Source organism: Aequorivita echinoideorum, assembly GCF_018476645.1.
Classification (GTDB): domain Bacteria; phylum Bacteroidota; class Bacteroidia; order Flavobacteriales; family Flavobacteriaceae; genus Aequorivita; species Aequorivita echinoideorum.
Map to the genome: position 1 here is coordinate 115,344 of NZ_JAHCTB010000001.1, position 57,671 is coordinate 173,014.

Annotated in this window: 48 protein-coding genes and 1 riboswitch (2 of these 49 cut by a window edge); of the genes, 14 read left to right on the forward strand and 34 right to left on the reverse strand. The window is 38.9% G+C overall.

Features of this window, described 5'->3' with window-relative positions; all coding sequences use genetic code 11:
- The 5 genes from KIV10_RS00590 to KIV10_RS00610 form a co-directional block, all read right to left on the reverse strand.
- Positions 1-732: the 5' portion of a vitamin B12 dependent-methionine synthase activation domain-containing protein gene (locus tag KIV10_RS00590; protein WP_214111544.1), read on the reverse strand. Its footprint begins 2,424 nt before the window's first position; the window shows 732 of its 3,156 coding nt (coding positions 1-732); it begins with the start codon at positions 730-732; its stop codon lies beyond the left edge, outside the window.
- The gene (locus KIV10_RS00595; protein WP_214111545.1) at positions 732-1,085 is read right to left on the reverse strand and encodes a four helix bundle protein; all 354 of its coding nucleotides are present in this window, start codon (positions 1,083-1,085) and stop codon (positions 732-734) included. The genes KIV10_RS00590 and KIV10_RS00595 overlap by 1 nt, the downstream gene beginning before the upstream one ends.
- Positions 1,086-1,250: 165 nt before the next feature.
- Positions 1,251-2,195: a pyridoxal-phosphate dependent enzyme gene (locus KIV10_RS00600; RefSeq protein ID WP_214111546.1), complete on the reverse strand. Its 945-nt coding sequence runs from the start codon at positions 2,193-2,195 to the stop codon at positions 1,251-1,253.
- Positions 2,192-3,205 (reverse strand): homocysteine S-methyltransferase family protein, encoded by a 1,014-nt coding sequence (locus KIV10_RS00605; protein ID WP_214111547.1) that lies wholly within the window; start codon positions 3,203-3,205, stop codon positions 2,192-2,194. The genes KIV10_RS00600 and KIV10_RS00605 overlap by 4 nt, the downstream gene beginning before the upstream one ends.
- A 164-nt stretch (positions 3,206-3,369) precedes the next feature.
- A riboswitch (SAM riboswitch) is annotated at positions 3,370-3,474 on the reverse strand.
- Between the two features lie 201 nt (positions 3,475-3,675).
- On the reverse strand, positions 3,676-4,098 hold the full coding sequence (locus tag KIV10_RS00610) for an OsmC family protein (protein ID WP_214111548.1): 423 nt from the start codon (positions 4,096-4,098) through the stop codon (positions 3,676-3,678).
- Positions 4,099-4,422: 324 nt separating this feature from the next.
- Between KIV10_RS00610 and metK the strand changes: the two genes are divergently transcribed.
- Together metK and KIV10_RS00620 are read left to right on the forward strand one after the other, a co-directional pair.
- Entirely contained in the window at positions 4,423-5,676 is a 1,254-nt protein-coding gene (gene metK / locus KIV10_RS00615) for a methionine adenosyltransferase (RefSeq protein WP_214111549.1), read from the forward strand.
- A gap of 273 nt (positions 5,677-5,949) precedes the next feature.
- Positions 5,950-7,458 (forward strand): MORN repeat-containing protein, encoded by a 1,509-nt coding sequence (locus KIV10_RS00620; RefSeq protein WP_214111550.1) that lies wholly within the window; start codon positions 5,950-5,952, stop codon positions 7,456-7,458.
- A gap of 251 nt (positions 7,459-7,709) precedes the next feature.
- Here KIV10_RS00620 and KIV10_RS00625 read toward each other — a convergent pair whose 3' ends face one another.
- The 10 genes from KIV10_RS00625 to alaS form a co-directional block, all read right to left on the reverse strand.
- A complete protein-coding gene (locus KIV10_RS00625) occupies positions 7,710-9,260 on the reverse strand; it encodes a M20/M25/M40 family metallo-hydrolase (RefSeq protein WP_214111551.1) in 1,551 nt (516 codons plus the stop codon).
- 152 nt (positions 9,261-9,412) lie between these two features.
- A complete protein-coding gene (locus KIV10_RS00630; protein ID WP_214111552.1) occupies positions 9,413-10,321 on the reverse strand; it encodes a DUF302 domain-containing protein in 909 nt (302 codons plus the stop codon).
- Positions 10,322-10,470: 149 nt separating this feature from the next.
- The gene (locus tag KIV10_RS00635; protein ID WP_214111553.1) at positions 10,471-11,118 is read right to left on the reverse strand and encodes a response regulator; all 648 of its coding nucleotides are present in this window, start codon (positions 11,116-11,118) and stop codon (positions 10,471-10,473) included.
- Between the two features lie 74 nt (positions 11,119-11,192).
- Positions 11,193-12,965 (reverse strand): tetratricopeptide repeat-containing sensor histidine kinase, encoded by a 1,773-nt coding sequence (locus KIV10_RS00640; RefSeq protein ID WP_214111554.1) that lies wholly within the window; start codon positions 12,963-12,965, stop codon positions 11,193-11,195.
- A 4-nt stretch (positions 12,966-12,969) separates the two neighbouring features.
- Positions 12,970-13,218, reverse strand: coding sequence for a hypothetical protein (locus KIV10_RS00645; RefSeq protein ID WP_214111555.1), 249 nt, complete (start codon positions 13,216-13,218; stop codon positions 12,970-12,972).
- A gap of 162 nt (positions 13,219-13,380) precedes the next feature.
- Positions 13,381-15,255, reverse strand: coding sequence for an outer membrane protein assembly factor BamB family protein (locus KIV10_RS00650; RefSeq protein WP_214111556.1), 1,875 nt, complete (start codon positions 15,253-15,255; stop codon positions 13,381-13,383).
- 79 nt (positions 15,256-15,334) lie between these two features.
- Positions 15,335-16,834 (reverse strand): T9SS type A sorting domain-containing protein, encoded by a 1,500-nt coding sequence (locus tag KIV10_RS00655; protein ID WP_214111557.1) that lies wholly within the window; start codon positions 16,832-16,834, stop codon positions 15,335-15,337.
- Positions 16,835-17,101: 267 nt separating this feature from the next.
- The gene (locus tag KIV10_RS00660) at positions 17,102-17,728 is read right to left on the reverse strand and encodes a DUF6252 family protein (protein ID WP_214111558.1); all 627 of its coding nucleotides are present in this window, start codon (positions 17,726-17,728) and stop codon (positions 17,102-17,104) included.
- A 44-nt stretch (positions 17,729-17,772) separates the two neighbouring features.
- Complete coding sequence (locus tag KIV10_RS00665) at positions 17,773-18,732, reverse strand: GSCFA domain-containing protein (protein WP_214111559.1); 960 nt, start codon at positions 18,730-18,732, stop codon at positions 17,773-17,775.
- A 60-nt stretch (positions 18,733-18,792) separates the two neighbouring features.
- Positions 18,793-21,405 (reverse strand): alanine--tRNA ligase, encoded by a 2,613-nt coding sequence (gene alaS, locus KIV10_RS00670; protein ID WP_214111560.1) that lies wholly within the window; start codon positions 21,403-21,405, stop codon positions 18,793-18,795.
- Positions 21,406-21,530: 125 nt separating this feature from the next.
- Here alaS and KIV10_RS00675 point away from each other — a divergent pair, with 125 nt between their 5' ends.
- The 6 genes from KIV10_RS00675 to KIV10_RS00700 all read left to right on the forward strand — a co-directional run bounded on the left by KIV10_RS00675 (position 21,531) and on the right by KIV10_RS00700 (position 25,324).
- Positions 21,531-22,508, forward strand: coding sequence for a M23 family metallopeptidase (locus tag KIV10_RS00675; RefSeq protein ID WP_214111561.1), 978 nt, complete (start codon positions 21,531-21,533; stop codon positions 22,506-22,508).
- Between the two features lie 75 nt (positions 22,509-22,583).
- On the forward strand, positions 22,584-22,913 hold the full coding sequence (locus KIV10_RS00680; RefSeq protein WP_214111562.1) for a MerR family transcriptional regulator: 330 nt from the start codon (positions 22,584-22,586) through the stop codon (positions 22,911-22,913).
- A 26-nt stretch (positions 22,914-22,939) separates the two neighbouring features.
- Positions 22,940-23,542, forward strand: coding sequence for a LemA family protein (locus KIV10_RS00685; RefSeq protein WP_214111563.1), 603 nt, complete (start codon positions 22,940-22,942; stop codon positions 23,540-23,542).
- Between the two features lie 90 nt (positions 23,543-23,632).
- Positions 23,633-24,091: a TPM domain-containing protein gene (locus KIV10_RS00690; RefSeq protein WP_214111564.1), complete on the forward strand. Its 459-nt coding sequence runs from the start codon at positions 23,633-23,635 to the stop codon at positions 24,089-24,091.
- A gap of 143 nt (positions 24,092-24,234) precedes the next feature.
- Entirely contained in the window at positions 24,235-24,975 is a 741-nt protein-coding gene (locus tag KIV10_RS00695; RefSeq protein WP_246516147.1) for a TPM domain-containing protein, read from the forward strand.
- 178 nt (positions 24,976-25,153) lie between these two features.
- Positions 25,154-25,324 (forward strand): TPM domain-containing protein, encoded by a 171-nt coding sequence (locus KIV10_RS00700; protein WP_214111565.1) that lies wholly within the window; start codon positions 25,154-25,156, stop codon positions 25,322-25,324.
- 33 nt (positions 25,325-25,357) lie between these two features.
- Here the strand turns inward: KIV10_RS00700 and KIV10_RS00705 are convergent, their stop codons facing one another.
- From KIV10_RS00705 to KIV10_RS00725, 5 genes are all read right to left on the reverse strand, one after another.
- Entirely contained in the window at positions 25,358-28,129 is a 2,772-nt protein-coding gene (locus KIV10_RS00705) for an outer membrane beta-barrel protein (RefSeq protein WP_214111566.1), read from the reverse strand.
- 111 nt (positions 28,130-28,240) lie between these two features.
- On the reverse strand, positions 28,241-29,545 hold the full coding sequence (der, locus tag KIV10_RS00710) for a ribosome biogenesis GTPase Der (RefSeq protein ID WP_214111567.1): 1,305 nt from the start codon (positions 29,543-29,545) through the stop codon (positions 28,241-28,243).
- Positions 29,546-29,676: 131 nt separating this feature from the next.
- Positions 29,677-30,477: a M90 family metallopeptidase gene (locus KIV10_RS00715; RefSeq protein ID WP_214111568.1), complete on the reverse strand. Its 801-nt coding sequence runs from the start codon at positions 30,475-30,477 to the stop codon at positions 29,677-29,679.
- The gene (gene era, locus KIV10_RS00720) at positions 30,477-31,361 is read right to left on the reverse strand and encodes a GTPase Era (RefSeq protein WP_214111569.1); all 885 of its coding nucleotides are present in this window, start codon (positions 31,359-31,361) and stop codon (positions 30,477-30,479) included. The genes KIV10_RS00715 and era overlap by 1 nt, the downstream gene beginning before the upstream one ends.
- A 48-nt stretch (positions 31,362-31,409) precedes the next feature.
- The gene (locus KIV10_RS00725; protein ID WP_214111570.1) at positions 31,410-31,997 is read right to left on the reverse strand and encodes a helix-turn-helix domain-containing protein; all 588 of its coding nucleotides are present in this window, start codon (positions 31,995-31,997) and stop codon (positions 31,410-31,412) included.
- Between the two features lie 339 nt (positions 31,998-32,336).
- On the opposite strand from KIV10_RS00725, the gene KIV10_RS00730 reads away from it, so the two are divergent.
- From KIV10_RS00730 to KIV10_RS00745, 4 genes are all read left to right on the forward strand, one after another.
- Positions 32,337-36,011 (forward strand): Ig-like domain-containing protein, encoded by a 3,675-nt coding sequence (locus KIV10_RS00730; protein ID WP_214111571.1) that lies wholly within the window; start codon positions 32,337-32,339, stop codon positions 36,009-36,011.
- 49 nt (positions 36,012-36,060) lie between these two features.
- A complete protein-coding gene (locus KIV10_RS00735; protein WP_214111572.1) occupies positions 36,061-36,996 on the forward strand; it encodes a PorP/SprF family type IX secretion system membrane protein in 936 nt (311 codons plus the stop codon).
- Between the two features lie 12 nt (positions 36,997-37,008).
- On the forward strand, positions 37,009-38,940 hold the full coding sequence (locus KIV10_RS00740; protein ID WP_214111573.1) for an OmpA family protein: 1,932 nt from the start codon (positions 37,009-37,011) through the stop codon (positions 38,938-38,940).
- A 153-nt stretch (positions 38,941-39,093) separates the two neighbouring features.
- Complete coding sequence (locus tag KIV10_RS00745; protein WP_214111574.1) at positions 39,094-39,792, forward strand: pirin family protein; 699 nt, start codon at positions 39,094-39,096, stop codon at positions 39,790-39,792.
- A gap of 60 nt (positions 39,793-39,852) precedes the next feature.
- Here the strand turns inward: KIV10_RS00745 and KIV10_RS00750 are convergent, their stop codons facing one another.
- The 10 genes from KIV10_RS00750 to KIV10_RS00795 form a co-directional block, all read right to left on the reverse strand.
- Positions 39,853-40,260 carry a BLUF domain-containing protein gene (locus KIV10_RS00750; RefSeq protein ID WP_214111575.1) on the reverse strand — a complete coding sequence of 136 codons (408 nt, stop codon included), beginning with the start codon at positions 40,258-40,260 and terminating at the stop codon, positions 39,853-39,855.
- A 479-nt stretch (positions 40,261-40,739) separates the two neighbouring features.
- On the reverse strand, positions 40,740-41,555 hold the full coding sequence (locus tag KIV10_RS00755; protein ID WP_214111576.1) for a DUF1206 domain-containing protein: 816 nt from the start codon (positions 41,553-41,555) through the stop codon (positions 40,740-40,742).
- A 124-nt stretch (positions 41,556-41,679) separates the two neighbouring features.
- Positions 41,680-42,078 carry a response regulator gene (locus tag KIV10_RS00760; RefSeq protein WP_214111577.1) on the reverse strand — a complete coding sequence of 133 codons (399 nt, stop codon included), beginning with the start codon at positions 42,076-42,078 and terminating at the stop codon, positions 41,680-41,682.
- Positions 42,079-43,968: a PAS domain-containing sensor histidine kinase gene (locus tag KIV10_RS00765; protein ID WP_214111578.1), complete on the reverse strand. Its 1,890-nt coding sequence runs from the start codon at positions 43,966-43,968 to the stop codon at positions 42,079-42,081.
- A 151-nt stretch (positions 43,969-44,119) separates the two neighbouring features.
- Positions 44,120-44,350, reverse strand: a complete 231-nt coding sequence (gene ligD, locus KIV10_RS14050) for a non-homologous end-joining DNA ligase LigD (protein WP_407650145.1) — start codon at positions 44,348-44,350, stop codon at positions 44,120-44,122.
- A 90-nt stretch (positions 44,351-44,440) separates the two neighbouring features.
- On the reverse strand, positions 44,441-46,177 hold the full coding sequence (locus KIV10_RS00775; protein WP_214111580.1) for a M56 family metallopeptidase: 1,737 nt from the start codon (positions 46,175-46,177) through the stop codon (positions 44,441-44,443).
- Position 46,178: 1 nt separating this feature from the next.
- Complete coding sequence (locus KIV10_RS00780; RefSeq protein ID WP_214111581.1) at positions 46,179-46,538, reverse strand: BlaI/MecI/CopY family transcriptional regulator; 360 nt, start codon at positions 46,536-46,538, stop codon at positions 46,179-46,181.
- A 153-nt stretch (positions 46,539-46,691) separates the two neighbouring features.
- The gene (locus KIV10_RS00785) at positions 46,692-47,240 is read right to left on the reverse strand and encodes a hypothetical protein (RefSeq protein WP_214111582.1); all 549 of its coding nucleotides are present in this window, start codon (positions 47,238-47,240) and stop codon (positions 46,692-46,694) included.
- Positions 47,241-47,258: 18 nt separating this feature from the next.
- A complete protein-coding gene (locus KIV10_RS00790; protein WP_214111583.1) occupies positions 47,259-47,750 on the reverse strand; it encodes an outer membrane protein in 492 nt (163 codons plus the stop codon).
- A 21-nt stretch (positions 47,751-47,771) separates the two neighbouring features.
- A complete protein-coding gene (locus KIV10_RS00795; protein ID WP_214111584.1) occupies positions 47,772-48,545 on the reverse strand; it encodes a hypothetical protein in 774 nt (257 codons plus the stop codon).
- 266 nt (positions 48,546-48,811) lie between these two features.
- On the opposite strand from KIV10_RS00795, the gene KIV10_RS00800 reads away from it, so the two are divergent.
- Together KIV10_RS00800 and KIV10_RS00805 are read left to right on the forward strand one after the other, a co-directional pair.
- On the forward strand, positions 48,812-49,534 hold the full coding sequence (locus KIV10_RS00800) for a LytR/AlgR family response regulator transcription factor (RefSeq protein ID WP_214111585.1): 723 nt from the start codon (positions 48,812-48,814) through the stop codon (positions 49,532-49,534).
- 3 nt (positions 49,535-49,537) lie between these two features.
- Positions 49,538-51,004, forward strand: a complete 1,467-nt coding sequence (locus tag KIV10_RS00805; RefSeq protein WP_214111586.1) for a histidine kinase — start codon at positions 49,538-49,540, stop codon at positions 51,002-51,004.
- 61 nt (positions 51,005-51,065) lie between these two features.
- Here KIV10_RS00805 and KIV10_RS00810 read toward each other — a convergent pair whose 3' ends face one another.
- From KIV10_RS00810 to KIV10_RS00825, 4 genes are all read right to left on the reverse strand, one after another.
- A complete protein-coding gene (locus tag KIV10_RS00810) occupies positions 51,066-53,375 on the reverse strand; it encodes a T9SS type A sorting domain-containing protein (protein ID WP_214111587.1) in 2,310 nt (769 codons plus the stop codon).
- Positions 53,376-53,481: 106 nt separating this feature from the next.
- A complete protein-coding gene (locus KIV10_RS00815) occupies positions 53,482-55,119 on the reverse strand; it encodes a tetratricopeptide repeat protein (protein WP_214111588.1) in 1,638 nt (545 codons plus the stop codon).
- Positions 55,120-55,202: 83 nt separating this feature from the next.
- Positions 55,203-57,050, reverse strand: coding sequence for a tetratricopeptide repeat protein (locus tag KIV10_RS00820; protein ID WP_214111589.1), 1,848 nt, complete (start codon positions 57,048-57,050; stop codon positions 55,203-55,205).
- A gap of 142 nt (positions 57,051-57,192) precedes the next feature.
- Positions 57,193-57,671: the final stretch of a PepSY domain-containing protein gene (locus KIV10_RS00825; RefSeq protein WP_214111590.1), read on the reverse strand. 1,714 nt of this gene lie beyond the right edge of the window; 479 of the gene's 2,193 nt are visible here — the last part of the coding sequence; its start codon lies off the right edge, out of view; it ends in the stop codon at positions 57,193-57,195.

A 57,671-nucleotide genomic window follows, 5' to 3' on the forward strand; every position in this document is an offset into this window, starting at 1 on the left:
ACTGAAAGAAACATTGCTCACGCCCCCGCTCACGCTCACGTGTGGCAGATTTTCCCGAACCCAGCGCGTGGCTTCAATAAAATCGATTGCGTTTCGGCGGTGCTCGTCCATTCCCGTGGCGACGGGAAAAATGTTAAGATCGAAAATGATGTCTTCGGGAGCGAATTTTACTTGATTCACCAAAATATCATAGGAGCGTTTGGCGATTTCAATTCGTCTTTCGTAATTGTCAGCTTGGCCCACTTCATCAAAAGCCATTACGATTACCGCGGCACCGTAGCGTTTTATGCGTTTTGCGTGATGGATAAATTCGGCCTCGCCTTCCTTTAAACTGATGGAATTCACCACACATTTGCCCTGCACCACTTGCAAACCGGCTTCGATAATTTCCCACTTACTGCTGTCAATCATAATGGGAACGCGTGAAATATCGGGCTCTGCGACAACAAGATTTAAGAATTTCACCATCGCCTCTTTGCCATCGATCAAACCATCATCCATATTCACGTCGATGATCTGCGCGCCATTTTCCACTTGCTCGCGGGCCACGGAAAGCGCTTCCTCAAAATTCCCTTCTTTTATCAATCGAAGAAATTTCTTTGAACCTGCCACATTGGTGCGTTCCCCCACGTTTATAAAATTGCTTTCGGGGGTTATTATAAGCGGTTCTAAGCCAGATAATTTTAAATATCTTGGTTGTTGGTTGATAGTTGATGGTTGATCGGCTTTCATTATAATTTTTTGTAATATTTAATAAATCCGTTCAACAATTTTTTACAACTTTCAATTTGAGTATTGATTTCATTTAATTGACTTTTATTTATGAAATCTTGATCCAATGCTAAAAATAATTGTGTTTCCAATTCATATAAAGAACCTCGTGAGATATATAGAAATTGAATTGTGTCTTTGGAAGTTCTTCTCCCACAACCTTCTGCAATATTTGATGGAATAGAAACAGCGCACCTTCTTATTTGGTTTGTCAGACCATATAATTCCTCTTTCGGAAAACTTTTCGTCAATTCATAAGTTGAGTTGACCAATTCCCGAGAAAATTTCCATACATCCAAATCCCTATATTCCATTATTTGGTTATTTGTTTTTTGTTGAAGGTTGATGGATTTTCATTTTGATATTTATTAAACCGTTTATATTTCTAATCTAATTTTACTAATCTATATTGCTATTAATATGTTGGTTCCTAGAATATTTCCATCAACCAACAACTATCAACTATCAACCAACAACAATCAACTAAAAGGCAGATTTTTTAAATCCACATTTCCCCCAGAAATGATAATTCCTATTTTTCTATTTTTAAAGCATTCCTTTTCCCGGAGTAATGCCGCCAAAGGAACCGCACAGCTCGGTTCCACGATTATTTTCATCCGTTCCCAAATCAGTTTCATTGCGGCAATGATTTCGGTTTCTTCAACTCTAATTATTTCAGAAACCAATTCTTTAATGATTGGGAAGTTGATATCGCCCAGAAACGTTTTCAGTCCATCGGCAATGGTGTTTGTGGTCTCGTTGAATTCTATTTTTCCAGATTGAAGGCTTCGGAATGCGTCGTCAACCGCAAACGGTTCGCCACCGATTGTTTTACAGTTTTTTCCAAAATAATACGCCGAAAGTGATGTTCCGGCAATCAATCCGCCACCGCCAACGGGTGCGAAAACATAATCCAAATCGGGGTGTGATTGCAACAGTTCCGCGGCCGAAGTTGCATTGCCCAGAATCACATTTTTATCGTTTGACGGATGGATAAACGTCGCACCCGTTTCTTTTTGAATCCGTTCAGCCTCAGTTTCCCTAGCAATGGGTGTTGATTCCGATTCGGTGATAATTCCGCCGTAACCTTTAACCGCTTCCTTTTTCACTTGCGGCGCGTTTTCAGGCATTACGATATACGCTTTTACGCCAAGATTTTTTGCGGCCAACGAAAGTGCCTGCGCAAAATTTCCGGAGGAATGCGTCACAACACCCGCTTTTTTCTGTGCTTCGGAAAGTTGCAAAATGGCATTGGTTGCACCTCGCATTTTAAATGCACCCATCTTTTGGAAATTTTCACATTTGAAAAAAACCTGGGCGCCGGAAAGTTCATTCATATAGGAAGATTTCAAAACAGGCGTGTTGTGAACGTATGGCTTTACGCGCGCGCAGGCCGCTTCAACTTCTTGTTTTGTGGGTATCATACAGCAAGATTTTCAGATTGCAAAATGGGTCGCGGTTTGTATTGTGAAGCGATTTCGGCAATCGCTTTAATATGTTCAGGTGTGGTGCCGCAACAACCGCCTATGATATTTACCAACTGCTTGTCCAAATATTCCTTAACCTGCGAAGCCATTTGTGACGGACTTTCATCATATTCGCCGAACGCGTTTGGCAATCCCGCATTTGGGTAGGCGCTCACGGCAAGATTGGTGCGGTTTGCGATCACTTCCAAATGGGGCGTGAGCTGTTTGGCGCCCAAGGCACAATTGAAACCCACGCTCATTAATGGAATGTGCGAAATGGAAATCAAGAATGCCTCTGCGGTTTGGCCGGAAAGCGTGCGTCCGGAAGCGTCCGTTATTGTTCCGCTTATCATTATGGGAATGTCGAGATTTCGTTCTTCTTTTATTTCATCGATGGCAAAAAGCGCTGCTTTCGCATTCAATGTATCAAAAATGGTTTCCACCAAAAGAATATCCACGCCGCCGTCAATCAAGGCTTCGCTTTGTTGTTTGTAAGCAACGCGCAATTCTTCAAAAGTAATGGCTCGGAAACCGGGATCGTTTACATCGGGGCTCATACTCGCGGTCTTGTTTGTGGGGCCAATGGCGCCGGCCACAAATCGTGGTTTGTGCGGTTCTTTGGAAGTGAAATCCTCAGCGACTTTTTTTGCGATTTTGGCAGATTCAAAATTGAGTTCATACACCAAATCCTGCATATCATAATCGGCCATTGCGATTGTGGTGCTGGAAAAAGTATTTGTTTCCACAATATCGGCACCCGCGGCGAAATATTTTGAATGGATTTCGGCAATTGCCTGCGGTTGGGTAATTGAAAGCAAATCGTTATTTCCCTGCACCGATTTATGAAAATCCTTAAAACGTTCTCCACGAAAATCTTCCTCGGAAAATTTATAGCGCTGGAGCATTGTGCCCATTGCGCCATCGAGGATCAATATTCGGTTTTGCAGTGCTTGTTGTATGTTATTCATTTCTTGATTTTTGATTGAAGTTCACATTTGCGTGAGGGATTGAGGCATTGTTTGAGCTCTTTATTTTTTTGAAAATAAAAATAAAAGCGAGTGCCGAAAGCCCGACCCGAAGGGGCACGCCACAAAAAAATTATCTCAAGAAAAGGTGATGGAAAACCTATGTGTTGTTATCTATTCCGCAAAAACGGATAGAATGTAGCACCTTCATTCTGGCGAAAGGGTTGCTAAGGCGTCAAAGGGTCTATTCCCTCGGCCTTTCTTGATAACTTTTCAGTATGGTTATGAACTGGAACAAAGTAACAGTATAAAATTTAGAATACAAAATTTACTTTTTGAAAGGACCGCTACGCTGAAAGACAAATGACCGCTTCGCTGAAAGAAAAAAAATGACGAATGGACATAAAGGAATTTTTTTCCATTTTATCTTTAATCTTTTTGTCCTTTCATCTTTTTATCTTTTTTGTCCTAAGTCATTCTAATAATTTTCCGTTCAAAACAATGCTGTACGTAATCTTCACCGAAGCCTCGAGCGTGATGGAAACCGAGCAGTATTTTTCAAAACTGAGTTGGGCGGCGCGTAGGGCTTTTGCCGCATCGATCTTGCCTTCCAGAAAAATGGTGACGTGCATTGACTCGAAAGGCTTGGCATCCCGCACTTCCTTTCGCTGGCCTTCCACTTCCATTTTATAGGAGGTGATTTCCTGCCGTTGTTTCTTCAGAATCATTACGATATCTATCGCGCTGCAACCGCCAACCCCCATCAGCAAAAGCTCCATTGGGCTGGCACCTTTTGAGGGTTCATCGGTTTTATTGTCGATTAAAACTGGAACTTCGGAAGCACCTTTTGCCTCAAAAAGGTAATTGCCGTTTATTCTGTTCAGTGAAACTTTCATACTTTCAAATCGTTTATGGAATAGTCTGCAAATTAGGTTTTTTGCGAAATATATTAATCTTTTGAAATTTGGTTTTAATATGTACATTTGCATCCATCACGAGGAAAGATTTGACTGATTGCAACCTCACTAAAAAATGCTAAAGGCAGTGAAAACCTACCTTCGGCGCACTCGTCAAATCTTTAAAAATAACATAGGACTTTTGGAGATAAGACCTAAGACTATTATATATTTAAAGGAAATTGAGAAATAATTATAGTCATATGCCTTAAGTCATTGTGTCCTACGTCGTTTTAAGTTTTTATAAAATTTTAAATTCAATTTATGGCCTATTTATTTACTTCGGAAAGTGTTTCTGAAGGACACCCAGACAAAGTTGCGGACCAAATAAGCGATGCGCTTTTGGATAATTTTTTGGCTTTTGACCCAGAAAGCAAAGTTGCTTGCGAAACCTTGGTAACTACCGGACAGGTAGTTTTGGCGGGTGAAGTGAAGAGCAATACCTACCTTGACGTTCAAACCATTGCGCGGGACGTGATCAATAAAATTGGCTACACCAAAGGTGAATATAAATTTAGTGGCGATTCCTGCGGGGTAATTTCGTTAATTCACGAGCAATCACAAGACATTAACCAAGGTGTGGATCGCGAAAACAAAGAGGAACAGGGCGCGGGAGACCAAGGAATGATGTTCGGTTATGCCACAAAGGAAACCGAAAACTACATGCCGCTGGCGCTGGATATTTCACATAAAATTTTGATTGAATTGGCTGCGCTTCGCCGTGAAGATTCTGAAATCAATTATTTGCGCCCCGATGCAAAAAGCCAAGTTACTATTGAATATAGCGACGATAATATTCCGCAGAAAATAGTTGCGATTGTAGTATCTACACAGCACGACGACTTTGATGAAGATGAAAAAATGCTGTCGAAAATCAAAAAGGATATCACTGAAATTTTGATTCCGAGAGTGAAAAAACAATTACCGGAATATGTTCAGAAATTGTTTAATGATGAAATAGTTTATCACATTAACCCTACCGGGAAGTTCGTTATAGGCGGGCCACACGGCGATTCCGGACTTACAGGACGAAAAATTATCGTGGACACTTACGGAGGAAAAGGTGCACACGGCGGTGGTGCCTTCAGCGGAAAGGATCCAAGTAAGGTTGATAGAAGTGCGGCTTATGCTTCAAGACATATTGCGAAAAACCTCGTAGCTGCTGGCGTTGCCGATGAAGTTTTGGTGCAGGTAAGTTATGCCATTGGCGTTGTGGAACCGACTTCTATTTTTGTGAATACCTATAATTCCAAAAATGTAAAACTTTCTGATGGAGAGATTGCGAAAAAGGTTTCAGAAATATTCAATATGCGTCCAGCGGCAATCGAAAAAAGATTGAAATTAAGAAACCCAATCTATTCCGAAACCGCATCCTACGGGCATATGGGAAGAACGCCAGAAACTATAACTAAAACTTTTGAAAGTCCGTACAACGGAAAAATAGAAAAGGAAGTAGAACTTTTCACTTGGGAAAAATTGGATCACGTTGATGCTGTGAAAAGAGCTTTTAACTTGTAGCACCAAAAAATAAGTTGAATTCCGATAGTTACATCGGGATAAAACATAAATCCCAAATTCCAATTGCCACGTTTCGGTAATAGTTGGAATTTGGGATTTTTTTATAGAGAAAAATAGCTTTTCCAGATATTTCATTAAATGTTTCTCGCTCAAAAATTTAAGGCAATTGCCCTATTTCTTACCCTTCTTTTTACAGTTATTATTGTCATTCCGAAAGTTTTGTGAAACTAATACAAAATATTCACACATAATAATCCGCTAAAAACCATCGAAATGAAAAACTTCATTTATTTACTATTTGCAATCACGGTCAGTAGCCTAAACGCGCAGACTGAAAAGCCCATTTTTCAAGATTTGGCCACTTATGCACCCATCAATCCAGAACAGGGTGATAGTTATTATCTGGCTCCCTTACACAATAAAAACGTTGCCAATATTATGGCAATCAATAGTATGGGCCAACCGCTTCAAAAAATAGATTATGACCAGGAAGGAAGACCAACTACTTATTTAACGCCCACGCAAACAAACACTTACAGTTATTCACCCGATGGGCGCAAGGTAGTTGTTAACAACCTGTTCCATTACAATCTGGACGATAAAGGGAATGTTCTTAAATATTATGAACAAGACAGTTATAACAATACAATTCACAAAAAAACGGAAAACACCTATGATGAAAAGGGAAATTTAGTGCAAATTGAATTTTTCAAACAAAGCCCGGTAGGCCGTGGAAGATATGACCTTCAATCCCAGTACATTTCTAACTACCAATTTGACGATAAAAATCGAAAAATAGCAGAAATTGGAAAGAATTATCAATACAATTATGATTACAAAATCACCAATGACCAATTAATAATTACCGGCTCAAAAAAATCCGGAGAAAAGATGTCTGAATCCATTTACGATAAAAATGGAATTTTGACCAAATACAGCTATTTTCTTTACGGCACCAAAATAACTGAGTATATAAAGAATTATAACCAAAACGGTTTATTGATACAGGAAAAAGTAACCTCAACCGTACCCAATGAAAATAAGGCAACGCGCTATATTATTACCTATAAAGACGGTACGGTGGAAGGTCCAGACAACAGCACCCCACAATTTATAGATGCAAAAAAGACGAATAACGTCTATACCAAAGCTACGACGGATTTTTCTTCTCAAGAAGGGTTTTTTGAAAAAGGAAAACTGAATGGTCCCGGATTTATGCAGGAAAACGGAATGGGTTACAAAGGCGATTTTAAGGACGGAAAACTGAATGGATTTGGGCAAATTTATTTCGCTTTGGGAAAACAAAAGATTACCTTTGGTATGTTCAAGGATGGCGTGTTGAATGGCCACGGCTTTGTGGTTGAAATGGATCCCGTCCTTGGCCCGAAGGTAACGGAGGCAGGCATCTATACCAATGGAAAACTAAACAAGGATTTGGCGAAGGATTTGTTGTCCAAAAAAGCTACGTATACCTGTGAAGGCAACTGCCAGGAAGGCTTTGGAATAAAGAAAGAAGGTGACACTCTCACATATTCATTTTTTGAAAATGGGAAGGAAATAGGACCATATTTTACTATGAAAAACAAACAATTGGTTCAGTATGGAGCAAAATTTCCAGATTACCATTTTCTGGAAGGCCTGGTTGAAGCTGATTATTATTTAGGATTGTGGAATACCAAAAAAGGCAAGGCAAAAATCGTCAAAAAAACCGCTACGGGTGTTGACGCGGGTATTATAGAAAAAGGAAAATTTGAAACGAAATACGAAGTGGTATTAAAATAAAATGATTTTATAGATACCTTGATTTTTTTTCAGAATTTTGGCTGCTCTTTATTTTACCTCTATTCTTTTTTTGATGAAATGTTTTTTTGAAAATTATGATCAAATATTCTAAAAAATATAAAGCCTATTTTGAAGCACGTATAACCGCAAGTTAAAAGCGAAAGATTTATTAAAAGAAATTGAAAATAAAAACCCCAAGTTCCATTTGCTCTTATTGGAACTTGGGATTTATTTTTTCAAGATTTTAAAATTTACATTCCTCCATTTCTTTCGGGAATTCTGGGCGTTGGCCACTTTTGCGGCTCACCTGTTTTATCATCAATGGGTAAAATAACTTGCTCCCGTAAAGTTTTTGATTCATCTTCCGAAGCCATATAGGCTAAAATTGCAGTTAAAATCACATTACTTTTCACATCGTCAAAAACAATCTTGTCATAGGTGTCGCGGTTGGTGTGCCAAGTATAATTCCAGTACGCCCAACTAAGCGAACTCAAACTGAAGGCTGGTGCTCCCGCCGCTACAAAGCTCGCGTTGTCCGATCCTCCGCGAGCTGGCCAGCCGGGGAAAGTGGTTTCAATATTTTTGCGGATCGTGTCGGGCACTGCACTTAACCACCGCGACATATAATCATATGATTGCAGAAAACCTGCGCCATTGATTTTTTCAACACGACCCGTTCCATTGTCCTGATTGAAAACGGCTTGAATATTACTTACAATTTCTGGATGGTCTGCAACAAATGCTGAAGAACCATTTAGGCCTTGTTCCTCGCTTCCCCAATGCCCAACAAGAATGGTTCTTTTTGGGTTCGGGTACACTTTTTTCAGAATTCGCATGGCTTCCATCATTACCAAAGTTCCCGTTCCGTTATCGGTTGCGCCGGTACCGCCGTCCCACGAATCAAAATGCGCTGAAAGAATTACATATTCTTCCGGTTTTTCAGTTCCTATTATTTCTGCAATTGTATTGAAAGTTGGCACCCTTCCCAAATCCTTTGATTCCGCAACAATGTGGATTTTAGGTTTCTCGCCGTGTTCCACCATTCGGTAAAGCATGGTGTAATCTTCCAATTCAATATCAACAGATGGGATTTTTTTGGTCCGGGCGCCAAAAATTTTATTTACACCAAATCCTCGCGACCAATAGGAATCAACAATCCCCGCGGCTCCAGCATTTTCCAAAGCGGGTATAATGCTTCGTCTGTCATAACCGCTTCTTTTAATATTCTCGTCCCACGCTTTAATCTGTGCTTCCCTTTCCTTCTTCATTTTTTCAAAAGATTCCGGGGTGGCGAATTCTTCCCAATTATCATCCGGCCTTCCCGTAGGTTGCTTCATAGCTACCATCACAAATTTTCCCTTCACATTAGGCAACCAATTTTTAAATGAAATGGAATCTTTTATTTCCGGTAGTATCATCACTTCCGCAGTTATACCTTTAGATGATGTTCCAGGATTCCAGGCAAGTTGTGTTCCATCCAAGGTCTGAATTCGTGGATACACCATGTCAATATGCGTAATGCCACGCTGCCATCCTCTCCACTCGCCCCATTTTTGGTTTTCGGCATCTATTCCCCAGCTTCTGTATTTTGCCACTGCCCAATCGTTAGCCTGCTTCATTTGCGGCGTTCCCACTAAACGTGGGCCAATGTTATCCAAAAGTTCGTGCGCCAAATTTTCAAGTTGCGAATTTTCGTAGGCTTCTTTTTGGATGTTTTCAATTACTGTATTTTTTTCCTGTGAAATGACTGAAAGTGTTCCCAATAAGAAAAATGCACAATTGCGAAGAAATGTTTTTTTCATAGTATGATTTTTAAAGGCTTATTTTTCAGAAATGAAATCTAAAACTACAATTTTTCTGAGGAATTTCTGGAAGAATTAAACGTTTGCCAAACAAAAAAGCCGTTCAAAAACATCATTTTTGAATGGCTTTTAATCAGAAGATATTTTCCTATTTAGTTGGCAGCATCAATGGCTAGGCCTTCCAGCGTGCTTTTTATGGTATTGATATTTTCAGCATTGTCATTTATATTATGGCGTACTGCCAAATAAGGCGGATTGTTGTACGAAATATTTACCGTTCCATTTTCATCTTGCCAAACTAGCATTTTTTGCGGCAAATCGATACCGGTGGTCTGCGCACTGCGCATCAACGGCGTTCCTAGGCTGGGGTTGCCAAAAATAATCAATTTTGTAGGGCGCAGCGTCAAACCTACGGATTGGGCGTTTAATTGGTGATCAACTTCAGCGATTATGTTCAAATTCGTATTATCTGAAATTGCATTTCGTAAATTATTGTACGTTGTAGCAAAATCATTGTTGCTTACAAGTGTTATACTGCCTTGCCTGTTTGTAATTCCAGAACTTGAATTTTCTGAAACGGTAGCGTTAGTTGCTCCTTCGGTGAAATTGGAAAGCGCGGTCCCCAGTTGCTGCAAAGTTGAAGCCCCGCCAACGCCAGCATGCCTCGCCGAAAGATATGCCGTACTGTTGTAAGCCACAAAAACATTATTGCTGCTGTTTTGGTAAACCAACATTTTTTGGGGTAAATCCAATCCAGCTAATTGGTTGGCTTGCATCAAAGGCGTTCCCACGGCAGGATTTCCAAAAATGATGAGACGCGTATTGCCCAAATCCTGTCCGGTGCTCTGTGCATTTGCGGTATGGTTAACTTCAGCAACAATATTTACATTATTATTTGCCTGTATTGCATTCCGAAGACTGTTATAGGTAGTTGTAAAATCTTGTGTGCTTAGCGAATATCCCAATCCCGGAGCAGTGGGATTTGTAATAACGACGCCATCATCGTCATTACTGCAAGAGAAAAATAGCGCTACGGCCGCGAGCAATAAAATACGTTTCATAATCAGGTTTTGTTAGGGTTTAGAAATTAATTTGGTAAAATTAGCTTCACTGAAAAGGTTTCAGATTAGTATTATAAAACATTTAACAGCATACTAACGACAAAAAAACCTAAATATTAGCCTCTCAATCTATGGAGAGATATCAAAATCTAAATAATGTTATGATTTTTTGCTTTCTGTACCGCTTCAATTTTACTGTGCACCTGTAGTTTTTTGTAGATATTTTCAATGTGTTTGCGAACCGTGCTAGGGGAAAGAAAAAGATTTTCGGCAATTATGGTGTAGCTCAATCCCTTGCTTAATTGTTCGAGTACCTCAATTTCTCGCATTGATAATGAAATTTCTTCCTTATCAGTACTATTCTGAATATCAATGGGATTTCGCAATAATTTTAAGGTCTTCATTGCGATGGAAGGATTCATTGCCGCGCCACCGCTCAGGGTCTCCTGTATGCCGTTGTACAATTCCTGAGGATTTATTTCCTTCAGCAGATAACCATCTGCGCCAGCCTTGATGGCGTTGAAAATATGCTCATCATTATCAAAAGCAGTGAGCATTATAATTTTGATATGCGGATATTTTTGCTTGACAATTTGAGTGGTTTCAATACCATTGAGTACTGGCATTTCAATATCCATTAAAATAAGATCGAGGTTGTGGCTTTCTTGCAATTTTGTCAACAACTCACTCCCGTTCATAGATGTGTGTTTCACTGAAATTTCATCAAAAAAGGACAATTTTTCCTTTACGGCGTGAATTAAAAAGGTATTGTCATCTACAATCGCAATCTTGAGCATAACAGGCTAGTTAGTTGTTTTAAAGATAGTTAAATTTAAGCTGGAATGTCTATTTCATAAATAAGACAATTGCCTTATTTCTTTATTATAAGCGTTACCGAAGTTCCTTTTTCTGGAGTTGATGCAATTTTTATGTCTGCATTTATATCGCTTGCTCTTTTCCTCATATTATTTAAACCGTTGCCGCCCGAGCTGTTTTTTTCATCGAAACCAGTTCCGTTGTCTGAAATTTTTAATACAAATTTTTCATCTTTGGCTTCAATTAAAACCTTTATTTCTGAAGCTTCGGCGTATTTCAGCGCATTGTTGACCGCTTCTTGGATTATCCTGTAAATATTCATTCCCTCTACCGAAGTAAAAAGATGATTTTTATTCACAGTGGATGCAATTTCAAAAGTAAAATTGGTCTTTTCCGAAGCAATTCTGGCGTGTTCAATAAAGTTTGAAATGCGTGCCTGCAAATCTTCAAACGTTATGTGCTCCTTGTTCATCGCCCAAATAGTATCGCGCAATTCATAAATGGTCTGCGAGGTAAAACTGCTGATTGCGGAAAGCTTGTTACCCAATTTTTCACTGATATCCGTAAAACCAAATTTTAAATTATCGATACTTGAAATAATGAAGGTAAGCTGCGCGCCAATATTATCGTGAAGATCGCGCGAAATGCGCAACCGCTGTTCCTGCAATTTATTTTGGGTCTCGATTTTTGCCAAAGCCGATTTAAGTTCAGCTTCTTTTTGAAATTGGCGGTTCTTCAATTTTTGTTGATTGTAAAGCAAATACCCCAAAAGCCCAAGAAGAAAGGCCAACCCCAAACTTCCGAAAATAAAGGTGTTTTTGCGGCGCACTTCCAAATCCTTTTCTGCTAGTTGCGCACGTTGTTTCAGGATTTCATTTTGTTTCTTTTTGGTTTCGTACTCAACATTTAGGGCTGCAATTTTTTCCTTCACCTTAATGCTGTGCACACTATCTTTTACCGCAGAATATTGTTCAAAATAATAGAGCGCGGAATCTGTGTTATTCAATTTTTTATAAATATCTGAAAGCAATTTATAATTATACTGCGTCAGATTCTTATACTGCTTTTTTATTGAAATAGGCAACGATTGGTGCACTAATGGAATGGCATTGTTCCATTTTTCCTCTGCCATAAAAACCTCTCCCAGTTGTGTGTAATTTTCCGCAATGCCCAGCGAATCTGCCCAAAGCAGGCGCTGATTTAATGATCGATTGAAAAATTCCCGCGATTTCTCAAAATTTCCCTGCAAGCCGTAAACGCCAGCCATATTGCTCCAGCTGTATGGTATGCCAATGGTGTCATTGTGCCGTTGTTTTATCGCCAGCCCCTTTTCAAAATAATACAGCGCGCTGTCCAATTCTTGATTTATTTCCTTTAATACGCCATAGTTATTATATACATCCTTTAAAATCGTGTCCAATTTATTTTGCTCGGCAATCGCTTTGCCTTTTTGCATGGTTTTCATTGCCTTTTCCAAATCATTATATTTCATGGAATAACCGGATTCTGCGTAAAAATCTGCAATTCTATCCATCAAATTCAGTTTTTCATAGATGGCAATTGCCTTGATGGAATTTTCCGTGCTCAAATCATATTTTCCCTGATATCCATAGACCAAACTCAACTGAAAATAGGCATCTGCCTCGCCTTTTTCGTACTTAATCCTGTTGGCTCTTTCTGCGTTTTTCTTAAAAATAGCTACGATGGAATCCTGCGGAATGTTAAGGCCCTGCACGTACAATTTATTGATGGAATCAATCTTTTGCCGGTTCTGGGCGTGATTTTGAAATGAAATGAAAAAACAACAAACCAATAAAAATCGAAGCATAGTCTTACGGAATATTTAGTTGAATTACTCTTTGTACAAACAATGCTTCAGCCAAATTGTATTTCAAAAAATGATACTTATCCAAATTTTCATTTCTGAAAAAAATCTGGGTTTTATTTTGATTGATTGAATTTTCAAGCGAAGCAATTTCAACCGAATGCCATTTTTTGAGCGATTTATTCTTCCAATTAAAAAAGAGCAAAATGCCCAAAAGCAAAGCCGAAAAAATTCCTATTAAAAGAAACGTACCCACCATCCTGAAGATTAATTATTCAATTATAAATATATAGAATTACTGAAAATAAATAAATAGGGCAAATGCCGTATAAAAAAGAACCCCGCGGAAACCGCGGGGCCTTTATAAACCGTTAACGCTCCTCACTTCATCGACGGTTTCTCTAAAAATATTGGCTAACTATATTTTAAGGTCGTATGCGTAGATACTGTTATTGTCCGCTTTATAATATAGAATGCCGCCTATTTCATCTACAATATATTCCGGTTGTTTATCCTTCAGGATTATTTCTTTGGATTTTTGTCCAGAATCCTTGCTTACTTTTACCAGGCCTACTCCGTCATCCAGTTTTGTTAAGATAAATTGGTCATTTTGCGTAGCGGCAGTTGCCTTGAAGCGTTTTAGCATTTCAGCCACAGAGGCACCACTTGCGGCAGCCATGCCGTCACCCAATTTTTTGTATCGTTCGCCCTCATCCGTTAAACTGCCTAGGCTATTTCTGTTTTTATTGGCTGCATCGTAGGCTGCAACGGCAGTTGTAGCGGTAGCAACGGCAGCAACTCCAGCCAGTATTGCTCCAAATGCACTTTTTCCGGGAGCGCGGTAATATTCTTTCCACATTTCAGATCCATCGGTATTTACCATTGCCATATTCTGTGAACTTGAAAGGAATATGCCTCCATCACGAACCTCAACACTGCTGGGCGCTTCCTTTCCTTCAAATTTTGTCTTGGCCAATTCGGTCACGTTGCCGGAGTTGGCGTCCACAGCCATCAGGCTTTCATCTGCACTAATCAAATAACGGCTGTTCTTTTTGTCATACGCCACGCCCACGGCATCTGCACGCTTGTATTTCAATGGTTTTTCCCAGACCGCTTCACCTGTGGAGAGGTTTACAATATTGGCGTCTTCAGATGTTATATAAATCAAACCCTGCGGAGTATGTGCCATCGTCATAATATTTTCGCCAGTTTTAAGTGGCTTTTTGAAAAGTGTTTTCCCATCAAATGAAATTTTATTGATTCCGCCTTCATATATTCCGAATAGAATTCCGTCTTCCATAACATAAAAGTGCTGTACGTATCCTTTTGTCTTCGGAGCTTTTTCCCATAAATCCTCACCAGTTGAGGCGCTGAGCATCGCAATTTCAGATTCATTTTTTTGTGAAAAAATACTGCCGCTGCCGCCATCGCTTTTGTTGCTCACCACTGCAAGCCCTTGCGGTAAAATTTCGAAATTGGCAACTTGCCCCTTTACTTTTTGCGAATCTTTCCAGAGTTCAGCTCCAGTTGCGCTGAGTTTGTAAATTTCAGTATTGGTTCCGCTGGGATTGGTCTCGAAAGCGTAAATTTCCTTTTCTGAAGCATCTGCTACCAACCAATTTACATTTTTGATCTTATTTTCCCACAGCACATCGCCGGTCTGTGCTTTTTTTGCAATAATGCCTTGCGAAGTTGGAATTACCAATATATCCTTTAGCATGGCCGGCCTGCCGGTTACCTCATATATTTTGGCTATACCTACGCGGGTGGGGTCATCCAGATTAAAACGATAATCTTCCTTGCCAGTATTAAGATCATAAACGGCTACCTGCTGTGCGTATTTTTCTTTTGAAGTGCGCTGGCCCGCAACAAAAAGTTTGTTCTGTGGCATAAATACCTCCACGGTATTAGCTAGTTTCCAGCCGTTTTCCTCAGTGCTAAAAAGCACTTTTCCGCTCATATAATCTATTACCGCTTTTTTGGCAGTAAGATTGGCAAAACCCCCTTGGGCTACAATTACATAAGGTGCGTTTGGCACAAAAGTCAATTCTTCCGGCTTTACGCGGCCGTATGTAGTAAAATTGAACAACAGTTGGTTGCTACCTGGTTTTATCCCCACAAGACCATCATTGGTAGCAACAACCATTGTTCCTCCTTGCGTTAAACTCATTTCGTTAATTTTGGCACCGGTGTCGTATCGATAATTTGGTTCCTCGGCGCGCTGGGCGCTTGCAACCGTAGTTGCCAACAATGCGGCAAATAATGTGTTTTTAATAAATGTAAAAGTTTTCATAATCGTGGAATTAAAAGTTGTTGATGTTTCAAAAATGCGATAAATAGCTATTGGTTTCAATAGGGCAATTGCCTTAAAATTAGTTTTTTAAAATCTGTATTGTTTCGATGTTACCATCAGCTTTAATTGTTAACAAATATGTGCCTACATTGCCAAATAGTGGAAAGTAAACTTGGTTTGAATTTTGGAATTTTTTAGATCCTAAATTTCTTCCCAACATATCATACTGAATTACTTCAATTTGGGAATAATTATTTTTTGAAGAAATTGTAATAGAATTTTCAGCGGGAATGGGAAATGCCACAAAAGAATTAGCTATTTCTGATGTATTCGTACCCAAAACACCACCTTCATAAACTCGCACCACACCAGAATTTGTATTGGAAGCACTTGCTAGTGGTGAGCTTATGGCAACCGTCTCACCATCCGCGGAAAGCGAAGTGTAATATCCAAAAAATTCAAAATCCATTGAACCCTGAATATCACTATCCACTTGTAACCATGTATTGTCAACCAATTTAAATATGCGCGCATGCCCTCTATATTCACCTCCTCCAGGATTTTGAACAGAACCCATAACTATAGTTTCCCCATCTGCCGACAAAGCCATGGACCAACCGCCATTATCAAAATCATTTTCTCCAACTATGGACTGGCCTTTCTGTACCCAAGAATTTCCGTCCCAATCGTAAGCACGTATTTCTCCTCTATCATTTCCATGGTGCCAAGCGGAGGCTGCTACCCTATTGCCATCCTCCGAAAATCCCAAAGAATACCCAAACCAATCGGTTTCTTCAGTACCAGTAAGGTCTGAACCCATTTGTTGCCAATCTGTACCATCCCATTGAAAAATTCTAACATTCCCCGCATCCGTTGCCACATTGTCATTTAAATGTGAACCAACGGCAATTCGTGTCCCGTCTCCAGACAGTTTCAGAGAAAATCCTAAATAATCGTCCGTTCCCTGCCCGGTAATAGCTGTGCCCATTTGCACCCAATTACTGCCATTAAATTCAAAAATACTCACCTCACCCAGGTGTGTTCCAGCCGGACCAGCAAGTGGAGCACTTACAGCTACCCGATTACCATCGTTGGAAATAGAGACTGTCCAACCAAAATTATCACCATTAAAAAGACCGTCAATGGTGCTTCCTACCATTTCCCAGGTGGAGCCATTCCATTCCATAATGGTTACCTGCCCCGTGAAATTTCCATTGGCAGTAGTTATAAATGTGGTACCAAAAGCTATTCTGTTTCCATTGGGTGTTATCGCAACTCCGTGTCCCAATTTCTCGTTGAAGCCGCTGCCATTTATGTCAGCTCCCATTTGTACCCAGTCAGTACCATTAAAGGAAAAGACCTGAACTTGTCCAGAATTTGAGCCATTTGAATCATCATTTGGCGATCCTATTACTATCTTGCTGCCATCGGCGTTCAAGGAAATGCAAAATCCGATACTGGAAGCTTCATTTCCAGAGATATCACTGCCCTTTTGCTCCCATTGAGCGGTGCAAATAAAACTGGATAAAAAAAATGCAATTGAAATAAAAAGATAGCGACTTGTAAGATTATTTGTCATGATTTGAAAGGTATTTGGTTTGAATTTCAAAATTGAAGGTTTCTAAAGAACATAACAATAAGGCAATTGACGTATTATCAAGGTAATGAGTAATGATTGATGAGTTATTAGTAATGAATGATGAAATTCATTTCATAAAGCATCTTATAAACCCATAAACTTTTAATCTCACCCTTTTTAACAAAAAAACCGGAGACCAAACTTGCGTTTCGCCCCCGGCTCCACGTAAAAACCTCAACACCTGAGATTTTCTTTGATGTGGGAAGATTATTGGAAGTTTACGTTAAAAGAACCATCAGTTATACTTTTCTCGGAACCATTGTCTGGATTTTTTCCAAGAAAATTGAAAGTTCCTTTAATGTTTGTGTCAGTTTTCTCAGAAATTTGAATTTCTCCAACTACACCACTGTTTTCATAAGGCGCATTCCAAAATTGTGTGTCCAAGGGATTATTTACATCAGTTTCTGAATAAGTAGCAAAAGTAAATACACTATTTTCAGAAATTTCATAAGTCCCTGTGCCTTCATAAGGACTTATTGTTAATACGATTGCCCGACCCTCTGCATTTGATCCTTGTACACGAATTGTTGTAACTCCTGCTTGAGTGGTTTCGGTAGCCACCGTAGCAATTTCCATTGAAGTAAAGCTTCCACTGCCGCTAACATTGGCAGTCATTGTCCCTTCGCCAGCTCCTCCGCCATCACCACCGTCGTCATCCTTTTTACAAGATGTTAAGCTTACGGCAACTACTGCCATCAATACTAAAAATGTTTTTTTGAATGTTTTCATAATGTTTGGTTTTAGTCCCGCTTCTGCGGATACGTGATTATTATTTGAAGCAAAATTGGCCCAAAACCAAAGGAATGACAATACGGCAATTGTCGTATTCTTCATCAATCATAAAATTGTGTGCACCAATTTTTTGAACGACCAAAGCATTAAAATTTAATATGCGGAAATTTCTCTTGTACCAAATTCGTTTTCTTCTGAAGTGTTTCCAAAAACTGGAAATGCTCCGCACTTTCGGGGTTGAAAGGCTTGTGCTTTAATCCATTTTGAATACTGGCAATTTCCTTTTGAAGTGCTTCCGTTTCTGAAGCAATCCACACTTTTGAAAATTTCTGCCAAATAATCTCGACAGCGGTTTTGTTGGGATGCAGCATATCTTCCGAATAAAAACGGTAATCGCGCAGCTCGTCCATCATAATTTCATAGGAAGGAAAATATTTAAGTTGATGGTTTTTGGTTGATAGTTGGTGGGTTGTTTCGTGCAACGCTGAAAGCAGATGCGCCTTGCTTAGCGAATTTTCCACGAAGCCGTCCTTTATATGCCGAACTGGAGAGACCGTATTTATAATGGTAGCTTTCGGATTTATTGCTGAAATTTTATCAAAAATAGTTTGAAGGCTTTTTGAAATGGCTTCAATGGAAAGCAATTCCTTTTTGAAGTTTTTCTGCGGAAGTTTATGGCAATTGGCCACGATTTCATTTTCTTTAATTTCCCTGTAAACCCATGAAGTGCCGAAAGTGAAGATAATATGCGTTGCGGAATATAGCCAATTACGCAATTCCAGAAGAGCGTTATTTAATTTCTGAAGAAATTCCGCTTTATCCAGTGAAGCGAGTTCCGAATGGGTTTCAAAACATTTCCAGATTCCGTTGTGCTCAAAAATGTCTTTTTCTGAAAAATTTTCATTTGCAATCGCCCGCGCAATAAGATTTTCAATAGAAACCGGATTGAAAATAATACCGAATGGATTTTGTAAATTCTGAAACTTGAACCAATCGAACTTTGCCCCAATATTTTCCGAAAAACAGCTTCCCAATAAAACGATTTTAGAGGAATAATCTATGTGATCTTCTTCGGGTTTTAGCGGTATTTCGGTTTGGAGTTTCATATCTCAGTTTTCAGTTTGCAGTCGCAATATGCAGTTATGAATACTGAAACTACTGACTGCTTACTTTAAAAATTCCTTTGCTTTTTCCAAAGCCTCACCAATCCCCGCAGGATTTTTTCCGCCTGCGGTAGCGAAGAAAGGCTGTCCGCCGCCGCCGCCTTGAATATATTTGCCCAATTCACGAACAATTTTTCCGGCATCCAGATTTTTTTCCGAAGCCAATTCCTTTGAAATATAGCAAGCCAACAAGGCTTTTCCGTCACTTTCAGCCCCGAAAACCAAGAACAGATTTTCGGTTTCGCCACCCATTTCAAAAGCGAGATCTTTCATTCCGCCAGCATCGAGATCAATTTTTTTCGAAAGAAAATTGACTCCGTTTATTTCCTGAATTTCAGATTTCAATTCGCCTTTTAAATTTTTCGCTTTGTCCTTCAACAATTGCTGGATCTGTTTTTGCAAATTGCTGTTTTCCTCTTGCAGGCTTTCAACCGCTTTTACGGGATCCTGCGCATTATTCAACGCTTTTTGTAGCGATGCAAATGATTCACTTCTATCAATAAAATATTGCTTCGCGGCATCGCCGGTTATGGCTTCAATCCTTCGAATTCCTGAAGCTACCGCGCCTTCTGAAGTGATGATGAAATGCCAAATATCGTTTGTATTGGGAACGTGCGTACCACCGCACAATTCCATCGATTTTCCGAATTTGATCGCCCGAACCGAATCACCGTATTTTTCACCAAAAAGTGCAATGGCACCCTCGTCAATCGCTTGCTGGTACGGAATATTTCTACGTTCTTCCAGAGCAATTCCTTCACGGATTCTTGCATTTACAAAATCCTCAACCTGCTTCAATTCTTCATCGCTCACTTTGGCAAAATGTGAAAAGTCAAAACGCAAATTCCTGCTGTGCACCATACTTCCCTTTTGCGCCACGTGCTCGCCCAAAATGTTCCGCAAGCCTTGGTGCAGCAAGTGTGTTGCCGTGTGGTTTGAAGCCGTTCGGTTGCGTTGTTTTTCGTCAACCACCGCTTTAAAAGTTCCTTCCGGATTACGCGGAAGATTTTTTGTGAAATGGATTATAAGATTGTTTTCCTTTTTGGTGTCCACAATATACGTTACGCCGCCATCGGCCGCTTCCAAATACCCTTTGTCGCCCACTTGGCCGCCGCCTTCGGGGTAAAATGGCGTGAGGTTGAAAACGAGCTGAAACATTTCGCCTTCCTTTTTGCTGTCCACTTTACGGTATTTTGTGATTTTCACTTGCGTTTCCAACGTATCGTAGCCCACAAATTCCTCTACATCGTCTTTTTCCAAAACCACCCAATCGCCCGTTTCCACTTTGGTCGCGGCTCGCGATCTTTCTTTTTGTTTTTGAAGTTCTTCTTCGAATTCTTTTTCGTTTAAAGAATAGCCACGTTCGCGAAGAATCAATGCCGTTAAATCTATCGGAAAACCGAAGGTATCGTACAGTTCAAAAGCTTTTTTTCCAGAAATAGTTTTTGAGTCTGCTATTTCAATCACATTTTCAAGCAGCACCAAGCCTTGATCCAAGGTTCGCAAAAATGATTGCTCTTCTTCACGAATCACATTGGTAATCAAATTCTTTTCTGAAATAAGTTCCGGAAAAGCAGCGCCCATTTGTGAGCTTAGGGTTTCTATTAATTTATAAATGAAAGGTTCTTTTTTGTCCAAAAAAGTAAATCCGTAGCGGATGGCCCTTCTTAAAATCCTTCGTATCACGTAACCAGCGCCCGTATTGCTGGGAAGTTGCCCATCTGCAATTGAGAATGCTACGGCACGAACGTGGTCTGCAATTACGCGGATGGCGATGTCTTTCTTCTCGTCCTTACTGTATATTGTATTGGTTATTGTTCCAATTTCTCGGATCAACGGCGTAAAAACATCGGTGTCGTAATTACTTTGTTTGCCCTGCAAAACCATACACAAGCGCTCAAAACCCATCCCGGTATCAACATGTTGGGCTGGAAGTTTTTCAAGACTGCCATTGGCTTTTCGGTTGAATTGCATAAAAACCAAATTCCAGATTTCCACTACTTGGGGGTGGTCGTTGTTTACCAAATCCTTCCCTGGAATTTTCGCCTTTTCTTCCGCGGAGCGAATATCTACGTGGATTTCGCTGCATGGCCCGCACGGACCTTGGTCGCCCATTTCCCAAAAATTATCCTTTTTATTCCCATTGAGAATTCGATCTTCGGGGACAAATTGCTTCCAAAGGTTGTACGCTTCGGTGTCGCGCTCCAACCCTTCGCTTTCATCACCTTCAAAAATGGTGACGTAGAGAATTTCTTTGTCAATTTTATAGACCTCGGTCAAAAGTTCCCAGGCCCACTCAATCGCTTCCTTTTTAAAATAATCGCCAAAACTCCAATTGCCCAACATTTCAAACATGGTGTGGTGGTAGGTATCCATCCCCACTTCCTCCAAATCGTTGTGTTTTCCGCTTACGCGAAGGCATTTCTGGGTATCTGCAATGCGGTTGCTTTTTGGTTTTCCGTTTCCGAGGAAATATTCCTTGAAGGGAGCCATTCCACTATTTATGAACATAAGCGTGGGATCGTTCTTCACCACCATGGGCGCCGATGGCACGATAAGGTGCTTTTTCGATTTAAAAAATTCTAAGAATTGGGAACGGATTTCGTTGGACTTCATTGTACTTAATATTTTTTCTGAAAAATGTGCAGTTAGCTTGTTGCGCAAACAATTTCTATATTTGTAAAACGTTACCCTTAATTAGCGCCAACCAGCAACGCGCAAAAATAGCAATTTTTTAACGCATGTCTAAGGTTAAATATTACTACGATAGCGAAACGCTTTCGTACCGAAAAATAGAAAAGAAAAAAGGCCGAAAACTAAAGATTTTTGCCCTGAGTCTATTGGGAATGCTGTTGAGTGGTTTTCTTCTTTTGCTTGTTTACATCAATCTTCCGTACGTGGAAACGCCAAAGGAAAAGGCCCAGAAACGTGAACTGGAAAATATGCAATTGCAGTTTGAGCTTTTGAATAAAAAAGTTGAGCAGGCACAGGCGGTGCTCGCCGAGGTTGAAGATAGGGACAATAATCTATACCGTGTTTATTTTGAAGCAAACCCCATCCCGGATGAGCAGCGAAAGGCCGGATTTGGAGGAATCAACCGCTATAAGGATTTGGAAGGTTTTGACAATTCAAAATTGATAATAAACGCAACCCGAAATATTGATATTCTTACCAAACAAATTGTCGTACAGTCCAAATCCCTTGATGAAATTGCGAAATTAGCCGAGGAGAAGGAAAAACTGCTGATGGCAATTCCCGCTATCCAACCTGTAAAAAATGAGGATCTAACACGGATTGCTTCAGGTTATGGTTATAGGACTGATCCGTTCACAAAAGCGAGAAAATTCCATTACGGAATGGATTTTACCGCTCCACGCGGAACGCCAGTTTATGCCACTGGAGACGGCACCATAGATCGTGCGGACAATACCGCAACCGGCTATGGAAACCATATTGTAATCAAACATGGCTTTGGTTACGAGAGCCTGTATGCACATTTGTACAAATACAATGTTCGCGTAGGCCAAAAGGTGCAGCGGGGCGATATAATTGGTTTTGTGGGCAGCACTGGACGAAGTGAAGCGCCGCATTGCCATTATGAAGTTTTCAAGGATGGCGAGCGAATAAACCCGATCAATTTTTACTACGGAAGCTTGACTTCGGAGGAATTTGCACAGATGCTGGAAAGAGCACAACAGGAAAATCAATCGCTTGACTAAAAGGCTTAAGGCTTTTGGCAATTATTAAATTACACTAACTGACAACAAATAACCGATAACCAATAACTGAAATAAATGCACATAGAGTTACCCGAAAAGCTGTATTACAATATAGGCGAAGTCGCCCAGGCTTTCGGCGTAAATACTTCATTGATTCGTTTTTGGGAAAAGGAATTTGATGTACTGAAACCAAAAAAGAACGCAAAAGGTAACAGAAAGTTTACACCACAGGACATCAAAAATTTAGAACTTATCTTTCATTTGGTAAAGGAACGAGGCTTTACTTTAGAAGGTGCAAAAATTCATTTAAAAGAAAATAAAAAGAAAACGCTGGACCACTTTGAAATAATAAGAAAATTGGAAACTGTGAAAGCGGAACTCTTAAAAATTAAGGAACAACTATAAAATCAACTTAACAAAAACAATTCATTATGAAAAAATGGCTACCTGTAATTATAATCGTTGGTATTCTCTTTTTAATTGGAGCTTACATTGCAAGTCTAAACAATAAGCTCGTGGTGCTGGACCAAAACGCAACTGCGCAATGGGCAAATGTGGAAAGCGCCTATCAACGCAGGGCAGATCTTATCCCGAACATCGTAAGCACGGCAAAAGGGTATGCAGAATTTGAACAATCTACATTAATTGCCGTGACCGAGGCCAGAAGCAAGGCCACATCAGTAAATATTGATCCGTCAAATGTTAGTCAAGAACAATTGGCCCAATTCCAAGAAGCGCAGGCAGGCGTCACCTCGGCCCTTTCCCGTTTATTGGCGGTTTTTGAAAGATATCCAGATTTAAAGGCCAATGAAAATTTCAAAGAATTGATCAATGAGCTTGAACGTACGGAAAACCGCATCAATGTGGAGCGCAACAGGTTTAATGACACCGCGAGGGAATTTAATACGAAAATAAATAAATTTCCAACAAAGATGTTTGCGGGTATGCTGGGCTTTGAGGAGAAAGCGTACTTTAAGGCAGACGCCGGAAGTGAAAATGCACCCGAAGTGGATTTTGACTTTGGGGGGAAATAGTTGTCGGTTGTCAGTTGTTGGTTGATGGTTTTCAGTTGACGGTTCTTTTCTGAAATTTCATTGTTATTTTTAAAAAAAACTAATACATCCATGTCTAAAGTTGAAGATTTTCTGAATAAAGAAGAAGAGGCGGCCGTTATTGAAGCCATTCGCACTGCCGAAAAAAATACTTCGGGAGAAATCCGAGTGCATCTTGAAGCCAGTTCCATTTCAGCGGAAACCGAGGAACATATTGATGCGTTTGACCGTGCTGCTGAAGTTTTTGATATGCTCCATATGGATAATACCAAGGAGAGCAATGGCGTGCTTATTTACATTGCCGTTGACGACCGGACACTTGTAATTATGGGCGATAAGGGTATAAATGATATTGTAGGTCAGGATTTCTGGGAAAGCACCAAGAATATTATCGTTTCGCATTTTAAGAATGGCAATATGAAGGAAGGTCTTGTGAAAGGAATTTTAATGGCCGGGGAACAACTAAAAAAACATTTTCCCTATAGAAAATACGACAAAAATGAATTGCCGGATACTATTTCGGTAGGTTGATTTTGATGCTTGATGAAATCTAACAACAATATTATATACAATCACTTCTAAGCTCATAAACTCTTAAACTTTTTCGAAAAAAATAATCTTTCAAAAACCTTACGCTTATCATCTTTTCAAATAAATATTTCTTCATCTTTTGGTTGTTTGCGGTTTCATTTTTATCTGAAAATGTTTCGGCGCAATATGAAATTCCCGAGATACCATCCACACAGACTTCGGTTTACGATTATATCAATTTACTTTCGGCTTCAGAAAAAACTGCGCTTGAGAATAAACTGGTACGTTATGCAGATTCCACTTCAACACAGATTGTTTGCATCATTATAGCTTCCACAAAGGGGGAAGATATTTCATTGCTGGGTGCCAAATGGGGGCAAAAATGGGGAATTGGCCAAGAGGGTGAGGACAATGGGATACTTATAACACTTGCTAAGGACGACCGGAAAGTGGATATAAATACGGGCTACGGAATAGAATACCGCGTAACCGATTTGATGGCGGAACGCATTATAAACCGTATTATGATCCCAGAATTCAAGAATGAAAATTATTATGCCGGTCTCGACAAAGGCAGCGATGCCCTTTTTGCCGCTCTCAACGGCGAATTTAAGGAGGACAGGAACTTCAACCGTAAAAACGTGAGTGGCGGAATTATTTTTACGTTCATCATAATTGTTCTTATCATAATCTTCATAAGCCGAAAGGGCGGTCGCGGTGGTCGCGGCGGTGGCGGTGGGCTACTGGACATTCTTGTGCTTAGTAGTCTGGGTCGCACGGGCGGTTTTGGCGGCGGTGGCGGCTTCAGTGGCGGAGGCGGTGGCTTTGGAGGCGGCTTCGGCGGAGGTGGCTTTGGTGGAGGCGGTGCTTCTGGCGGCTGGTAGCTTCTTCAATTATCAATTTTCAATAAACAATTATCAATTAGTCATATGTAATGTGTAATTAATAATGTGTAATTGTTGATTAATAACTAGTATCATTTCTGAAATGTAAAACAGTTTTCTTAAGCTACTGCATAGAAACTTCAGAATATATCTTTTTAATATTTATTTAGAAAAATCTTTGTCTAAAATTACAGGCTATGGTGCCGAAAAAATACTTACCGATTCTATTTGCAATTATATAATTGATAATGTTATGATTCCCTTATTTAAAGAAGATAAATATTATAAGGGAATTGATCGAGGTGTTGACGCCGTAATTGAAAAATGGTCTCCCGTTACCAAAGAATAATTGCTAATTGATCATTGTTAATTGCTAATTGTACTATTCCCACGGGTTATCGCGAATTTCTCCCTTTTTGCCGAGGGTATTGAACTTATAGCTTAGCGTAAACATAAAATATTGGCGCAGTACGGTGCTCTGCACATCCTGTATGTAATCCTGTGTAGACGTTCGGCGGACATTATTGTTTTGGTTCAGCAAATCGTACACTTTTAGCGTGGCGCTACCGTTGTCGTTAAGGAAGGAGTAAACGAGTGAACTGTTCCAGAACACATAACTTCTGTCAAAACCTTCGGCTACATCAGCATTGTACGCATACTCAATATCATTGTTCCATTCCAGAAATTTTGGGAAGAATGTCTTGGTGCGGAGATTCATCTCGTGGCGTGTATAATTTCGATTTTCAAAAGCGTCAATATCGAAACTATTGGTGCTGTAATTGATTCTGTAACTGGGGGTAATTTCAAATAAATCCTTCCACGAAAAAGTAAAATTTACGGACGGATTATAACTTATTGTGTTGCTACTATATTCTACATTATTGTTGAAATTTACGCTTCTATCGCCCATTATATAAAATCCCGCGCCATATTTAAATGTACGCAGACTATCTATGGCAGTAGTCTTATTGTAGCCCAAATTCCCCGATATATTATAATTACCGTCCACATTGGTATAAGTAGTGTTTCGCACAAAATTTTCATCAATAATCGTTTGCGGAACCACGCGATCATTGGTAAGGCTGGCATTGAGATAGGAATAAAACCCGGATTGTGTCTGGTAATCGTAATTATTTCCGCCAAAATAGAGCCTATGCTCGTTTGATGGTTTTAAATCTGGATTACCACGCGTAATATTCAACGGGTCCGAAACATCCACATAAGGCGATAGTTGGTTTATGTTTGGGGCATTGTTGTTAAGACTGTAACCCGAATATATGCTGAATTTTTTACTGAAACGGTACCTAAAATTGGCATTCATTTCCAAAGCATTAAAGTCATTCTGAAAGTTTACGTTTCGCAGGGCATCATTGCTCTCCAAACGTCTGGAAACATAGCCCACAGTAATACCGGTGTAAATTTTATCTGCATTGTAAGTTAGGCTCAACTGCGGTTTTGAGAATTGATTGGTATTCTCAAAATCTGTGCTTTGGTCTACGTTGAAATCGGTATAGGCTTGAGATTGTTCATTAAAATCAAAAACGCTGCGTTTATCCATCCGTTTATCCCGCACGAAATTATAACCCACATAAAAGAAAAGCGTATCTGCGATAATGGGGTATCTAAAGGATGGAATAACCGCATAATTGTTTGAACGCTGGTTACCGTCAATAAATTGATCCCGATTTATGGTGGCGGGATCATCTCCAAATATTTGGGTGAGCGATTGCCGGAAATCATCATTTACGGTCGTGTTGATGCTATTGTTCACCCGCACCCTAAAATAGCCGCCGCGGCTCCCATAATTTTTGGTAGCAGTCAATTCGTTTTCAAAATTATTTCCTTCCCTAAAACTTTGGTTATCGGTGTTTGATTGGTTTATAAGTTCATTTGCAATACTTCGGCTTTCTTCATTTCGAGTGAAATCACTGGTACTTTTATTAAATGTGAATTGTGGCCGCACTTCAACTAAAAAAGTAGAATCTATTTTGGTTTTGAAGCGAATGTTTGCAGAATGGGTATCGCTTTCATCTTCGGAACGGGAGTCTGATGTTGAAAAATAGCGGTTCTCCGGCAAAATATTTTCACGGTTCCGAAGCTCTTCGTTGAAAGAATTTGCCGCGGAATAAAAATAGTCCGCGCTAATATCCGTGCCCTTTCCCCAATCATCAGCATAATTGGTTCCCGCGGTTCTGGAATTGGTTATTCCCTCACCTGCGCTCCCGAAAGATCTGCCGTTAAAATTGAAAGAGCCGTTTCTATTGAAATTGAGGTTTCTGGCGCTGCCAAACATTTTTTCAATTTCCCCAAAACTAAAGCCCGGAGAATTAATGTTGTTTCCGCCAGCAAGCGCGCTCAAACGCAAATCGTTGTCAAAATAATTCACCAAACCCGCATATTCAAAACGTTTATCCGTTCCACCGCCAGCAGCTACCCTTCCAAAAATCCCTTTATTTTTTTCTTCGTCTATGGTAATATTTATCGTTTGGTTTTGGTCGTCACCTTTTTCTCCGGAAAACGCCTGCGAATCTGTTTTGGTTTCGGTAACCTGGATTTTATCTACAATATCCTTCGTGAGATTTCGGGTAGCAATGGTGGGATCATCGCCAAAGAATGGCTTTCCGTTCACCAAAATTTTGTTCACCGCTTTTCCGTTTACGGTTATATTTCCCTGCGCATCTACCTCAACCCCGGGTAGCTCTTTCAACAGATCCTCCACGGTGGCGTTCGCCTTTGTACTGAAGGAAGCCGCGTTGAATTCCAACGTATCCTTTTTTATGGTAATGGGCGCACGGGTTGCAGTAATCACCACGTCTCCGAGGGATTCTGCTTGCAGTGGCATTTTAATGGTCCCCAAATCTATGGGTGAGCCGTTTAAAGTAACTTTTTTTCGAACCGAAGCATAGCCTGTATATGTAATATTCACATTTATTTCGGTGATTGAAGTTCTTCCTTTTAATTCGAATTCACCATCGCGCCCGCTGATGGTATAGGTAATCAACGAACTATCGGCAGGTTTTTCGGCAAAAATTGTGGCGGATTCCAGCGGAAAATTTTCAGTCTCATCCACCAGTTTCCCTTTTATTTCAAAATTTTGTGAAAAAAGAAATAGTGGAAAAAAGCTGAAGCCCAGCCAAAGAATACATTTCTTCATGCGTTTTTATATTTCAGTTAAGATTGCGTTTTTTGGCGGGGAGAAATTAAAAACGACTAATTAAATAACGAGCTTTTCTAAAAAAAGTTTCCGAAAAAATTTAATTAAACTTTATTTTTTTCTGAAGTAAACTGTGATGGGGACACCTGAAAAATTGAAATGCTCACGCAATTTATTTTCAATGAAACGCTTATAGGGATCTTTCACATACTGCGGAAGGTTGCAGAAAAATGCAAAACTTGGGTACGGCGTGGGCAATTGCGTACAAAATTTAATCTTCACATATTTAGCTTTATAGGCCGGTGGCGGATATGCTTGGATTATAGGAAGCATAACCTCGTTGAGTTCACTGGTCTTTACCTTTTTGCTTCGGTTTTCATATACTTCAACCGCTGTTTCTATGGCTTTGAAAATACGCTGTTTGTTCAAAACTGAAATGAACACGATGGGAACATCAACAAAAGGCTCGCATTGTTGACGGATATGTTTTTCGTATTCCTTTACGCTGCCGCTTTCTTTATCTTCAACCAAATCCCACTTATTGGCTAGTATTACTATGCCTTTGTTATTTCGTTGTGCAAGCCAAAAAATGTTTTCCACCTGGCCATCAAAACCGCGGGTGGCATCAAAAACCAGAATTACAACATCGCAATGCTCAATGGCGCGAACGCTCCGCATCACGGAATAGAATTCCAAATCTTCCTTTACTTTGCTTTTTTTGCGGATTCCCGCTGTATCTACCAGATTGAACTCAAACCCGAAACGATTGTATTTGGTATCAATACTATCGCGCGTGGTTCCGGCAATATCGGTAACTATATATCTGTCTTTCCCAATAAGTGCATTGATGAATGAAGATTTTCCCGCATTCGGGCGGCCCACAACCGCAAAACGTGGAAGTTCGCTTTCATCCTCTTCCTCTTTTTCAGGTAAAATTTTTACCAAATCATCAAGCAAGTCGCCGGTTCCGCTACCATTGATGCTGGAAATATTATATTGATTCTCAAAGCCAAGGGCATAGAACTCCAACGCATCGTTCATTCGTGAAGCTGCATCTACTTTATTGATTGCCAAAAATATAGGCTTTTTTGAACGGCGAAGCAGTTTTGCTACCTCTTGATCCATACCGGTCACACCGCTTTCCACATCGACCATAAAAATAATAGCGTCTGCTTCATCAATGGCGAGTTCTACCTGCTTGTCAATTTCCGCTTCAAAAATATCATCGCTTCCTTTTACGTAGCCTCCAGTATCGATCAAAGAAAATTCCTTTCCATTCCAGTCACTTTTGCCGTAATGGCGATCGCGCGTAACGCCGCTTACGGCATCTACTATTGCTTCGCGACGCTGAATCAATCTGTTGAAAAAAGTGGATTTCCCTACGTTTGGTCTTCCTACTACGGCTACTATGCTCATATCCTAAAATTTAGGTGCAAAAATAACCATATGTTATTAGTAATTCGGGAAAAATTGAAAAAACAAATTTCAATTTATAAATCTTTCGTAATCAATGATCTGCAATATAAAAAGTTTCTTCTTGTTCGCTTTTAAGCTTTGTTTCTATACTTTCGTTTTCTATCCGCCAGGTTTTGCTGGAAGCATTTTTCAAGCATTGCGTAGAGTTCCGGATGCTTTCTTCGGAAAAAATTGGGACGCTCAAAAAAATATTCTGAAGCTACTGCCAAGAATTCAACCTCACTGGTACCGCCATATTTCCGGATATCTGATTTGTTATTGTTAATGGCCTCCATTTCTTCGTGCATCAATTTTAACCAAGGCGTAATGTACTGTTTTTCCAAAAGTTGTTCGGGTATTCCGTCTGCCTCGCCATCCATTTTATCGATTAAATGAACAAATTCGTGTACGGAAGTATTGCCTTTATCGGTAGCATTTTTGAATCCGTGATGCAGTGCCTTTCTGGAAAGAATCATTTGTTTTTCAAATCTTCCGGAACCCACAAGCCCGGCGATAACCCGGCTTTCACCATTTTGTTCAAATTCAAGATCGCCGTTGAAATTGTCTGGATAGATTATAATTCCGCTCAAATTGTTGTAGTGCCATTCCTTAAAACCGAAAACGGGGATTACGGCGCTGGCGGCTACTAAGACTTTGTCCAGATCTTCAAGTTCAGTTTTTACGGCTTCAATGTAAACTTCGCTTAAAAAAAGCATCATCCGCTGCCGGAAAGTTTTTTTATCGCTTTCAGAAAGTTCATTGTAAAAATGGACGTGTTCCGTCAATAATGTTTTCCAGTTTTCGGGAAAATTTTCGACTGGGCGCTTTCTGTTTTTGCGGAAGGCATAAATGGCAAATGCAAAGAGGGCAATAAAAAGAATGAAATAAACCATTAATTGTTGTAGCCAAAACGGCGGAGTTGGCGTTCATCACTGCGCCAGTTTTTGTTCACTTTTACGTAAAGTTCCAAATGGATTTGTTTGCCGAAAAATTTTTCCAAATCCTTGCGCGCCTCAATCCCTACGCGCTTCAACGCACTTCCCTTGTGGCCGATTATGATTCCCTTTTGTGTTTCGCGCTCCACCATTATTACGCTGCGGATGCGTATAATTTCTTCATCCTCAATAAATTCTTCCGTATCAATCTCAACGGAATAGGGAATTTCCTTTTTGTAGTGCATCAATATCTTCTCGCGGATGGCTTCGTTCACAAAAAAACGTTCCGGTTTATCGGTTAGTTGATCTTTTGGGTAAAATGGTGGCGATTCTGGCAAAAGTTCAATAATTCTATTGAATACTTCAGGCACGCCAAAATTCTGTAATGCCGAAATAGCAAAGACTTCAGCATTCGGCACTTTCTCTTGCCACATTTTTACGGCCTCTGAAAGAAGTTCCTCATTGCCCTTATCTATTTTATTTATAAGAAGGAGTACCGGAATCTTTGCGCTGGTAATTTTTTTGAAAAAACTTTCATCCTTCAAATCCTTTTCTCCCAATTCCACCAAATAGAGCAGAATATCCGCATCTTCAAATGCTGATTTCACGAACTCCATCATACTTTCCTGCAACTGGTACGCAGGTTTTATGATGCCCGGCGTATCGCTTAGCAATACCTGAAAATCATCACCATTTACAATGCCCAGAATACGGTGGCGGGTAGTTTGCGCTTTTGAGGTTATAATGGAAAGTCGTTCCCCCACAAAGGAATTCATCAATGTACTTTTGCCCACGTTTGGGTTTCCAATAATATTTACAAATCCTGCTTTGTGCTGTGCCATTTTTTAGGGTAACTGATGCAAAGGTACTTTTTAAACAGTGGCAATAAATCAATTTTTATTGAAAAAAGTTTCAATATCAGCAGATTCGTCCAAAACTTGCCATATGGTCTCAATATCAGATACATTGATGGTTTTGCTGTTACTTTTCAGGGAATATGAATTTGATTTATTTGAAGAATTTACAATCTCCACCAATTGATCGACAAAAATTTTATCGGATTTTGTTTGAACAATATAAAGAATATCAGTACTTATTTTTTTTGTTGAGACTTGTTGCCCCAAAATAATTCGTGCATTGTTTCCACCATTTTGGGAGGGAACCTCATCTACAAATAAGGCAATATTTCTATTAGTATTTATAAGTTTACTGGCAAGAAGGGGTTGCGGTATTATAGAAATAGTTTTTTCTGAAGGCGTTTCATTAACCTCTGTACCCGGCTTTTCTTCTTCAAACTCTTCTTCAAAAAAAATGTAATTAAGATCCAAATTTCTTTCTTCACATAGTGCCAAAACTTTATTGAAATCCAATGTATCTCGCTTTTTCCAAGTAGAAAGTGTATTGTGTTTTATATCCAATAATTGACATAAATCTTTGTCTTTCTTGATTTTAAGCTCTTTTTTGAGTCGTTTAATCAAATTAATCGCTTTTTGAGACATTTAACATTTTTTTAAGAAATAATTTTATAATTTTGATCCTATAGCGATGAAAATTACTTTTTGTTAATGTTACAACCTCAAAACTTAATTCAAAAAAGTTAATTTTTTAAGTAAAGATTTAGAAGTATTTGAACATCTGAAAAGTAAATATCGCAAAATCTTTTCAAATTTCGCAAACTAACTAATTAGTCCGAAGACTAAAAAACTCTCGAAAATTTGTCGGCTTGTCAAACCGCATACTGTATTCATTTCAGCGTGCTCACTAAAAATTATTTATGATAATGAAATAACCATTACCGGAACCCAAATTTTACCATTATGAAAAAACACCTACACCTTTCAGAAAGCCTTGGCTATACCTATGTTTTAATGGTATTAATGGCTTGTTCGCTTATCTCTTCACAAATGGCGCTGTCTCAGACCAAAGTTCTCGCAGACCAAGTTACCTTCCAAAATAATGTTGATAATGCAAATAATGCAACTTTGGACAATAATGATTCCGCAACATTAAATTCCTATGGTGGAATTGCAGTGGGGATAGGTAATTACAGCGGAGAGCTGGAGCTGAGCTTTCCTTCTACGGTTCCTGCAAATACAACCAGTTATGTAAAAATTGATTTTGATAATGATGTTCTAAATGCGTTGCTGGGAGGAAGTTTAGGCACTCTCCTCGCAGATGTCCTGGGAACGGTAGTACTGGGCAATCACTTCTTTGATATTGAAGCCCGCAATGGTGGAACAACCGTGCTTTCACGCTCCTCACTTGTTCCGCCATCGGATAGAAGATTCCGAATTGTTCAAGATGCAATGGGTGATTTTTATATAGCTATCACGCCAAGCCAGGCCTATGATAGAATCTATATTCAAGATAATACAAGCGCTCTTTTATTGGGGACTTCCAATAGCATGGAAGTTTATAATGCGTTTTATTTCAGCGGAAATCAATGCAATATTGATCCTTTATATTCTGATTTTGATGGTGAAGGCATAACATTGGATCTACTAAATCTTGGTGGTGCAGGTGTTGAAAATCCTGAATTTGCAATTGATGGAGATGAAGCTACATATTCCGAATTAAGCTTAGGCATTGTTGGTGTACTAGCATCCATGCAACAAAATGTTTATTTTCCAGCGCCTTATACTCCTACAAGTGAGTTTGAAATCACCCTAAGAGCAGAGCCTACTCTCGTAAACTTAGGCCTGCTGAATCAAGTTTCGGTCAGGGCATATAATGGATTTAATCAAGTTTATTCTACCAACATCAATAGCTTGCTTACGCTCGATTTGCTCACCCTTCTACAAAACGGTCAAGAAGCTACTATTGTCTTTATACCTGGAGCATCTTTTGATCGTGTCACCATTGAATTGGAATCACTATTGAATGTAAATATTGCGCAATCCATTGATATATATGAAATTAATGTTGTAGGAACAGCGACTCCCACAACAAATGATGAAACCCAGGAATTTTGCGCTGTCGATGAACCCACAGTTGCCGATATTCAAATAAATGAAACATCCATTTTATGGTATGACAGTGAGACTGGCGGAAACCAGTTACCATTAACTGAGCTTTTAGTCAATGGAGAGATTTATTATGCAGCACAAATTATAAATGGCTGCGAAAGCGAGGAAAGACTAGCGGTTGAGATAACAATTAACGACACTCCTCCGCCAACAACAACTAATATGGACCAGACCTTCTGCGCGATCGATGCCCCAACGATTTCTGATTTGGATGCAGCTGGACCGAATATTGTTTGGTATGATGCGCCAACCGATGGAAACGCCTATGCCTCAACGGATCTGCTCGTTGATGGCCTGACCTATTACGCTTCTGCCACCGGGACTAATGGTTGCGAAAGCTCCGTTCGGCTTGCCGTAAATGTGTCAATTGAGGACACGCCCGCGCCGACAACATCAAATACGGACCAATCGTTCTGTGAAATCGATGAGCCGACCGTGGCGGACCTTGATGCCACAGGACAAAATATTATTTGGTACGATGCGCTAATGGATGGAAACGCCTATGCTTTAACGGATCTGCTTGTTGACGGACTGACCTACTACGCATCGGCGACTGGGACTAATGGTTGCGAGAGTTCAATTCGGCTTGCCGTGAATGTCTCAATTGAGGACACGCCCGCGCCCACAACCTCAAGTACGGACCAATCGTTCTGTGAAATCGACGAGCCCAAGGTTTCTGATCTGGATGCCACGGGACAAAATATCGTTTGGTACGATGCACCAATCGATGGAAACGCTTACGCTTCAACTGATCTGCTTGTTGACGGACTGACCTACTACGCATCGGCGACTGGGACTAATGGTTGCGAGAGTTCAATTCGGCTTGCCGTGAATGTGTCAATTGAGGACACGCCCGCGCCCACAACCTCGAATACGAATCAATCTTTTTGTACAATCGATGCCCCAACGATTTCTGATTTGGATGCAGCTGGACAAAATATTATTTGGTATGATGCGCCTACCGATGGAAATGCCTACGCCTCAACGGATCTGCTTGTTGACGGCCTGACCTATTACGCTTCTGCCACAGGGGCAAATGGTTGCGAAAGCTCCGTTCGGCTTGCCGTAAATGTGTCAATTGAGGACACGCCCGCGCCCACAACCTCGAATACGAATCAATCTTTTTGTACAATCGATGCCCCAACGATTTCTGATCTGGATGCCGCAGGACCGAATATTATTTGGTACGATGCGCCAATTGACGGAAACGCTTACGCTTCAACGGATCTATTGATTGATGGCCTGACCTACTATGCCTCTGCCACAGGGGCAAATGGTTGCGAGAGCTCCATTCGGCTTGCCGTGAATGTGTCAATTGAGGACACGCCCGCGCCCATAACCTCGAATACGAATCAATCTTTTTGTACAATCGATGCCCCAACGATTTCTGATTTGGATGCAGCTGGACAAAATATTATTTGGTATGATGCGCCTACCAACGGAAACGCCTACGCCTCAACGGATCTGCTTGTTGATGGCCTGACCTACTATGCCTCGGCGACCGGGACCAACGGTTGCGAGAGCTCCGTTCGGCTTGCTGTGAATGTTTCTTTAAATGTTCAATCAAATCCAACCATAAGCTCAAACAATTCTGGTAATGTTTGTTTAAATACAGCCGTAATGTACACCACTGAAAGCGGGAATTCCAACTATATATGGAATTTCACAGGCGGCGAACTCATTTCAGGCGGCGGCTCCACAGATGATTTTATAGAAATCCTTTGGACGTCTATGGACTCGAACACGGTAAGTGTTTCCTACCATTCGGAAAGTGATTGTACCTCAGGCGAAACATTTGTATTCAATGAAACTGTAATGGTATGCGCCGATATCACCATCAGCAAAATTGTTAACAATCCAACACCAATGATCGGTGAAACTATTCAATTTACTATTGAGGTAAATAATCTTGGACCCAATGACTTTACGGAGATTGAAATCAGCGAGAATATACCTTCTGGATACGATTATGTCTCGCACGAAAGTTCTATTGGAACCTACATTCCAACCATAGGAATTTGGAGCATTGATCTTTTACCGGCAAACGAAACAGCTATTTTGACGCTTAATGTCAAGGTTTTAAATATTGGTGATTATTTGAACACAGCTACAATAATGAGGTCGAACCCCGAAGATATGGACGACTCAAATAATTACGCAGAAATGGGAATTGAGCCTGTATGCCTATTTGTATTCAATGAATTTTCCCCGAACAGTGATGGTATCAACGACACTTTTACAATAACCTGTATTGAAAATTGGCCAAACAATAATCTAAAGGTTTTCAACCGCTACGGAAGTTTGGTATACGAAAAGAACCGGTATGATAATTCTTGGGAAGGACGTGCAAATGTAAGCAATGCTTCAAGAAAAGATGAAGTATTACCTTCAGATACATATTATTACGTCTTGGATATGGGAGATGGGAATAAACCAAAAGTAGGCTGGTTGTTTTTAATCAAATAACAGCAAGCCACTTCAGTAAACATTCAATTTTCACCTAAAATATAACGTTATGAAACTTCCAAATATAAATTTCCAAAATATTCTCACCATTCTTTTAGTGCCTTTTTTTGCCGCAACGCTCCACGCACAACAGGATCCCCAGTATACGCAATATATGTATAACACTATGAGCATTAATCCAGGATATGCCGGCTCCTTGGGTACTCTTGATGTGGTGGGCCTATACCGCGACCAATGGGTGGGCATAGATGGCGCGCCCGTGACCCAGAATTTGGGAATTCATAGCCCGCTACGCAATGAGAAAATAGGACTGGGACTTAATCTTCAAAATGATAAAATAGGACCAGCTAATGAATTTCATGCCGATGTAAACTTTAGTTACACGCTACAAGTAAATTCCACATTAAAATTGGGATTGGGATTAAAAGGAGGGGCAAAAATTTTCAATGTAGATTTTTCAAAAGGAAATTTTGAAAATCCGGGGATAGACCCGCTTTCCCAAAATATAGAAAATAGCGTAAGCACAACGCTGGGTGCGGGTGCCTACCTGTATTCAGACAATTGGTATTTGGGACTATCGGTGCCAGATTTTATTACGAATAAATTTTATGATGACATCGAACAATCGGTAGCGGAAGAGGAAATTCAATATTATTTGATTGGAGGGTATGTTTTTGATCTTTCGCCCTCGTTAAGGTTTAAGCCTACCGTTTTGGCAAAATACCTTCACGGTTTTCCTCTGGTGGTGGATGTTTCGGCTAATTTTTTGTTCATGGAGCAATTTTCCGTAGGTGCCTCCTATCGTTACGATGACGCTATAAGTGGCCTTGCGGGTGTCAATTTTCTCGAGGGTTTCTTTGTAGGCTATTCCTATGACTATACGCTTACCGATCTATCAAATTATAATTCTGGCACGCACGAGATTATACTAAGGTATTCACTTCCCCAGAAAAATAAAAGAATCAATTCCCCCAGATATTTTTAAAAACCAACTATCATGAAGAAAATAATACTATTCATATTCACCATTATTTCGAGCCATTGCTTTGCGCAGGCAGAACTAAAAAAAGCTGATCGCTTGCTCAATTCGTACGCATATACGGAGGCTGTGGGATTGTATAATAATTATTTCGAAAAAAATAAAGATGCCAGCCCCGAGACGTATCTAAAAGCAGCTGATGCCAATTATTTCACAAACAATATGCGGCAAGCCTCCATGCTTTATGAAAAAACATATAAAGCTAACGGAACTCTTGAAGAACCGTATCTATCACGCTATGTACGGAGTTTACGGAGCGTGCGCGATTATGAAAAAGCGGATGCTATTTATTTGAAATATCTAAAAGCAAACCAAAATGAAGAAGAAATCCAAAAATATAAAAGTGAAGCAAAAGCATTCAACACCTTGCTGAAAAGTGAGGAGCCATCGCGTTACACACTCACCAATCTGGATATCAATACCAAATATTCTGATTTTGTAAATGTTATCCACGGTGATGAAGTGATTTTTTCGTCTTCGAGGCCAGGAGCGGCAAAGGAGCTGTATGCTTGGAATGAGCAACCCTATTTGAGTCAATTTAGCGCGCAGCGAAATGAAAACGGACAACTTGCGGAACCATCGCTCTATGCGCAGCAAATAAGTTCAAATTTTCACGATGCCACCATTGCAATGGTGCCCAACAGCAATGTTGTTTATTTTACCAGTAGCGCCATCAAAAAAAACAAATTGGTTCTCGATGAAGGGCAAAATAACAATTTCAGTATTTACAAGGGAGTGCTGGAAAATGGAAAGATTACGGGTAAGGAGACTGTTTTCTTTGCTGCGGCGGAATATTCTACGGGCCATCCATCTGTAAGTTCGGACGGGAAGTATCTTTTTTTTGCATCAGACATGCCGGACGGTTATGGCGAAGCGGATATTTATTACAGTGAAATTTTTGAGGACGGTACGCTTTCCACACCAAAAAATGCTGGCGAAATTATAAATACGAGCGGAAATGATTATTTCCCAAATCTTATAGATGGTGAATTGTACTTTTCTTCCAATGGGCACGTGGGCTTCGGAGGAACGGATTTGTACGTCTCAAATTTTTCAGAAGAAAAGGGATTTTCAGAATTACAAAATCTGGGCAAAGTGGCGAACAGTGCCGATGATGATTTTTCAATTGTATTTAATGAAGACCGCAAATCTGGGTATCTGTCATCAAACCGCGCGGGCGGAAAAGGAGATGATGATATGTATTATTTTATCCGAAAACCATTGACATGTGACCAACTAATAGGTGGAAGAGTAACCGACAAATTAAGCAAACAACAACTGGACGCGGTTACGGTCACTGCGAAAGATCTCGAAAATACCATTTTGGGAACCACCCAAACCGATACCAACGGATTATACGAATTAAAAATACCCTGCAACACAAAAGTAACCCTCGTGGCTAACAAAGATGGTTTCATTGAAAAATCACAGATAACTACCACGGGTGATGTGGATGGGACAGCTACCGAAAAAGTAAATTTTGAGCTCCGTAAGATTGAAGACGTTATTGTGAAAGACGATAAAGGAGTAGAAAAAATAAAATTGGATGCCATCTATTTCGATTACAATAAATGGGATATAACCCCACAAGCTGCACAAGTTTTGGACAAAGCGGTAGATCTTTTCAATGAACTTCCAAATATGCGCATAAAGATAGAATCGCACACAGATTCCCGCGGAAAGAATGAATACAATTTGAACTTATCTGACAAGCGCGCAAAGGCCACCCAAGAATATATATATTCAAAAGGTATTGCGAAGGACAGGATTGAAAGCGCCACAGGCTATGGCGAAAGTAGATTGCTCAACAAATGCGCCGATGGTGTGCGCTGCACAGACTCGGAGCACGACCTAAACCGAAGATCTGACTTTATCATTTTAACGAGATGAATTAACCCGATTTCATAAATTTTTAACTTAATCCGAGATTTTTACTTTTAGTCTATAATTTTTTGTAATTTTAGATACGTTTTCCCCCTATAAAACGAAGTTAGATGACCAACCACATCTTAACTCGAACTGTTTATTTATAAAATCTAGGGTATGGAAACTTTTTTACTTAAGGCAGAAGACCGAATAACCGATATTAGGGAAACTGTTTCAATCTATAACCATTACGATAAAGAACAGCTAAAACTTCCTAAGGAGTTACCGTTCAAAAATCTCCTTAATATAAGAGATTTTGATCTTAAACCAAATATGGGTATTTTGCCCCATAAACACATAAATAGAGAGCTAATAACCATAATGGTGTCCGGAAATCTGGTGCAAAAAACCAATAGGGGGGAAACAGTACATTTGCAGCCTGGGGACGTTCAATTTATGAGTGCTGGCTCTGGCATTTCGCATTTTGAATATAATTTGAGCGGTAATTCGTGGCTAAACTGCATGCAAGTTTGCCTTGAGCCAAGAAAAAGTTTTACCAAACCTCTCAACAAAACCATTAAATTACCACCTAACCGCAATGCATTCCACACTATAATTTCCCCAAAAAAAAATGATAATGGTTATTTGCCCGTGGATGATGATTTCTATATTCATTTTGGGATGTTTGAAAGCGGCCATAATTTTGTACATAACCAAGATCAACATAGTAAAGGCTGCATTGTTATAAGCCTCTTCGGAAATTTGATCGTAAATGGATTATCGCTGGGCGGAAAGGATACACTTTTTATATGGAATGAAGAAACCATTGAAATTGAAGCGGAAAAAGCAACCGATTTCTTTTTATTTGAAGCTTAAAAATTTCTTATATAAAAATTTTCAATTTTTGTGGAGTAATTATTTATAATACGCTACATATTAATTGCTTGTGTTGCACAAAAAAGGATTCAAAAAAGCATAAAGACTTTTCGCATAGGGCGAATCTGCCAGTGTAGCCAAATATTTTGAAAATTCCTTCAATTCTTCAAAATTGTTCATCGTTCTGAAACCTAATTTATAATTTGAAAAAATTCTTTCATCGATGGGGTGCCTCAAAATAACCGTAATTTGATTGTGCCGTTCGTCCCGCTCTATCTTATAAAAAAGTGCATCAATTATTGCATTTTCACCTTCAATCACCTGTATAAATGTACCTTCTTGATAAATCAAAATTCCCGTTATGCCATAATAATTATTGTTGGATATGGTTTGGTCAAAAAGAGCTTGGATCTCCTCATCGGGAAATAACTTCACGGAATTACTGATGTAGCATATGGTAGATAGCATTTACTGCAAGTTACCTTTTTAAGAATCAGTTACAACTTAATGAAATAATAAATTGTTTCAGAATTAACTTAGTGTTTGAGTTAATAATAACTTCATTAGAAACAATTATGGATAATCTTTAAAAGCAAAATTTACGAGTAGTTTAAAGCTTCATCAATTTTTTGGCATCTCGATAATGGTAAATCCTCTTTGTGATCCGAACAGACCATAATGGAAGAAATTGCCAGAGCCGTGGCGAGCATAGCCACAAATACAAAAGAAAAAATAATCAACGCTGGGGAGTAAAGAAATTCTGAAAAAAAAGATTTGAGCACGCGTATAACCAAAATATATGGGTTCTAAGCAGGTTACCAATATTCTGATTTGGGAGCAGAAGCTCAAAGCTACGCCCATTGTTTGCATTTCCATTATCCATTTAATAGAAAGATTGCCGTAAAACAGTTTCTTTTGGAAGAAAATTCTTTTTGAAGAAACAGCAATTATTCTTTCTCCTCAAAATTTCGGAATCGCGAAAGCAATACATAGAACGCCCCATACGCTATAAAGCCGGCCGCTGTAAACGCCATTAAGGCTCTCCCTAAAAAGGATTGTTCCAAAAATGAAAAAGCATCTTGAATACCTTTAATCTCGTGGTTGCCCGTATAGATACCGGCACGAAGAAAAAAATATGCAATAATTGCCACAATGAAAGCGCGCGAATAGAAACCAAACTGCCCCAACCTACGAATTAATTGCGAATTTCGCCGACCTTCCAAATTGAATTGGTCCAATAATCGCCCCCTAAAAACACCTAAAATTAAAATCACTGCTTGTATCCCCAAAACTATTCCCACGATTATAAAAATAATGGAGAGCAAATGGGGGCCCAAAAAATCGAGATATTGTGACGTTTTATCGTCATCAATGGAATATGTGAATAAATGATAAAATGCCAAAAAGGCAACAAAAATATATACCAATCCTGTACTAAATACGCCAAAACGCTGTAGAAAGGCCTTTCTATCACTTCCCATATTTTCAGGATCCTTAAAAGCTTGCACGAACATCCAGTATGAATAACAAAGCAACCCCGCTCCCATTAAAACCAATAGTGTTTGACCGAAAATTTGTCGCTTCAAAAAAATAAGCGCTTGATTGGTTCCCACACTCTCGCCGCCCATATTCAGCGCCGCCAGAAGTGAAAATATTCCTATGACCAAATAAATGATCCCTTTGGATATAAAGCCAATGATTGCCGTAATTCTGTAGGATTTTTTCAAATGTTGACTATCTACGAAAATTTCCCAAAGGTACATTTACTTTTATGAAGAATAGCCAGGTATGGAAGTTCCTTGAAATAGGATTTTCACCATTGAAAAAGTTTCGGAATATTATTTTGAAGAAAATTTAGAAAAAACTGAATTCTTTGAAATGAATAATTTATAGGGGAAAACCTTCCTTTAAATTTTTCAATACATCTATTGAGATAGGCTTCACAACAAAGTTGCTTACGGAATCATAATGCTTCGCCCTATCAAAATCCTTGGGGTCTATGGACGAACTTACAATGTAAATGACTATTTTTTTTTCAATTTCTATTTGGGTAAATACATCCAAAAACTGCCAGCCGTCCATTATGGGCATATTCAAATCCAGAAGAATTAAATCCGGAAGGCGCTGCCCCGCTTCAATAAGAGCGGTCAAATTATCCAATGCATCCTTTCCATTTTTAAAGATTAGAAATGCATCGCAGAAATTTACCAGTTCCATCATTCGCCGAGTTCCGTATACAAAGATGGGATCGTCATCCACAATGCAAGCCAAATCTATTTTTTTCATTTATTCCTGTTCTTGATTTTTTAAAGATACAAAAAATGTGGTGCCCACACCCACGGTACTTTTTACCCAAACTTTTCCGCCGATAGCCTCAATTTGATTTTTTGTAATAAATAATCCCAAACCTCTGGAATCCTTTGCCTCGTGAAAAGTTTTGTACATTCCGAACAATTTATCTCCATGGGTTTTTAGGTCGATACCAAGACCGTTATCCTTAAATGAAATAACGACATTATCATCCTCCACAACTGCATCAACTTCAATTATGGGAGGTCTTTCTGGCGATCTGTATTTTATTGCATTGGTAAGAAAATTTAAGAGAATACTATCCAAATAAGCTGGAATAGCCAGTACGTTTATTTTAGGATCAATTTTATTTACAATAGTAGATTTTTGCTCAAGCGATACCGCCCTTATACTTGTAATTGCCTTTTCCAAATAATCAAAAAGTGAAAGGGAGCTGAGGTTTTGACCCGTTTTTGTGTTCAGTATGGCCACTTCATTTAAGTGCTGAACTGTTTCTTCAAGGTTGCCCACCGCGGTTTTTAGCATCGGAAAAATTTCATTTTCCATAGCTTCGGGCGCATCCATTTCCATCAAATTTAAAAGCATTGCGAGATTTCCAGAGTGCGAGCGCAAATTATGGCTTACAATGTGTGTAAAATTCAACAGGCGGAAATTTTGGTCCTTGGTAATTTCCAACAATTCCTGTACTCTTTTTTTATCGAGAATTTTTGAGGTAATATCACTAAACTGCATTACAAAATGCAATGGATTGCCTTCATCGTCCCTTACCAAAGAAATGGTGAGTATTATCCAAATGATTTCACCACTTTTGGACATCAGGCGTTTTTCACTTTCAAAGGATTCAATATGGCCACGCAACGCCTCTTTCAACAGATGGGTATCATTCTCCAACTCTTCCTGATGAATTAAATCGCTGTATTTAAGTTTCAATAATTCAGCTTTTGTGTATCCCAACATTTTTGAGAGGCTTTTATTTACATTTATCCATGATAAATCCAAACTTACCAAAGCCATTCCCACGCCAGCAAAATCAAAAGTTTTCCTGAAAATCTGTTCAGCGAGTTCCAGCCTTTTAATGAGTCGTGCCTTTTCATCAATATCCTGAAAAACCCCATAGACTTTTACGCACTCATCATTTTCACGTACGCTTATCCCGATGGAACGTACCCATTTTTCATTTCCAAGATGGGTTTCAATTATAAATTCATCATCAAAACCCTTTCCCTCCACGACACATTCATTGAAAAGTTTGAGGATCCGCTCCCTGTTTTTTCCTTCTTTGTAAAAAGCGATACCATTTTCAAAGGAGGGTTCATAATCTGCCGGAACCTCGTGGATTCGTTTTGTCACATCGCTCCAGCTTACTTTCTGGGCTATTAAATCTACCTCCCAGGTTCCAATGATTGCCGCCTCGTTGGTACGGTCCAAAAGGTCTTTATATTTTGCCGCTAAAATTTCATCATTTTTACGCTGGCTAATATCCCGAACAGAACCAATAACCACCGGTTGACCGCCTTCAAGCTCAACATTCCAAGTGTTGAGTACCCAAACCCAGTTACCATTTTTATTTAGAAAGCGATGTTCCACTTTATTGGATACTAAAGCATCGAGATCCTTATTTTGAAGAAAATTCCTGAAAAATTCGTCTTCAGCATGAATACAATCTAGAAAATTTTGGGAGCTCCAGATGTTCGAGTCCTCTGGGCCGCAGCCCAAAATATTCTGAAGAACATCATCTAAAAAAATCTCATCGGTTACAGGTTTCCATTTCCAGATGCCAATATTTAGGGAAGAAAGAATAGATTTATAAAAATCATTTGTGGCTAATGGCTGCCGTTTACATTTAGGGGTATTTTCAGATTTCATTGATTTGGGGTTTACAATAAAAACGTGCTGTCAGGCAATATAGAATTCCTGAAAGAGAAATCTACAAAGCCAAGTTCATAATTTAAATAAATATTTCAAAACAATTGAATAAACGAAAAATGAGATCATTCGGTTTTCAAAAAAAATTTTTTTATTCCAAATTTTCCAGCGCCATTTCCATGTCGATTCCACTTTCAAGCACGGGCTTGAACCAATCTCCAGTTTGCGCGATGCGCGCAGGCATATTTTTAAAGTTGAAGTCCAAAATTTCAACACCTTTTTTCAACTCATTCCAAGACACGGGCGCGGAAACTGTCGCACCGGGTTTTTCTTTAAAATTAAAAAACTTACACGGCAGAAGTTTGATTTGTATTGCTATTATCTAACCAATAATTTTAAATCGATTTCAAATAAAAAATCCGCAACGGAAATTATCTCCGTCACGGATTATTATATAGTTAGGGTCGGGGCGTTATTCTACCTTTGTAGTGATAATGATTACGCCACTTTTACCTTCAGCTTTATCTTTGTACAGCGCCTGTGCTTTTTTGCCTTTTAAAATATTCACGGATTCAATTTTTTCTGGATTCAGTTTATTCACAACTTCCTCACTCACCTCTTCCCCATCCAGAATGTAAAGTGCATTATCCAAACTGAATTTGGCAGCGGAGTCTTGTGTGTTATTTGCGCGGCGGCGGCGTCTTTCGTTTCTTCTTTCCTCCATTTGGCGGCGCATTTCATCAGAGCGTTTCTGCATTTCGGCTTCTCGTTGCTCGATATTTTTCATCATCTCCTCTCTTCGCGTTTCAGCTTCTCGGCGCATTTCCTCTCTTCTTTCCTGCATTTCGGCCCGTCTTTCATCGCTATCAGTTATAGCTCCGTTACCCTGCACAACTTTATTGGTAGCAGAAGTTATCCCAAACTGCCCCTCTTCGGTTCTAAAAATCACTATTTCAGAAATACCTTTTGTTTGATTCACTGAATAGCTGTTTTGATTGTTTCCCACCAAATCCTTCACTTCCAGATTGATGCCGATAATTTCTCCACTTGTATTGTAAAATACAGAATTCAATTTCAGGATAACATCATAATTTTCTTTTAAATCTGCTGCAATGGTTTCAATTTCAGCTTTGGTCGCAGTATTCGGGATTATTTTCTGAAATGCCTTTCCGCCAACATTATTATCTGAATTATTTTTTTCTGAAGTCATAACTTTTTGTGGACTTGCCGTTGATGAAGTTGAAATTGCAGTAGCTTTTGAAATTTCGGTTGTTTTAAAACCATCTTTATCCGTTTGATCCTGCGTAACTCCATCAGTAATTTTCGGCGAAACTTTGGTTTGATACGTTACATTTTCCCTCACGTTGAAGCTATATAAAAATACAGCAATTGCAGGCAAAATCAATAACATTTTCAATTGGTTGAGGCTGCTGGAAGATTTTTTGTTAAGCATAAGTATTCGTTTTTTGGTGAATGAATGATAAAATGTATGCGTTAGTGCCGGAGCCGCAGCAAATGTTGCGGCTTTTACCAGCGTAAGTTGATATAATTTAACGTTTTCTGAATTTTTGGAAGCCGATGCATCTGCGAGGAATTCCAAATTCTGTTCCAAAGATTTTTTATATAGCCAAGCAAACGGATTGAACCACTGCGCCACGAGCATTAATTGCATAAGCATCATATCCATACTATGCAACTGCTTGGCGTGCGCCTGCTCGTGATTCAGTATCATTTGAAGTTCCTTCGAGCTGTGCTGCCCGGGATCAAAAACAATATAGTTGAAAAATGAAAAGGGCGTTTTAAGACCGTTTATGTGAATGTATCGAAATCCAGCTTGATCTATTTTTTTATTTTTTAAAATGAAATTTGATATGGTGTAAAATTTTCGCAGAAAATTGAAAAACATCACTACGCAGCCCAAAATGTAAATCAGAAGTGCGAGCTGCCAAAAATCGAAATGTGTTATTTCTGAAGGAATTTCGGTGTTGGTTTCCAATTCATTTAAATTTAAATGGCTTAAATCCAGAGCCTTCTTATAAACAGTTCTAGTAAAAACAATGGCCGGAACAAACAATGAAGCAACCAGTCCAAACATCAGGAAAAATCTATTCGCTTTAAAAAAAGTTTCCTTTTGCAGAAAAAGCCTGTAAACAAAGAAGAAAAATCCCAGAATGGCGGCGCTTTTCAAGATGTAACTGATTGTTTCCATATTAATTTTTGTTTTCTATGATGGCCAGAATTTCGCGTAACTCTTCAGCAGTAATTTTTTCTTCCTTGGCAAAAAATGAGACCATATCTTTATAAGAACTGTCAAAAAACCTGCGCGTTGCTTCATTCCAAAACTTTTTTCCGTACTCTTCGCGGCTTACCGTAGGGAAATATTGATGCGTTTTCCCAAATGCCTGATGGCCCACAAAACCTTTTTCCTCCAAGTTTCTAACGATTGTGGAAACCGTGTTGTAATGAAGACTTTTATCCTCAAGCGCAGCCTGAACTTGTTTTATAAATGCTTTTTCCAGTTGCCAAAGCACGTGCATAATTTCCTCTTCTTTGTTCGTTAGTTTTTCCATTTATTGTGGGGATATTTCTTTTAAATGTAACAGATTTCAAACTTATAACTAAAAATATAGTTTTGCAACTATTTTTATAGTTATTTTAAAATCCATTGTAAATAAGACCGAAACCTTTTGGTTTCGGTCTTGGCTAATTCAATTAAACCATGATTATTGTTGTCTAATTTTTGCCCTAAAGCTTCCATTGGAAACTTGTATGCCAGGTCTATCTGGGTCTATTACGTGTTCCGCGGAAAAACTGAAAGTTCCAATTACTTCGGTATCATTTATTTCTGAAATTGTTAGGGAACCAGAAGCTTCCAAACCATATTCGTTGTCATTGGTCGTATTTGTATATATAACCGAAAATCCACTTCCATCAAGAAACTCGGCAGCATTTCCTATGGGATAGTTGCCCGGTGTGGGTCTGTCCAAGGGCCCATTAATAGAGCTTCTATAAAAGGTTAAACTGAAAGTCTGCACGCCTCCATCGTTATCAAACATATTGATAATTTGCGGTGTCGTTGTCTGCTGTTCCATTTCTATAAAATTGGCAAACCCGGTTTTATTTCCTGTTATATCGCCAGATAGTGTAAAATTAACTTCACCCATATCGTTTTGGGGTTCGCTATCATTATTATCATCATTGTTGCAACTTCCAAGAATTAGCAAAGCTGTAAGTGCAACCATCCATTTTTTTAATTTGAATAGGTTTTTCATTTTGAATGTTTTAAAGATTTATAAAAGAAATTTTACGCCGCCCGAAACTACAAGTTGACCGGGATCCATAATTACATATTTAAGCTCAGCAAATGGAAGTATGTTTCCATCTAGATTGAAATCTACCCCAGCTCCCAAATTCAAGCCTATATTTCCGTCGCTACCTTCACTGCCAAAGTCAAACCCGTCAATCTCAACACTCACATGAGTGTAATTGAGTCCGGCAAGTGCATACAGATTTACGCTTTCTGTTGGCAAAACTGTATAGTGTACATCGCCATTCAATTCCCACCAATTCAGTTTTACTGAATTTTCATTTTTTGGGAGATAGTAAATGAAAGAAGGCACCACACTCAAATTTTCGATAATTCCAAATTCAGCATTCACACCAATTCCCAGATTTTCAATTTCAGAGCCGTATGCCAAAAAACCTCCCAGTTTTATGTCATTCTGTGCGTAGATTATTCCACCGAAGGCAATTAAAATAATTGTCAATAGTTGTTTTTTCATAAATGTTAAAAATATTAGTGATTAATTATAGTCCGCAGTGTCCAGCGTTACCTTATTCTGCTTTAATGATATGGCCTCCATTGTGCCTGAATTTTTAGGCTTTTTCTTATCCATATTTTCTACGTATAGTACAAGAACATCCTCATTATCGTTGAAATAATTTTTTAAAGGTGCGTATTGTTTATCAGATTTTGCCATTGCGTTGTTGCCCACTCCGGCCTCTTGGGTATAATACAAGATGATTCGGTGCGTTTTGTTTTCCAATTGCTTTCCAGTTGCTGGGAAGCCCAAAATGGTTTTCTGTGGAAGATCTGTAACGGTGTAGTCCTCTATTTTTTCATCATTTTTTCCACTGTTTTTTATAGCAGTAGTATGAAGCATTTTTTGGCCAGATACATCCATAAACATATAAACAAGTTCATTTTTGCCATCCACCACATTTATAACGGTACTGTTATCCACTTTAGTTACCATACCAATGTAATCTGCATTTGATTTTAGGTACATAACCATGGGCAAAGACTGCCCATCTGTGGTAAGCTGCATTTTATATTCATAATCAAATTCAAACTTCCTATCTGGAATTACTGACTTTTCGCTTTCCTTTTTTTCAAAATCCAAGGCGCCATCCATTGCGCCATCTACATTTTTTGTAGTTTCTTTTTCGCTCTTATTAAGGACTGTATTTTCAGTAGCGTTTACAACGCGCTCCTTTAATTTCTTGAAGAATTGGGCTTGTGCCGCCGTAGATAATAAAAGGAAATAAATGAAAATACATTTTACAAAAGTTTTCATACTGTCTGGTTTTAGAAGTTTCTTGGAGCAAAATTGAATGACTTTCAAAGAATCTAAAATTGAAATTGTACCACAGGTTTATATTTATGTAACAACTGCAGAAAAGAATTAAAACTCACACCTATTAAAAGAGACGCTTCAAAAAAAAGAGTTTCCGCCATTCATAATGGGAATAAATTGGATTGTACAGGATTTTTGTCTTTTCATAAAAATTTCCAAACGCGCCATTGTTTTTTTCCTATTTTTAAAAATAAAGGCAAACGTATATGCTGAAAACCATACTCATAGATGACGAGGAGAATTCCTTGAAAAGTCTTTCTTGGGAACTTACCCAATTCTGTAATAATGTTTCTATTCTCAAAACATTTACAAAAGCTTCGGAAGGCATACTTTATTTGAAAAACAATTCTGTGGATTGTGTATTTCTAGATATTGAAATGCCCGAAATGGATGGCTTTAAATTTTTGGAATATTTTCCGGAAAGAAATTTTCAAGTTGTATTTGTTACTGCTTACCACCAATATGCCATAAAGGCCATTAAACAACAAGCCATTGATTACCTGCTGAAACCTGTAGATGCGGACGACCTTATAATTACCGTTGAAAAAATAAAAAAAAGACTGAAGGACCAAGCCAGTTGGCAACGAATTGAAGAGCGCCTATTTGCTCTGCCGGAAAAGCGCATAACCATCCCCGTGGACGGCAAACTCGTGTTTCTATCTGCCAGTGATATTCTTTATTGTGAAAGTGACGGTAATTATTGCAAAATATTTACGGAAGACCAAAAACACATTTTTGTAACAAAAAAATTGAAGGAAATACATCAACTTTTGCCGGGAGAACTTTTTTTCAGGGTTCACAAAAGTTATGTGGTGAATCTTCAAAAAATAAAGGAATATTTAAAGACCGATGGATATTTGGTAGTTGGCAACCATAAAAAAATTCCAGTTTCACGCACCAAAAAAGCAACTTTTCTCGACAGTCTTTAAAGTATGGATTTTGTCCCCTACATATTTTTTTGGCACCTATCCATTTCGGCTATTTTAATTTTATGCACAATTAGCTGCATCATAGGCAATTATAGCAAGGAAAAAAGTTTTCTCCTGTATTCATTTTATAGTTTTTTTCTTTTCGTTTTTTTGGTTAGGGAATCTCCCTACGACATTGGTATTCAAAAATTTCTTATTCAAAACAATGTAATTCAGCTGCATTGGTATTTACAGGTAATTTATAATTGTGCCTATTTTTTGTTTTTTGTCACATTTTTGGATATAAAAAAGTTTCAGCCAAAATTTTATAAATGGATTACCCAATTTGTGGCTACATCGTTTTCCTTGGGAACGTTGACATTACTTTACAGTTTCATTGCAGGCGACAGCGATTTCTATCGCTATTTTTTCATTTATCTCTTTACGCCTATTATGTTTTTATTGGCTCTGTACACAGTTTACAGGGCGCTTAAATTGCCTGGCAATTTGAAATATTTTATATGCATAGGCAGTCTTAGTTACATTGTGCTGGCCGTTATGGCTCTCATATTTGCCCTAAGCGGAATAGCTTCTGTAAATACGGCTCTTTTTCTTTTTTATTTGGGAATTTTGATTGAAAATCTAGTATTTGCGCTTGGTCTTGCCTATAAAGTGAAAGTTATAAACCAAGCCAGATTATTTCAAATAAATGAAAACCAAAAAATAAAAAATGAACAGCACGAACTGCTGTCCCAAGCGCTCAGGGCAAAAGAGCACGAGGTTCTGCAATTAACGGCAAAGGCTGAAGAGGAACGTATCGCAAAAATAAAAACCGAATTTGAGGGCGAGCTCCACCAATTGCACCTAACCTCGTTGCAGAGCCAGATGAATCCGCATTTCATATTCAATGCTCTTACATCCATCAAGGTTTTTCTTATAGAAAATGATAAGGCACAGGCAATTTATTATTTGAACAAATTCTCGAAACTCATCCGGAAAATTTTGGAAAGCTCGCGTATTGAAACCGTGACGCTTGCTGAAGAATTGGAAATTATTAAATTGTACGTAGGCATAGAAAACATACGCTTTTCTGAAGCATTACATTTTAAAATTGAAGTTGGGGATGCGGTTGATATTTCCCGTATCAAAATGCCTCCACTCATATTGCAGCCATTTGTGGAAAACGCACTCTGGCATGGATTGATGCCAAAAGATGGAAAAAAGAGTCTTACAATTTTCCTTAAAAAGAATCAAAATAGCACAATACTTGAAATTCAAGATAATGGAATCGGGCGCGACGCCTCCCAAAAAAACCGAATGCAAAAGGCATTTAAAAAAGATTCTCTTGGTCTATCGCTTAGCAACGAACGCTTAAAATACTTTAATAAAAAACAGGGTCTTGACTATTTCTTTGAAATAAAGGACTTAAAGAATACTGAAAACCAAAGCGAAGGTACCCAAGTGGTTTTCTATTTGAACGAAACCAAATAATTTAAAAGCCTCCCGAAATTTCTTCCGAAAGGCTTCTGCTAACAATCAAATTTAACGAGGTTTATTCTTTTATTATTCTTTTGAAGAAAACTTCATTTTTATTCGTTCTTATCCTCACCAAATAAACGCCACGCTCCAAAGCTGAAATATTCAGTGTAGAGACTGCATTGGCAGTCATCACCTGTGCGCCATTCATTGCGAAAATTGTAGTCTGCATTACATGTGAATCTTTCACTCCAATATTCAAAATATCGCTTGCAGGATTTGGATAGATGGATATTGAATTTAAACCGGCTTGCAAATCTGGGGTTCCAAGTGGGGTAAGATCAATAGTATATTCAATTAAACCAAGATCAAAACTACCAATGTATGCCACAGCAGAATTTTCGTTGAAATAATATTGGGACGCTGCGGATCCTATTCCCAATAGCTGTTCGTTATTTATAGTCTGCCAATTTTCGCCATTATTTGTTGAAAAATGTAATGCAAATTCAGATACCTGGCTACTATAAGTTGAAGCCATCATAGCGCCTTCTGTTTCAGTAGAAAATGCAACATTATATACTAAGGATGTCGTTTTCCTATCCCAATTCTGTCCCCCGTTTTCGGAAATATAAATTCCCTTGGAGCTTGCTAGGGCGAGTCTATCTGTGTTAAGCGGATCTTGGGTCAAATCAAAAATGAGATCATTTGCGGTCATGGCTTCAAGGCCCGTGCTATTTTCCGCCCACGTACTTCCCCCATCCGTTGAAACGTAAACGTCCGTTCCAACGGCGATGGTTATTTTATCTGAAGAATCAATTAAAATTCCATTGATATAATTCAAGGTGGGAAGATTTAGCGTAGTTTCCACGATGTTGTTGATATCGCTGAAATCTATTTTCTTCAGAATTGTTTCACTAGGATCGAATCCCCCGAAAGCTGCAAAAATTGTTTGAGGGGCACTGGGGAAAGTGGCTACAGAAGTAAATCTATTGGCAAAAATACTTAACAGTTGCGTTTCCGTGGCGCCATTATCATTGCTCAAAACCAAACTGGATCCCATAAAACTGGAGGTAAATTTAAAAATTCTGTTGGGTGTAATTTGGTCTGCATACTGTGTTTGTCCTGGATTGTTAGAAAAAGTACTCAACGGCACGATGTCATAAGGAGTTTCAGTGCCTGTATCTAAATCTCTGTGTACATACCCAAATTGAACGCCGTAATATAAATTCTCTTCAGAACCATTTCTGAAAATATCCATATTTCCGGTACTGGTAAAATACGGCGTTTTGCTCCAAGTAAGAGTTTCTCCACCATCATTTGAAAATAGGGGAATATAATTGGCGCTTATAAAAATTTCATCAGAATTTTGTGGATTATAGCTAGCATTTAATCCGTAATAATAGTTTTCGGAATCATCAACATTAGGGTACACAATATTTTGAAAAGTAGCACCGCCATCTTCGGAAATTGCAATTTCATTTTCTTCCAAAACAATTAATTGCGAAGGGTTATTATCGTTGATTTTAATTACGGTAATATTGTCCAGAATACCTTCAGTCCAAGTAATGGGCACAATATTGAAAGTTGCCCCGCCATCTGTTGATTTATAAAGATTTTCAACTGTGCCGCCAAAACTTATTCCCGTACCTATATAAATATTTTGTGCATTTAACGGATCAAAGGTTATAGGATCAAGAATAATCCCTGGAAGTTTTTCTGTAAAATTCTGGCCTCCATCCACTGATATAAACAAACCACCATCCACACCAGTGCTACCATTTCCGCGTGTTAAAAATAATTTATTAGGATCTGTTGGGCTTATGGCGACATCATTGATGAAAACAGTATCGTTGTTTGTGGTATAATAAATCATATCCCAATTTGCGCCACCATCTGCCGTGTAAAATGTCCGCCCTTCTGTGTTGAAACCTTGAGGAAAATTGGTGTCTACCAATAGCACGTCCATATCGGCATCATAAAAATCATATGAGGAAACATAAGCAAGATCTGATTGGTTTGGCAATGCAAATGTTTTAATCACGGAGGCTGAAGCAATATCGTAAACCATAATTGCATTTACGGTTGTATTGGGTAAAAAAGCAGAAAATGTAAGCGCGGTACCGTCTGCTGAAAGTTTTAAATCCCTGATTTCTGCACCTTGTCCAAGGATTAGGGAATATAAAATTTGCCAACTGGCGCCATTATCTTCAGAAACTACAATGTGGTTGCCCAATGTTACAGCATATACTTTATTGGGAACGCTTGCGTCATACGTTATGTCAAAAATTCTTCCGTATTCTTCAGAACCCGTAATCTCAAGCTGGGCATATATTTGTTGGAAGGAGAATGAGATTAGGCATAAAAAAAGGATAATTAATTTTTTCATAAATAAAATTTTTAGTGGAACCCAATATTCCGAAATACATTTTAAAATGAATAATTTTCAAGAATAATTACTGCGACAGCAATCAGAAAAAACGTGACAAAGCCCCCTAAATAGTTGAAATGTAATGATATAAATTTGAACTATCCGCCAGCCCCATTTTGGTACTTATTCGCTCTTTTCGCTTTCGGGATGCTTCTACAGTAATATTGAAGAGGGAAGAAATTTCTTTATTTGTAAGATCCATGTACAAATAGCTCAAATAACGAATGTCGTTCGCCGTAAGTTCCGGATGCCTTTTTTTCAGTTCAGAGATGAAATTGTGGTTCACCTCTTCAAAGTGTGTGAAAAAATTTTCCCATTCACTATCGCTCTTCAGCAAGCTTTTTAGTTCCTTAATTTTTTTTGAAAGTTGCTGGTTGCGCGTAATCTCGCTCTGGCTGGAAAGTGAATTGATTATATCTTTAAGTAGCTCGTTCCTGCTTGAAATTTGGAGAGCTTTAGCTGCGAGTTTTCTGTTTCGGGTATCAATTTCGTTCTTAAGTTTTTCCTGTTCCAGTAATGCAAGTGCTTCCTTTGTGTGCAGTTGCTTTTCAAGGACCAGATTATCACTTTTCTTTTTTTGAAGTTCCAATTCAATAATTTCCTTGCTTCTGTTATGTAAAATTTTTCGCTGTTTGTTTTTGATAAAACTATTCCGAAGCGCCCAAGCAATTAAACAAATCACCAAAAGCAAAATACCCAACAATGCATAAAGCATATTTCGCTCAGCTACCTGTTTTTCCTTGTTTTGCTGAAGCTCACGACGATAATTTGAAATTTCAAATTTAACTTTATTCGTTTCGAAAAAACGTCCATTCTTCATTTGGTTCAAAGAATCGGTAAGCGAAATGACTGAATCCTTGGCTTGCAAGGCATTGTCCATATCAGCATTTGCCCGATATACTTTTGCCAATTGGTTAAATGCCGAAATCCTTGTTTCCGGGTCTATGGCGGTACCCAACGCAGATTGTGCGTAATCCAATGCCGTGGAAACATCGCCCATATCTAAGTAAATGTTTGAAAGCAGAACAAGTACAGTTATCTTTTCTTCTATAAATGCTAGCGACTGGATATTTGGCAATACCTGTAATGCCGTAGCTTTCGCCAGTTCATAATTCTTTCTGCGGTACTGGTTTTCTGCAATAGCTAGCTCTGCCAAATATTTAATTTCCGGTTGGTTTCCTAGATTTTCCATGGCTTCATTCAAATATTTTGAAGCTATATCCAACTGATTCTGCTGATTGGCCAAAACACCTAAATTAACAGCATAAAGCCCCACTTTCATTTGGTCTTTACTTTCATTAGCAAGCATATATGCCTTTTTGAAATATTCTTCGGCTTTTGCCAAATCATTTTCCTTTGAATATAAAATTGCAATGTTGTTGAGGACAATCATTTCCTCATTTTCATCGAGTCGCTTTATAGCAATGGTGTAAGCTTCCAGATAATTATCCAGCGCCTCACCGTAATCCAGCATAGAATAGTAATTGGCGCCAATGTTGTTGATGGCTAGAAATTCCTGACGGTACCATTGGTTTTCCTCTGCAATGGAACGAGCCTCTGTAAGTAATTCCAAAGATTTGGTAAATTCTTTATTGTTTCTCGCACGTACACCGTGAACGAGCAAAGTATCTACATGCGCGGGATTTTGGGCAGCCAAAAGCGCACTTTGTAGTGCAAAATATATAAAAAAGAAATATTTCATAGCATTGTTAGCGCCCGTGAAGTTAGTTGATATAAAAATCAACACATAATTTTTGAGCTATTTTTGAAAAGTATGAGTTGTAGTTAAACCTCCGCAATCAATTTTTCAAAAGCTTCCTCATCGTGCTGTAAGCCCATTTTGCTTCGAATGAATTCCTTTTTTGAAATTATTTCATGTTCGCTTGTGCCCATTAGGGCGGCAATTTCCTTGAGAGAAAGCTGCAGTCGCAACATACAGCAAAAGGCAATGTCATTTTCGGAAAGCGTTGGGAACATTTCCGTTAAAACCGAGGCAAAATCTGGATGGACCTCAATAAACTTATTTTTGAAATATTTCCAATAATTGTGTTTTTTCAGAATAGCAGCAATGTCTGAAGCCAATTTTTTTGAAGCTTCAGGATTTTCACGCGCTTCTACGAGTTCTATTATTTTGTTCTGCACGTTCGCCATTTCCAGGGAAATATCTACCAATTCCTTTTCCTTATTTTCCAAGGTTATGGAACGTTCCTGTAAAAGCTGTCCCTCAAGATGGGCTTTTTCTTCAAGTGATTTTTTCGAGATTTCTAAATTGGCAACGCGTTCTTTTTGAAGCTTTAACTTGTTTTGGTTATTGATGTAAATGGAAATCCCTATCCCAATAATGAGCAACAAAAGAAGAATTCCCAAAATGAAAATATTACGCTCCTTCGCGTTGTTCTCTTTCAATAATTCATTGTTTTTTGAAAGCACCAAATTTTGTTCCCGCCGCAAGTCGTTTTGATAGGCTTCCTGCAGCTCTTTCGCTTTTAATTTGTTCACCGCATCATTCACTGAATCTTTCAGAAAATCCATCCTTTCGTACGCCGCAATAGATTTATCGGTCAGCCCTTTATTGCCATACGTAACTACAGCATTCCGCAAAAAATAGATCTCATTATCTGCATTCAGCTTGAGTCTGGGAATACTGGATGAGGCTTTTACATCTTCAATGACCGCAAGGGCTTCGTTGAAATTGTTTTGGGAATTCAAAAATTCCAAATATTGGCCCGCCACATCCATAAAGCGCGGCGAATGCAACCTTAGCAAACCATCGTAGGCTTCCCGCACAGCTGCTTTAGCTTTTGAAAATCTATTGGTTTTTGTATATACAAGACCCAATTTGCTTATCGCAAAATATGCGTATTCGTGATTCCCTCTTGCTTTTAAGCCCGCTACCACTTCAGTCAATGCTTTTTCAGCTTCCGTGTATTCTTCAAAATGCATCAAGCAATCTGAATAATTCATCAAGGTATAATAATAGTTGGTGCTTTTGTCCTCGGCAAATTTGGGCAAAACCTCTCCGTATAATTCTTTAGCAAACGTATAATCGCCGCTATTGTAATAAACATTGGCGAGTTTCTGTTTTACCGCGTAAATCTCTCTTTTATTGCCAGCTTCGGTTAAGATTTTAATAGCTTTTTTCAGTGCTTCCATAGCTTTTTCGCTATCCAGCATATAGTTGTAATTGGAAGCCATTTCGCCATAGACCATCCCTTGCCCCTCTTTGTTGTTGGCTTTTTTGAAAAGCTCGCTTGCCTTTTCAAGAGCTTCAAATGAATCCTGATACCGTGAAGCGGTACGGTAGTTTATGGCCAAATTCATATACTGGCGTGCCTGTAAAAGCGGATACTCCTTTGTGAAAACAATCGCTTTTTTAATATAAAATTCCGAAGTATCAAAAACCGCCTGCTTGTTGTAGATTAAGCCGAGATTGGAATAGTTTTTAGCCAAAATAGTATCGTGTAATCCTTCGGAATTTTCCAAAAGCCGTGCGATGTATATTTTGGCAGAATCTGGTTTTGTGTTTATGCTTTTGCTTATTTGTTCCGTGAGCCTTTTAATATTGGGGCGTTGGGCGAGGGACGGTGCCAAACTTGCAAAAAACAAAAGTAGGAGTAGGTATCCTTTTTTCATATATTTTGGAAATTTGCAAAGATAGATTTTTCTTACAAAACAATTAAGTTAGTTAAATAATTATACGGTAATCTTTTAAAATGAAGTTCTATAAACACAAAAACCAAAGAATCATTATTTTTTATTCAAAAAGAATAAAACATCAATAACAATCCATTTTTAATTGACCTTTTTGCATCAAAACATCAAGCGAGAGGCTCGGATTTTTCTTTAAAATTTCCTCTAAAACTTCCAGCACGCCGTGCTGCATTGATAGTGAACCGCAAATCATGATGCATCCATTATTTTTCACGGTATTCAAAATTTTATTTCCGCTTTGCGCTACCAAGTCCTGTACATATTTTTTTGATGCTTCCCGCGAAAAGCATTTTTGAACGTGCAGATTTTTATTTCTGAAATCCTCAAACATTAAATACGAATCGTAAATAGCCGAAGAATTTTGGGTGCGCCCGCCCCAAAGCAGTTGAATATGGGCATTTTTCCGCTCGTGGACCATTCCCAAAAAAGGTGCAATCCCAGTCCCATTTGCTATTAAAATTGCTGAATCTGTTTTTTTCGGAAAGTGAAAATCTGGATTGGTTTCTATGGCAGCTTTTAGCGAATCGCCAGCTTGCAGGCCAA

Excerpts from the sequence above, each read along its gene's own strand:
- KIV10_RS00675 (WP_214111561.1), top strand. The coding sequence starts at position 21,531 with ATGTCTAAGGTTAAATATTACTACGATAGCGAAACGCTTTCGTACCGA.
- KIV10_RS00660 (WP_214111558.1), bottom strand. The coding sequence starts at position 17,728 with ATGAAGAATACGACAATTGCCGTATTGTCATTCCTTTGGTTTTGGGCC.
- KIV10_RS00605 (WP_214111547.1), bottom strand. The coding sequence starts at position 3,205 with ATGAATAACATACAACAAGCACTGCAAAACCGAATATTGATCCTCGAT.
- KIV10_RS00730 (WP_214111571.1), top strand. The coding sequence starts at position 32,337 with ATGAAAAAACACCTACACCTTTCAGAAAGCCTTGGCTATACCTATGTT.
- KIV10_RS00735 (WP_214111572.1), top strand. The coding sequence starts at position 36,061 with ATGAAACTTCCAAATATAAATTTCCAAAATATTCTCACCATTCTTTTA.
- KIV10_RS00775 (WP_214111580.1), bottom strand. The coding sequence starts at position 46,177 with ATGGAAACAATCAGTTACATCTTGAAAAGCGCCGCCATTCTGGGATTT.
- KIV10_RS00755 (WP_214111576.1), bottom strand. The coding sequence starts at position 41,555 with ATGTACCTTTGGGAAATTTTCGTAGATAGTCAACATTTGAAAAAATCC.
- KIV10_RS00625 (WP_214111551.1), bottom strand. The coding sequence starts at position 9,260 with ATGAAAAAAACATTTCTTCGCAATTGTGCATTTTTCTTATTGGGAACA.
- KIV10_RS00785 (WP_214111582.1), bottom strand. The coding sequence starts at position 47,240 with ATGAAAAACCTATTCAAATTAAAAAAATGGATGGTTGCACTTACAGCT.
- KIV10_RS00685 (WP_214111563.1), top strand. The coding sequence starts at position 22,940 with ATGAAAAAATGGCTACCTGTAATTATAATCGTTGGTATTCTCTTTTTA.
- KIV10_RS00765 (WP_214111578.1), bottom strand. The coding sequence starts at position 43,968 with ATGAAATCTGAAAATACCCCTAAATGTAAACGGCAGCCATTAGCCACA.
- der (WP_214111567.1), bottom strand. The coding sequence starts at position 29,545 with ATGAGCATAGTAGCCGTAGTAGGAAGACCAAACGTAGGGAAATCCACT.
- KIV10_RS00630 (WP_214111552.1), bottom strand. The coding sequence starts at position 10,321 with ATGAAACGTATTTTATTGCTCGCGGCCGTAGCGCTATTTTTCTCTTGC.
- KIV10_RS00815 (WP_214111588.1), bottom strand. The coding sequence starts at position 55,119 with ATGAAATATTTCTTTTTTATATATTTTGCACTACAAAGTGCGCTTTTG.
- KIV10_RS00760 (WP_214111577.1), bottom strand. The coding sequence starts at position 42,078 with ATGAAAAAAATAGATTTGGCTTGCATTGTGGATGACGATCCCATCTTT.
- KIV10_RS00750 (WP_214111575.1), bottom strand. The coding sequence starts at position 40,260 with ATGCTATCTACCATATGCTACATCAGTAATTCCGTGAAGTTATTTCCC.
- KIV10_RS00820 (WP_214111589.1), bottom strand. The coding sequence starts at position 57,050 with ATGAAAAAAGGATACCTACTCCTACTTTTGTTTTTTGCAAGTTTGGCA.
- KIV10_RS00595 (WP_214111545.1), bottom strand. The coding sequence starts at position 1,085 with ATGGAATATAGGGATTTGGATGTATGGAAATTTTCTCGGGAATTGGTC.
- KIV10_RS00640 (WP_214111554.1), bottom strand. The coding sequence starts at position 12,965 with ATGCTTCGATTTTTATTGGTTTGTTGTTTTTTCATTTCATTTCAAAAT.
- KIV10_RS00805 (WP_214111586.1), top strand. The coding sequence starts at position 49,538 with ATGGATTTTGTCCCCTACATATTTTTTTGGCACCTATCCATTTCGGCT.
- KIV10_RS00600 (WP_214111546.1), bottom strand. The coding sequence starts at position 2,195 with ATGATACCCACAAAACAAGAAGTTGAAGCGGCCTGCGCGCGCGTAAAG.
- KIV10_RS00665 (WP_214111559.1), bottom strand. The coding sequence starts at position 18,732 with ATGAAACTCCAAACCGAAATACCGCTAAAACCCGAAGAAGATCACATA.
- KIV10_RS00745 (WP_214111574.1), top strand. The coding sequence starts at position 39,094 with ATGGAAACTTTTTTACTTAAGGCAGAAGACCGAATAACCGATATTAGG.
- KIV10_RS00780 (WP_214111581.1), bottom strand. The coding sequence starts at position 46,538 with ATGGAAAAACTAACGAACAAAGAAGAGGAAATTATGCACGTGCTTTGG.
- KIV10_RS00810 (WP_214111587.1), bottom strand. The coding sequence starts at position 53,375 with ATGAAAAAATTAATTATCCTTTTTTTATGCCTAATCTCATTCTCCTTC.
- KIV10_RS00790 (WP_214111583.1), bottom strand. The coding sequence starts at position 47,750 with ATGAAAAAACAACTATTGACAATTATTTTAATTGCCTTCGGTGGAATA.
- KIV10_RS00740 (WP_214111573.1), top strand. The coding sequence starts at position 37,009 with ATGAAGAAAATAATACTATTCATATTCACCATTATTTCGAGCCATTGC.
- alaS (WP_214111560.1), bottom strand. The coding sequence starts at position 21,405 with ATGAAGTCCAACGAAATCCGTTCCCAATTCTTAGAATTTTTTAAATCG.
- metK (WP_214111549.1), top strand. The coding sequence starts at position 4,423 with ATGGCCTATTTATTTACTTCGGAAAGTGTTTCTGAAGGACACCCAGAC.
- KIV10_RS00655 (WP_214111557.1), bottom strand. The coding sequence starts at position 16,834 with ATGACAAATAATCTTACAAGTCGCTATCTTTTTATTTCAATTGCATTT.
- KIV10_RS00635 (WP_214111553.1), bottom strand. The coding sequence starts at position 11,118 with ATGCTCAAGATTGCGATTGTAGATGACAATACCTTTTTAATTCACGCC.
- KIV10_RS00800 (WP_214111585.1), top strand. The coding sequence starts at position 48,812 with ATGCTGAAAACCATACTCATAGATGACGAGGAGAATTCCTTGAAAAGT.
- KIV10_RS00795 (WP_214111584.1), bottom strand. The coding sequence starts at position 48,545 with ATGAAAACTTTTGTAAAATGTATTTTCATTTATTTCCTTTTATTATCT.
- KIV10_RS00650 (WP_214111556.1), bottom strand. The coding sequence starts at position 15,255 with ATGAAAACTTTTACATTTATTAAAAACACATTATTTGCCGCATTGTTG.
- KIV10_RS00620 (WP_214111550.1), top strand. The coding sequence starts at position 5,950 with ATGAAAAACTTCATTTATTTACTATTTGCAATCACGGTCAGTAGCCTA.
- KIV10_RS00705 (WP_214111566.1), bottom strand. The coding sequence starts at position 28,129 with ATGAAGAAATGTATTCTTTGGCTGGGCTTCAGCTTTTTTCCACTATTT.
- KIV10_RS00680 (WP_214111562.1), top strand. The coding sequence starts at position 22,584 with ATGCACATAGAGTTACCCGAAAAGCTGTATTACAATATAGGCGAAGTC.
- era (WP_214111569.1), bottom strand. The coding sequence starts at position 31,361 with ATGGCACAGCACAAAGCAGGATTTGTAAATATTATTGGAAACCCAAAC.
- KIV10_RS00690 (WP_214111564.1), top strand. The coding sequence starts at position 23,633 with ATGTCTAAAGTTGAAGATTTTCTGAATAAAGAAGAAGAGGCGGCCGTT.
- KIV10_RS00715 (WP_214111568.1), bottom strand. The coding sequence starts at position 30,477 with ATGGTTTATTTCATTCTTTTTATTGCCCTCTTTGCATTTGCCATTTAT.
- KIV10_RS00610 (WP_214111548.1), bottom strand. The coding sequence starts at position 4,098 with ATGAAAGTTTCACTGAACAGAATAAACGGCAATTACCTTTTTGAGGCA.